This is a genomic window from Tahibacter sp. (assembly GCF_035481375.1).
Classification (GTDB): domain Bacteria; phylum Pseudomonadota; class Gammaproteobacteria; order Xanthomonadales; family Rhodanobacteraceae; genus Tahibacter.
Map to the genome: position 1 here is coordinate 1 of NZ_DATIGT010000282.1, position 45,995 is coordinate 45,995.

Genomic DNA, 45,995 nt, shown 5'->3' on the forward strand with positions numbered 1-45,995 from the left:
GGAGCCGCGACCAGAGGCAGGCGCGGTACGCGACCTCGAGCGATCCGGCGAAGTGCACGCCGGCCAGCGCTTCGCGTGCCTCCGTGGCTCCGAGCGCGGCGAGTTCGTCGCGCAGCAGGTATTCGAGCCCTTTCGGGCAGGTCGCGAACAGCTTCAGCACTGCGCTCATTCTTCGACGTCGAGGTCGCCGAGCGCGGCGAGATCCGGTTCGGCTTCGATCGCGGCGAGGAACAGACGGAACTGCTCGGCAATCACTTCGACGTGATCGGCGAGGCGGTGCGTGTCGGGCACCATCAGCAGCGTCGCGCGGCGCTGGCGCGCGAACGTAACGACTTCCGACGCCGGACAGATTTCGTCGTTCCAGCCGTGCACGACGGTCGTCGGCACGCGGCGCGCGTCGAACGGTTTGTCATAGCCGGGAATCTCCAGCGGCAGCGCGATCAGGAACAGCCCGGCGATATCCATTTCGAGCGACGCCAGCGCCGAGGTGAACGCGCCCATGCTCGAACCGACGAGCAGCGTGCGCTCGCCCGGGCGCATCTTGTGGCGCACGCGCGCGATGCGCGGTTCGATGCAGGCCAGCATGCCGCGCGCGTCGAGGTCGCGATAGTCGCCGCGGCTCGCGCGCCAGCCGCAGGACGTCGCCACCGCCGCCAGGGCCTTCACCTTCGTGCCTTCGGGACCGCTGTCGGAACCGTGCGACAGGATGACGTGACCTTTCATCGGAGTACCTCGCGTACGAGTATCGGGGATTCTCTAAAAATCGCCGTTCCGGCGCATTTTTGAAGTCGCCGAATCCGGCGCAGGTCCGGACTCGGCTCCGCTGTTCAGGCGCTACGCGCCCGATCGCGAGCGGCGCAGGGCTGCGCCGCGGGACTGTCGACGCTATTCGACGTTCCCCTCGGCGACCGGGCGCGAATGCTAGCACGCGCCGCGTTGGCAGCCGGCGCAGCGCATGCCAGACTGCGCGCCATGCCTGCCGACCTCGCCGTGCACGACCAGCCGCTGCCCTACGTCGAGCGCCTGGCGCTGCGGCGCAGCGCCGACATCGACCTCGTCGTGATCCACTGCACCGAGCTGCCCGACCTCGCGACCGCGCGACGCTATGGCGAGGCGTCGATCTACCCGTCCGGCACCGGCAACAGCGGCCACTACTACATCGACGACGACGGCAGCGTGTTCCGCTACGTCGCCGACGAGCGCGTCGCGCATCACACGCGCGGCTACAACGAACGCGCGATCGGCATCGAGCTGACGAACCGCGGCCGCTGGCCCGACTGGCTCGATTCGCGTCGCCAGGTCATGGACCAGCCGTACACCGAAGCGCAGATCGACCGCCTGCTCGCGCTGCTGCAGCAACTGCGCGCGAACCACGCGAATCTGCGCTACATCGCCGGCCACGAAGACCTCGATACGGCCGAGGTACCGGCGAGCGACGACGCCGCGTTGCGCGTGCGGCGCAAGCGCGATCCGGGCCCGCTGTTTCCGTGGCCGCGCCTGAGCGAGACCGGCCTGACGCGGCTGCGGCCCGAGGCGACACCGTGACGGCGGCGGCATTGCGCGTGCTTGCCGTGCTGTCGGTCGTCGCACTGCTCGCCGGCTGCGGTGCCCGCACGCCGACGCGCGCGACGATCGCCGCACCGCACATCGACGCGAGCCCCAACGACATCCTGTTCCGCGCGATCAGCCTCGTCGGCACACCGTATCGCTACGGCGGCAACACGCCGGAAGGCGGCTTCGACTGCAGCGGTCTGATCGGCTACATCTTCCACGACGTCGCCGGCGCGCGACTGCCGCGCAGCGCCGCCGACATCGACCGCCTCGACGCTCCCGCGATCGCACGCGGCCGCCTCGTGCCCGGCGACCTCGTGTTCTTCCGCGACGGCGGCAGCATCAGCCACATCGGCATCTACGTCGGCGAAGGCCGCTTCGTCCACGCGCCGAGCCGCGGCGGCACGGTGCGCCTGGATGCGCTCGACGGCGACTACTGGCGGCAGCATTTCGTCGGGGCGAAGCGGCTGATCCGGTGAAGCGAGGAAAGCGTCGGGAGCGAGAAAAGAGCAAGTGTGCGGATACCCCGCTCGTTTCTCACTCCTGCCCTCCATTTTCTGCGTTCAGTGTGCGTGCCCGCCCGCCCCGTGCGCGTGACCGTGCTGCAGTTCGACCGCCTCGGGTTCGCGCACGCCGGTGACTTCGACGTCGAACGTGAGCTTCTGGCCGGACAGCGGATGATTGAGATCGACGTCGATCGCGGTCATGCCGACCTTGACGACGGTGACGACGCGGTGGCCGCCTTCCTTGAGACCCAGCACCGTGACGTCGCCGGCCTTGAGCTTCTGCGCACCCTGGAAATACTTCTTCGGCACACGCTGCCTGGCGTCGGGATTGCGCGAGCCGTAGGCGTCCTCGGGTTCGATCGCGATCGTGAACATGTCGCCCTGCGCGCGGCCGTCGAGTGCCTTTTCGAGGCCCGGGATGATGTTGCCGTGGCCGAGCAGCACCGAGAGCGGTTCGCCGCGCTCGCGCGAGCTGTCGACGACCTCGCCGTCCTCTCCCGTCACCGTGTAATGGAAGCTGACGACCTTGTTCTTCTCCGCGTTCATGGCGCTACCTGCGACTGAAAAGGCGCGCATGGTAGCCGCCGCGGCTCCGCGCGTCACCTTGCGCTGCGGGGAAGCCCGCCGCGTGTCAGTGCGGCGCCGACAGGCCGCGCACCGCCTCCACGCGCGCGATCCGACGTCGCATGCGTTCGCGCAGCGCGTCGCGGCGGCGCGCGAGCAGCGCGCCCAGGCGCGTGCGGTCGAGGTCCGCGCCGGCCTGGAGTTCGCGTCGATAACTGCAGAAATCCACATAGGCGTCGATGACGTGGCGCAGGCGGCGCAGCAGCAGTTCCAGCATGATCGCGTCGTCGAGCAGGCCGATCACGGCGACCTCGTCGGGGATCAGGTCCTCGGGATCGGCGAAATAGATCAGCGTGCGCAGCACTTCGCGGCGTTCGCCGCCGGGCAGGCACCAGGCTTCGTCTTCAAGCATGAGGATCATCTGCTGCACGCAGACGAGGCGCTGGCGCACATAGCGCGGCGCGCTCGCGAGCGGCAGCGTGTTCAGCGCGTCTTTCGCCGTTTCCACGATTTCGCATTCGTCCATGCAGTCGGCCAGGCGCTCCGCCCGGGCCAGGGCCGCATGAAAACGCGCAATGTCTTCAGGTTCGAGCACGAATGAGATACGCACGGCGCGCGAGCCTACGCGCAGCTTCGGCAACCGTCAAAAGCCGGAAGTCCGGTGTCGCATCGGCCCCGCGTCCGGTGCGCGTCCCGGCCGTTCGCGGCGGCGCTTTGCTACGCTCGCGCTTCCATCGCGGAGCAACCTCATGCGCCTCATTGCCTGTGCAGTCCTGGTGTCGCTGACGAGCCTCGCGGCCCGCGCGATCGAACCGCCCGCGTGGCTCGCCGGACACTGGCGCGTGGAGGACGGGGGCCGTGTGACCGACGAAGTCTGGCTCGCGCCGGCGCAGGGGCTCATGACCGGCATGAGCCGAACGCACGGCGGCAAGAAGCCGTTCTTCGAGTTCGTCCGCATCGAGCAGCGCGGCGACGCGCTTGTCTACGTCGCGCAGCCGCGCGGCGGTCCCGCGACGGAGTTCCGTGCCGTCCAGGTGGATGCGCAGACGATCACGTTCGAGAATGCGCAGCACGATTTTCCGCAGCGCATCGTCTACGAATACCGTGCGCCGGACACGCTCGCCGCGCGCATCGAAGGGCTCATCGACGGCAGGGAGCGTGTCGAGCGCTGGAATTACCGGCGCGTGCGTCCGTGAGCCGGTCGGCGGTTATCGCTTGATGCAGGCGGCGACGGTCTCGCCGATCGCGGCCTGCTTTCCATCCAGCGGCAGCTCCAACTGCAGCGGAGCGCCGCCGTCGGGCGAGGCGACGGACAAGCGCAGGCGCTTCGCTTCGGGCATCGTCGCGGCCCGGACCAGCGCGCCGAACGCGTCGGGTTTGCGGTTGATCTGCGAGCGGCCGAACACGAAGCCGTCGCCGTCGACGCCGTACCAGCCGTGGATCGCGCCGCGCACGCGCACGCCGTCGCCGCGCGTGTCGATGCTCCACTCGGCCAGGTCGCCGGTGCCGCCGACGCCGTCGGGGCCTTCGAACCGATCGAGCGGGAAGCCGCCGGCCTCGTCGCCCTTGGTCAGCACCACGTCGATGCCGAGCGCCCCTTCGGGCGCCGGATGACACAGGAATTCGAACTGCACCGGCGACAGCTGCGCGTCGCCGACGTGCGCGGTGCCGGCGAAGCGCTGCTTGCGCACGAGCCCGCCGTCGGACGCGAGCGTCGGCACCGCGACCCACGTGCCGACCAGCAGCGACGCGATCAACAGCCAACCTCGGCAGACACGGTCCATGCGATTTCTCCGGCGGTCAAAAGGCCGCCGCATCGTCGCGCAGACGCCGTCGCGGCACAACGCCGGCGACTTCCGGCACTGGAACGCGGCGAGACAACGCACGAGTCTGCCAGGACTCATCACCGGGGCATCCCGATGCGCGACGAACCGATCCCGCCCGATGCGCAGCGCATCGACACGTTGATACGCGCCGTATACGCCTGCATCTCCGGCGCGGCCGGCGAACCGCGCGACTGGGACCGGTTCCGCGCGCTGCACCGCCCCGAGGCGCGCAGCCTGCGCACGGTCATCGATGCCGACGGCAAGCCGCGCGCGGAAAGCTTCGGCGTCGAGGATTACATCGCGAACGTCGCGCCGTTCTTCGCGCAGAACGCATTCTTCGAAGTCGAGACCGCGCAGCGCATCGAGCGCTTCGGCCAGGTCGCGCATGTCTGGAGCCGGTACGAGGCGCGCACCGAGCCCGACGGCGGCGCGCTGCTCAAGCGCGGCGCGAATTCGATCCAGCTCTTCCACGACGGTGCGCGCTGGTGGATCGTGTCCACGATCTGGGACAACGAGCGCGACGGGCTGCGTTTCGACCTGTTCTAGCGAACCTCGGCGTTTCGCGCTTTTGCGACATCATGAATCGCGCGCGAATGCGCGGCGCGGCCGCGCTTGCCACAAGATGTACAAATTCCGTATCGCTGCAGTCCTGACGTGGGATCGCAGGCGAGCCGGAGGAATCGCTATGGCGTGGCGCGGCAAGGATGAAGACGCGACGACGCCGGCGCGTCCTGCCATTTCGGCCCGTTCGAGCCTGGCGCGCCTGCGCGCCGCGGCGAAACGCTGCCGCGCCTGTCCGCTCTGGGAGCCCGCGACGCAGACCGTGTTCGGCGAAGGCCCCGAGCGGGCGCGCGATTTCCTGATCGGCGAGCAGCCCGGCGATCGCGAAGACCTCGCCGGCCGGCCGTTCGTCGGGCCCGCCGGCCAGTTGCTCGACCGCGCGCTGGCCGAGGCCGGCATCGATCGCGACACGCTCTATCTGACCAACGCGGTGAAGCATTTCAAATACCGGCTGCGCGGCAAGCGCCGTCTGCATGCGCGCGCCAGCGCGGCGGAACAGGCCGCCTGCCGCTTCTGGCTCGATGCGGAACTCGCGCGCGTGCAGCCCGCGCGCATCGTCTGTCTGGGCGCGATGGCGGCGCAGGCGCTGTTCGGGCGCGGCTTCCGGCTGCTGCGCGAGCGCGGCGTCTGGCGCGAGCTCGACAGCGGCGCGCGTGCGTTCGCGACGGTGCACCCGGCCTTCCTGCTGCGCCTGCGCGATGCCGACGAACGCGAAGCCGCGTACCGGCAGTTCGTCGCCGATCTACGCCTGCTCGTCGAGGACGCGTAGCGCGCGGCGCAGCGCAGCGGCAAACGCGCGCGGCTCGCAGCGGCCCAGCGTCACGTGCGGCGTCTCGTGCCAGTCGGCGCATTGGCGCAGTGCGAGCGCGAGGTCGCCGGCCAGCGCGTCGTCGGGCACGACGCCGTCCTCGAGATACAGTGCCTTGACCTCGAAACGCCCCTCGCGCCGATGCGCCTTCGCGTCGAGGCGGCCGACGAGTCGGCCGCGGCGCAGCAGCGGCAGCACGAAATAGCCGTAGCGGCGCCTGGGCTCGGGCGTGTAGCACTCGAGGCGATAGTCGAAGCCGAACAGCGCGGCGGCGCGCGCGCGATCCCAGACCACCGGATCGAACGGCGACAGCAGCGTCGAATGCGTCGCGCGCAGGCCGCCGGCCGCGGCGCGGCGCGCGAGCGCCAGATGGTCCGCATGCACGTAGGCGGGTTTGTCCCAGCCGGTGACGCGCACGGCGACGATCTGGCCGCTGTCGAGCAGCGGTGCGAGTTCCTCGGCGGCGACCTGCCGTCCGAGCCGGAAATAGTCGGCGATCCAGCGGGCCGGCGTGACGCCGAGCGCCTTGACCGAGCGCGCGATCCACTCGCGCTTGACCGCCTCGGGCGGCTGCGTTTCACGTTCGACGCGATGGCGCTGAGCCGCCTTCAGCACGCGTTCGCTGAGGTCGTAGACGCGCTGGAAATTCTCGCGCCGCGCGACCATGAGCTCGCCCGTGCCGAACAGCGCTTCGAGCCAGCGTTTCTCGGATTTCCAGCCCCACCAGCCGCCGCCGGGCTGAGTGTCGGTACGCTCGAAGTCGGCCGAGCGCACGGCGCCGCGCGCGGTCACGTGCGCGAGCAAGGCGTCGGTTTCGTCGCGGTTCGTGCCGCGCACGCGCGCTGCGTGGCGCAGCGCCCAGTGCCCCGCGCGCGCCGGGCGAAAATCGCGGTGCAGGTCGAAATCGGCCATCGGCGCAAAACACGCTTCGTGCGCCCAGGTCTCGAACAGCGCGCCGCGCGACAGCGATTTTTCGAGCCATTCCGCGGGATAGGCGCCGAGCCGCGAGAACAGCGTCAGGTACGGACTGCGCGCGACGACATGGATCGTGTCGATCTGCAGCAGCTGCATGCGCGCGACGGCGGCCAGCAGACGCGCGGGCGTCGCCTTCGCACGCGGCGCGAGCAGCAGGCCCTGCGCGGCCAGATGCAGCAGGCGCGCCTGCGATTCGGACAGCGTCAGCGATGCGGCATCGGAAGTCATGGACGGTACGCAGGCACCGCGGTTGCGGCGCCGCAGTGTAGCCGGAGCGTCCGCCGGCGCTGTGCCATTTCTGTCCTGATTCGATATCGTGCCGTCATGCGCGGCGCGCCGCTGCGTCGTGGCAGACTCGCCGCTCCGCCGCCGCTGCCCGCCTGCCATGCCCCATACCTTTCAGCACACCGTCTATGTCCGCTTCGCGATCGCGCTGCTCGGCCTCGCGCTGAGCCTCGGCGTCCAGGCGCGCGGCAAGGCCGAACCCTATCCGCTCGCCGACGCGCTCAATCTCGTGACCTTGCTGCCGCCGCCGCCCGCGGCCGGCTCGGACGCCGAACGCGCCGACCTCGCCGCGGTGCTCGCGACGCAGAAGGCGCGCAGCGCCGCGCAGATCGAACTGGCCAAGGGCGATGCGCAAGCCAGCGTATTTCGCTTCGCCGACGCCGTCGGCCCCGGTTTCGATGCGGCGGCCCTGCCGCAGACCGCACGCCTGTTCGAGCGGCTGACCGCATCGATCGGCGCCGTCGTCGGTCCGGTCAAGGATCATTGGAACCGCCCGCGGCCGTTCGTCGCCTCCACCGCGGTCGAACCGCTGCTGCGCCCCGACGGCGCGACCTATCCGAGCGGCCACGGCACGCTCGCGCGCCTGTATGCGATCGTGCTCGCCGATCTGCTGCCGCAGAAGCGCCGCGAAATCTTCGCACGCGGCGACCGCTTCGCGCAGGGCCGCATCGTCAATGGCGTGCACTATCCCAGCGACATCGATGCGGGCTTCCTCGCGGCGACGGCGATCGCCGCAGAACTGCGCCGGCAGCCGGCATTCCGCGACGATCTGACCCGCGCGCGCGAGGAAATCGCCGCATGGCAGGCAAACGCCGCGCCGTGATCCCCACGCGGCCGGCACACCGGCCGTGGCAAGTTCGGCCCGCCCGGTCGCGAGGACGCCATGATCACTGCCTATCTCGTCGTCAACGCCGTGGTCTACGCCCTCCTCGGCGCCGCGTCGGCCATCGTCCCGGAACGCATCGCGACGGCCGTCGGCCTCACGCTCGATGCGCAGGGCCGCGTCGAATTCCTGACCGTCTACGCCGGGCTCGAACTCGGCCTCGCCGCGTTCTACGGCTGGGCGGCGACGGCGGGCGCCGCGGCGCAACGCACGGCCGTCGTGTTCTCGCTGTTCCTCTACGCCGGACTCGTGCTGTTCCGCGCCGGCGGCATGCTGCGCTATGGCGTGCCCGGCACGACGATGCTCGTCGTCGCCGGGCTCGAAGTGCTGCTGCTGGCCGGCGCGCTCGTGCTGGCGCTGCGCGCCGGCTGAGCACGCCGTTCGCGCACGCCGCCGGCGTCAGCCGCCGTTGTTCACGGGCGGCGCGCCGAGCAGCGCAAGGTAGGTCTGTCCGCTGTGCTGCAGGCCGGCCTGCACGAACCAGTCGTCCTTCAGATCGATCGTGCCCTGCAGCGGTACGCCGTCGCCGGGCTGCGTGTAGCCCGACTTCTCGAACTTGAGCACGTCGCGGATCGCGTCGAGCGGCGGAATCAGTTCGATCGGCAGCCGCGGGCCGCCCGGAAACGACGCGCGGATCCAGTCCAGCGCCTGGAACGCATGCGGCACGATGTCGTCGACGTTGTAGTAGCGGCTGTTCGTCATCGCGAACCGGTCGAGCAGCCAGCCCGCGAAGATCGCGTTGCCCGCGGTCGGCCCGGCGAAGGTGACCGGCCAGAAATCGAGCACGTCCTGTCCCGGCGAGAATTCCTGATGCAGATATGGCGCGAGCATCGTCGCGAGCGCGCCGCCGAGGCTGTGGCCGACGACCGCGGTCAGATACGGCCGCTCCGCGTTGCGGCGGAAAAAGCTGACGAGATCGCCCTGCGTCGGATCCTTCAGCGTCAGCAGGCTGCCGAGCCCGTGCAGCGAACCCTGCGCGACGCGCGCGCCGGCCGGCGCGCCGTCGTAGGGCCAGTTGGCCATGCGGAACACGCCGAGGTCCTGGCACAGCCAGTCGATCCAGAACGCGCGCGTCTCGGGATTCGTGACCGAGCCTCGGATCGCGATCGCAAACTGGCCGCTGACCTTGTCCTGCGCGACGAAGGCCTGATTGCCCGCATCGCTCGCATACCAGACCAGCGCCCAGTTGCCCTGGGTCGGGAGCGAGGCATCGGCAAGCAGACTCTGGATCGTCGCCTGATCGGGCGCATAGGCGATCGACGCCAGGGTCATGCCGATGCGGCCGGCGGTATCGCCGGCGGTAGTGGAAAACGGTGCGGTCATCGGGATCCTCGGGAAGCGGTGGGAGGGCGGGACGCGGAGTCACCTTCTCCAGTTTCCGACCGCTACGGGAAGCGAAGAACCGGAGGATAGCGGCTGGAAACCAGGGAAAGCGGTGGGGACGGAGCGCGGATCCGCCTTCCCTGGTTTCTGACCGCTACCCTCCAGTTGCTGAAGGAGCAGAGGTCGGCAACCGGAGAGGGTGTCTCGCGCCCCGTGAACATTTATCGTTTGCTTCTTTGTTGCACGCCGAAGACCCCAAGCGCAATAGCGCGCGGGGGTCTATCAAGCAATTCACGGCCTTATCGGCGACAATAGGCCGCCCCGCCGCGAGCCCGAAGCCATGACCGAACCCACCGAAAGCGCCCTGCCGGGTCCGTCCACCTTCCGCGAGCTGAATCTGCCGGCCCCGGTGCTCAAGGCGCTCGATGAGGTCGGCTACGAATCTCCGTCACCGATCCAGGCCGCGACGATCCCGCCGCTGCTGGCCGGCCGCGACGTGCTCGGCCAGGCGCAGACCGGCACCGGCAAGACCGCGGCCTTCGCGCTGCCTATCCTGTCGCGCATCGATGCGGCCAAGGCGTATCCGCAGGCGCTGGTCCTGGCTCCCACGCGCGAGCTCGCGATCCAGGTCGCCGAGGCGTTCCAGAAATATGCGACCCACCTGCCCGGCTTCCAGATCCTGCCGATCTACGGCGGCCAAGGCTACGGTCCGCAGCTCCACGCGCTGCGCCGCGGCGTCCAGGTGGTCGTCGGCACGCCGGGCCGCGTCATCGACCACCTGAACCGCGGCACGCTCGATCTGTCGAACCTGCAGTGCCTCGTGCTCGACGAAGCCGACGAAATGCTGCGCATGGGCTTCGTCGACGACGTCGAAGCGGTGCTGCAGAAAACGCCGCCGACGCGCCAGATCGCGCTGTTCTCGGCAACCATGCCGGCGCCGATCCGGCGCATCGCGCAGACGCATCTGAAAGATCCGGTCGAGGTCACGATCAAGGCCAAGACCACGACTGCGACGAACATCCGCCAGCGCTACTGGCAGGTCAGCGGCGTGCACAAGCTCGATGCGCTGACGCGCATCCTCGAAGCCGAGCCGTTCGACGCGATGATCATCTTCGCGCGCACCAAGGCCGCGACCGAGGAGCTTGCCGAGAAGCTCGCCGCACGGGGCTTCGCCGCCGCCGCGATCAACGGCGACATCCAGCAGCAGCAGCGCGAGCGCACGATCCAGAAGCTCAAGGACGGTCAGATCGACATCCTCGTAGCGACCGACGTCGCCGCGCGCGGTCTCGACGTCGAGCGCATCAGCCACGTGCTGAACTTCGACATTCCCTACGACACCGAGGCCTACGTCCACCGCATCGGCCGCACCGGCCGTGCCGGACGCAGCGGCGACGCGATCCTGTTCGTCGCGCCGCGGGAGCGCGGCATGCTGCGCGCGATCGAGCGCGCGACGCGCCAGCCGATCGAGCCGATGAACCTGCCGACGGTCGAAGCCGTCAACGACCAGCGCATCGCGCGCTTCAAGCAGCGCATCAGCGACACGCGCGCTGCCGGCGGACTGGAAATGTTCCAGCAGCTCATCGAACAGTATGAAACCGAGCACGACGTGCCCGCGGTCGAGATCGCCGCGGCGCTCGCGCATCTGGTGCAGGGCGGCACGCCGTTCCTGCTCGAACCCGAGGCGAAGTTCGAACGCCACGAGCGCGAGAAATGGGTCGCACGCGGCGACGGCGCCGCACCGCGCGGCGACCGCGAGCGCAGTCCGCGCGGTGACCGCAACGATCGCGGCCGCCCCGAGCGGCGCGAACGCGATACTTCGAACGCCGCCTCGCCGAAACCGCGTCATCCGGCCGCCGCCGAACGCACTGATCGTGTCGATCGTCCCGAACGTCCCGACCGCTCGCCGCCTCGAGCGGCCGAACACGCCGAATCGCGCGCGCCCGCACACCGTATCGAACGGCTCGACCCAACGCCGGCCGCCGGCGCCGGCGGTGCCGAGCGCGCGCCGCGCGAACGTCCCGTGCGCGCCGAGCGGCCGGAACGCGCCGAACGCCCCGAGCGACCGCGCCGCCAGGAAGGCGGCATGGAAACGTTCCGCATCGAGGTCGGCCACAGCCACGGTGTGAAGCCGTCGAACATCGTCGGCGCGATCGCGAACGAAGCGGGGCTCGACAGCGCGAACATCGGCCGCATCGAGATCCGTGACGACCACAGCTTCATCGACCTGCCCGAAGGCATGCCGTCGGACGTGTTCAAGCATCTGAAGAAAGTCTGGGTGTCGGGCCAGCAGCTGCGCATCACACGCAGCGACGAATCGCCGGAGACGTTCCGCGGCGGCGGCGGCAAGCCGCACAAGAAGCGCCCCTGACGGGCGCGATGCCGTGCAAACCGCCCGGGCTCCGCGCCCGGGCGTGCAAGCTGCAGCGCCGCGTGCCGTCGGCCGTCGCGGCACGACGCGAGCAAACCCAGCAATGACCGGCGTCGGCGGGTCTGCGCGCCGCGCGAACGAGGCTGGCACGCCCCCTGCGTCGCAGGAACCACTCGTTCCCGCAACGGAGGCACGACCCCATGCGTATCACTGCCGCTCTGTTCCGCTCCGCGCTCTTCGCGTCGCTCGCCCTCGCCGGCGTCGCGTTCGCGCAAACCCAGACACCGCCGCCGCCGAGTTCGCTCGAACCCGCGCAGGGCATGACGTCGATGACCCAGCTCGACGTCAACAAGGACGGATTCGTCGACAAGTCGGAAGTGCCGTCGGGCAACGAACTCGCCGGCAAGTTCGCGCGGCTCGACACCAACAGCGACGGCAAGCTCGACGCCGCCGAATTCTCGCGCTACCAGGACGAAAAGCGCTGATGCGCCCCTGCGCGGACTGCGCCGCAACCGCCGCGCGCGCCGGCCGCACCCATCGTCGAGCCGTCCGCATAGCTGCGGCGGCGCGATCGCGAGCGGAGCCGCGCGGCTTCGCACCCAGTGGCCTGCAACGGAGAAAGCGGAAATCAAAATGACAAAGGGCTGGTCGAGCCGGGCGCGGCTTCGGAGTGAGCGTCTGCAGCGGCGCTGCAGACCGAATGAGAAACACGTCCGGCGCGGCCAGAACGAGTCAGTTGCTTTCGATTTCTCCGTTGCAGGCCACCATCCACGTTCCTGTGCCTGGAGGCCGTCATGAAAACGCACTGGGAATTTTTCAAGGAAGGCGATCATTCCTTCGGCATGTTCTACCCGCGCCACTACATCCTCGCCGGCTTCGACAGCTTCGCCCAGGCGCAGTCCGCCGAAAGCGAACTGCTGCGGCAGGGCTTCACGGCCGAAGAGGTCCGCTCCGCGACCGGCGAGTTCGTCGTCAACGAACTCGAATCGATGGACGACGCGAGCTTCCTCGACCGCCTGAAGATGCAGATCTCCAAGGCCGTCGGCACCGAGGCCGGCTATATCGACGACGACCTCGAACTCGCACGCTCCGGCGGCGCGTTCCTGTTCGTCTACGCGCCGACCGACGACGACTGCCGCCGCGCGATGGCGACGCTCGGTCAACTGCACCCGGTGTTCGCACGCCGCTACCTGCCGATGGCGATCGAGCGCCTGATCTATCCGGCACGCGTGCAGCCGGACGTCTGAGGGTCGGCGCGCAGCGGCTGCGCCACGCGCGGATCGTTGTCGGGCGGAGAGTGGAGAGGAGTGAGAAAAGCATGCGCGTCCCGGGACGGATGCGCACGCCTTTCTCGCTCCTCTTCCTCATTCCTACCAAAACCTCATAACGACACAGCCACGCGCGATGACGGGCGAACGCGAATTCCGCATCCATTTAGCGTCGGTTTAACCGGCGCGATGGCGTCATAGCGCCCGGCGAGGACGGCCCGCCAGCCGGTGCCGCCCATCCGATCGACGACAGCCCAGAGGGACACCATGGCAACGAAGGTCGCCATCATCGGCGGCGGCGCCGCCGCTGCGTTCGTGATCACGGAACTGCTCGAACACGGCGTCGGCATGCCGGCGGAGCTGCACTGGTATTCGGGCCGGCGCGGCGGCAGCCGCGGCGTCGCCTACGGCACGCCGGTCGACGAGCACCTGCTCAACGTGCGCGCGACGGCCATGGGCCTGAATTCGGCCGAGCCCACCGAATTTCTCGATTTCGCGCGGCGCCAGCTCCCCGACGCGCGCGGTGCCGACTTCCTGCCACGCCGGCTCTACGGCGACTATCTCGAGGCGCGCGTCGCGCGCGCGTTCGAGGGCGCGAGCTTCCGCGGCATCCGCGCGTCGCGACTGCGCACCGAGATCGACGCGATCGAAATGACCGACGACGGCCGCTATCGCCTCGTCGATTCGGCCGGCTATCCGAGCGAGGCCGATCTCGTCGTCGTCGCGACCGGCGCGCTGCCGAGCCGCGCGCTGCCCCAGGTCGACGAGGCGCTGATCGCGGGCGGCCGCTACGTGCTCGATCCGTGGCAGTGGCTGTCGGCCAACACCTTGCCTTTTGAAAAACTGCGCAAAGTGCTCATCGTCGGCTCGGGGCTCTCGGCCGTCGATCTCGCGCTCAGCGCGACCGACCGCTGGCCGCAGGTACAGGTCACGACGCTGTCGCGTCGCGGACGCCTGCCCGCGGCGCACGGTCGCGACGCGCAGCTGCCCGCCGACGGTCTGCCCGAACTCATCGCCGATCTGCACGAGCGCGCCGATCTGCGCAGCTGGACGCGGCTCGTGCGCGCGGCCTGCGACGAGGCCGACGACTGGCGCGGCGTCGTCGACGGCCTGCGTCACACGACGCCGCAACTCTGGCAGCAGCTGACGGAAGCCGACCGCCGTCGCTTCCTGCGCCACCTGCGCGGCATCTGGGACATCGGCCGCCATCGGATGCCGCCGCAGGTCGCACGCCGCGTACTCGAACTGCAGGCCGATCGCCGCCTGATCGCACTGGCCGGCCGCGTGCGCAGCGTCCGTGCCGGGCGCTACGGCCGCCCGGTATTGACCTGGACGCGCGGACCGCAGCACGACATCGCCGAAGTCGCGCGCTACGACCTCGTGCTGCAGGCCGTCGGCATGGATACCGACGCGCGCTCGACGGCGCATCCGCTCGTGCGTTCGCTCGTGCGGTCGGGGATCGCGCATGCGGATTCGAACGGCCTCGGCCTCGCCGTCGACGCGCAGGGCCGGATCGATGCCGCGCAGCGCATCTGGACGCTCGGCGCGCTGTGCCGCGGCCGCGACTGGGAATCGACGGCGATTCCGGAGATCCGCCAGCAGGCCCGCGCGATCGCGGTTGCGCTGTTCCGCGAACTCGCGAGCGACGCCGCGCGCGATCGCGGCATCGAGCGCCGCCCGGCCGACGCGGCGGAGACGCTCTGGTAGCGGCGGCGGGATCCGCATTGCCGGACAAGCGCGGACACCGATTCCCGCCCCACGGGCCGGACACGCATGCGCGCGATCGTTTCCACGCTGCCCTCGGCGCAACGAAGCTCAAAAAGAAACGCGATGCGTTCTGTCGCGTTATAAACCGCACTCGCCGTCCCTACGGAACACGTCACTCCCCGGCCAGTTCCTTCAACGCCTTCTCCCGCTCGCGCGTGAAATACGCGCGCCATGCATCGGCGGAAACCGCCGGATACTTCTTCGCGCCGAAAGCGCCCCAGGCGTCGCGGTATTTGATCCACGCGCGTTCGGCATTGCGGATGCCGTCGGGCGTGACGGTGCCGGCGATGCCTTCGGCGCTGTCGCTCTTGTAGCGCTTGATCGTCGCCGCATAGGCCGCATTGAGCGCCTTGTCGGCAGCGGCGAATGCCGCGGCGTCGCCGTCGGGAAAGCGGCCCTGCTCGAACGCGGTCAGCGATTCGACGAACGCATTCTCGAGCGACTCGCGCGCGCCGACCGCCATTGCGCCGCGTGCCGTGCCGCTCATGTCGACTTCGCCGTCGACCACAGCATCGAAGTACGCATCGGCAGCCGCGCGCAGCGGCGCGAGCGCGGCGCGATGGTCAGCGCTCCAGGACGCCGTCAGTGCCGCGACGCGCCGGTCGCGGCCGACCTCCGCGGCATCGGCTGCGTGATCCGCGCAGAAGCCCATCATGTAGCCGCTCGTGATGTCATCGCAGAGATCGAAGCGTTCGGTCTTGCCGCCGGCCTTCGCGAGTTCGTCGAGATGCTGCAGGCGGCCGTCGAGTTCCGCCGGGGCGCCCTGGACGGCGCAGGCGAATTGCTTCGCAAGCGCGATGTTGCGCGGCACGCCGTCGCCGTTCGCATAGATCATCATGAGCACGGCCGATCCGCCGAACACGAGTTCGTCGCCGTTCTCGCGTTCGAGGAACGCGCAGCGCCGGGCGTCCGCGTAGTCGGGCGTGGCGCCGTGCGCGTAGTACAGTTTTTCGGAATCGCAGCCGGCGAGCCGCGTGCGCGCGGCCGCGTCGGGCTCGTCGGCTTTCGGGATCGCGATTTTCCCGAGCGCGTCGCAGGCCGGATTGTCGCCAAAATCCTGCGCACCGGCGCCGGCACAGATGCCGTATACCGTTCCTGCAAACAAAAGCCGCATGGTTCGCTTCATGTCGCCGCCGTTCCGGCTGAAGAGGAGCGCGCAGTGTACGCAGCGGAAACGACTCCGTGCGGCCAAGTCTCGACGTGGCGGTTTGTCGGCGCGGAAGCCGCCCAGTAAGATCATCCACGCCATCTCACCGCGATAGGTGCATCGCCGCACTGCGCACGCCGGCATGGCACCGTCGCCGGCTTTCCGCCTTTTTTCATCGAACGCAAGAGTACGGTCTCCGGAATGGCTGAAACCGACAATCGCTGGTCACCGTCGGCGAAGCGCCTGAAGTTGGGCGGCATCGAGATCGATCTGCGCTATCGAACCATCACGCACGGCGACGAAATCGCCGAGATTCACCCGCGCTGCTTCGATCTGCTGCTGTTGTTCCTGCGCGAACGCGGCACGCTGCAGACGCGCGAGGCGATCTTCCGCAAAGTGTGGCCCGGCGTCATCGTCGAAGACTCGACGCTCACGAGCAGCATCTGGGTACTGCGCCGCGCGATGGGCGCGGACAACAAGCACTGGATCCGCACGGTGGCGAAGCAAGGCTACGTGTTCGATCCGCCCGCCGAATTTGCGCTCGTCGAAGAGCCGTCCGCAGACCGCTCCGACGAGGTCCGCGCGCCCGCCGTCGGGCTCGGGCCGTCCGCGGCGCCCGATGTTGCGGCACCGCCGCGACAACCTCCGGCGTCGACGCCGGCGCGCCGGCTCTGGCCGGTCGCGATTTTCGTTCTGCTGGCAATCGGCCTCGCTGCCCTTGCGATGCGCGGCGCGTTCGACGCGCGAGCGACGCGCCGCGTCGAACTCGTTGTCCAGTCCTCGCCCGATGCGCGCAGCGAGCTCGCTTGGCCGGCGCAGGCGCTGGACGCGTGGCTCGAGTGGCAATTGAACAGTTTCGACGGACTCGAGATCGTGCGCGACGCGGACGCCTGCGCCGACTGCGAGAGCCTGATCGTGCTGCTGTCGGTCGAACGGCTCGGCGCCGGTACCGACGGCGTGTGGCGCCTGGCCGTGCGCTTTCGCGGCGAGGGCGTACCCGCCGACATTCTGCGCGAGGCGACCGACGAACATCTGATCGGCACGCTCGACGATGTCGCGCGGAGCACCATCGCCGCGCTCGTATCCGAAGCGAAACACGAAGGGCTGCCGCACTTCAGGCTCGACCGACCGGCCGCCCGCCTCTGGGTGCAGGCGCTCGACGCGGAACGCGAACAGCGCTGGGGAACCGCCGCCGAACTCCATGCCCAGGTGCTCGACCGGTCGCCGGAGTTCGGCTACGCGCGCGTGCAGCTGGCGCGCAGCCTCAGTGAGGCGCGCCAGCTCAGCCAGGCCGTCGCGGCGACCGACAAGTTGGCCGCATGGATCGACGCCCTTCCTTACGCGCTGAAACGTCCGCTGGCCGCGCATCTGCTGTTCGTGAAACAGGACTATGCCGGTGCGGCCGAGGCTTACGCGACGCTCGCGCAGGCCTCGGGCGTTCCGCGCGCCGACTATCGGATCGCCGAAGCACGCAGCCTGCGGCTGGACGGCCGGACGCTGGATGCCGCCGACCGCCTCAAGGGCGACGTCCCGCGATCGCGCCGGATCGCGCTGCGCTGGCTCATGGAACGCGCCGAGACCGAAATGGCCAATCGCGACGTCGCGCGCGTGCTCGACTCGGTCGCGGACGCGTCGCGGATTGCCGAGGATTTCGACCAGCCGCAGTCGCTCGCCTACGCGACCCTGCTGCGCGCCGAAGCACAGTCCTCGCTGGCCAAACCGCTCCAAGCGCATGAAATCGAACAGGCCGCCGTCACGCTCGAAAAGGGCGGCAACCTGCTCGAAGCCGTGCGCGCCCGAGCCTACGAAGCGTTGCTGTCGGCGACGCCGGCCGGCCCCGGCAAGGCAACCGACGCGTACATCGCGAACGCACGCATGGCGGGCAACGGCAACCTTGAAATCGACGCGCTGCGCCGTATCGCGCAATTCCACCTGCGCAACGGCGACGCGGCCGCCGCGCACACCGCCTATGTGCAGGCCGGCGAAGTCGCGAAGTCGACGATCGGCAGCCGGCGCGACCGGCAGCTCGTGGATCTCGATCTACTGCAGGACGACACGCTGCGCCTCGCATTTCCGTCGATCGACCAGCGCCTGGCGTCGCTGCGCGCGCAACCGCTGCAGGGGCGCGTCGCCGTACTCGCGGGGCAGCATGCCGCACGCATGGCCTACTGGCGTGGCGATTTCGCGGCGTCGCTCGCGATCCTCGAGGAAACCGTTGCCCGCCACGGCGCGACCGCGACCGGCAATCTGGCCCAGGTCACCTCGACGCTCGGCTGCCTGCGCGCCGGCGTCCACATGGCGCGCGGCGAGACGGCGCTGGCGCGCAATGCCGGTGCGGACTGCCGTGCGTCGGGCATGCCGCTGAACCGTCGGCTCGCCGACATCACCGACGCGGAGCTCGCAATCTACAGCGGCGATCCGGGCTTGGCGCGACGGCTCGTCGAACCCATGCTCGCCGAACTAGGACAGGAACGGAACCAGATCTTCCGCTGGGCGAACATCCAGGAAGTCGCGCCGCTCGTCGCCCGCTACGGCGACGCCGCCGTCGCCGCACGCATGGTCGACGGCGCGCTGCCCGGCGTGACCGAAGCCGGCTATACGTCGTTCGAAGCCGACATGCGCATCACGCGTGCGGAAATCGCGCTCGCGCAGTCGGAAACCGAGCGCGCCGCGAAGGAACTCGAGCGCGCCGAAGCGATAGTCCCGCGGGACTACTGGTACGACATGCGCCGTATCCGCACCGCGCGCGTCGCGCTGACCTCGCGCACCGACGCGGCGGCCGCGGCCGCCGAGGCGGCGCGTCTCCATGCCGACGCCGTCGCGCTCGGCGACGTCCTCGCCGAGCTGCGCGTGCACAGCCTGCTCGCTCCCGCGCAGCTCGATGCGCTGTGCACGCGCGAGCGCCATCAGCAACTGCTGGCGACGAGCGGCATGCGCGGCGCTTCCGATCTCTGGCTGCTCGGCAGCAATCCGGTCCTGCTGAACACGACCAAGCGCCCCTGACGAGCGCACGCTCGCCAGGGGCGCGGTTTTCGCTCACCCGGGGAAATCGAACTCGAATTCGCCCGGATCGCCGCGCAACGCGGCGCATCCGCCGCCCTGGAAGCCATGGCAGAAGATCCGGTTGTTCTCGCGCTCGACCGCGCCGATATCGCATGAACTCCCTTGCGGCCGCGCCAGGCCGCGCTGGTCGACGGCGACGCCGGCCGCGCACGCGGTCGCATCGATGGCGCTGCTGCCGGCCGCTGGCAGCATGACTGCGCGATAGCCGGCGACGTTGGCCAGCGCCAGCGGGCCCAGGCTTTGCAGCGTCTGGCTGCCGGAAGCCGCGAGCGCACCGCCCGAGACGCGGGCAATGATGTTGTTGCTGCCTGTAGCGGCCGTCGTGCCGCCGTTGATGCTGCCGGCAACAATGTCGTCGACGGCCGCCGTCCCGTCCCCGCTGTTGACGGCCACGCTGCGATCGAACGTCAGCGTCGCGCCGCTGGTCGTACAGGTATTACCGCCGGCCGAGCAGCCCGCCAGGGAATCGCCGAGGCTGTAGATCGCGCCGGCGTTCCGGGCCGGCGTCCCGCTGACGCAGCTGCCGGTATTGCAGTCGCCGATCTGGACCGTGTTGCCGGTAAATGTGCAGAAGTTTACCGACAGCGTGCCGTTGTAGTTGAACACCGCGCCGCCGTAGCCGCTGCCGCGAACGCCGTCGTGCGTACCGTTGCCGCCCTTGGCCGTGTTCTGGGTGAACGTGACGTTGGTCAGCCGCAACGTGCCGGCGTCGTTGAAGATCGCGCCGCCGAGGCCGCCGCCCCCGCCGCCGTACGTGCCGGAACTCCCGGCACCGCCGGCAAAGCCGCCGGGCTGATCCGGCCCCGAGTAGGCGACGGTCGCGCCACCGCCGCCGCCGAAGCCGCCGAAACCGCCATGGCCGCCGGCGCCAAAGTCGCTGTATCCCCCCCCGAAGCCGCCGCCACCGCCGAAACCGCCGTCGCCACCACGGCCGCCGTCCAGGTCACCGCTGTTGTCGACGCTGTCGGCTCCGGCACCGCCGCCGCCGCCGAAACCGCCGGCCGCTCCGGGCCCGCCCTGACCGTTCGAAGCGACCGTGCCCGCTGCGCCGCCGTTGGGACCGCCGCCGGCGTCCGCCACGCTGTTGCCCCCGACGCCACCGCCGCCGAAGCTGAACGTCGAATACTGGCTGTGTCCGCCGGCCACGCTGTTGTTGTCGAGCACGCAGCGGTCGAGATTCACGGTGCCCTGGCTGAAGATCGCGCCGCCCGCGCCGAGCGCGCCGCCCGCGCCGCGCCCGAGTCCACCCGTCACTTTCCCGTTGCGCAGACGCAGCCCCTTGAGATTCAGCGTCGCGCCGACGCCGACGTTGAACAGCCGGAACGGCGGTGCCGACGTCAGGCGCTCGATCGTCACGCCCTGCGTCAGCCCGTTCGCGGTCGCGTCGATGGTCAGCGTCTTTACCGTCGGAATTCCCTTCGGCACGTAGAACGCCGACGGCCCGAACTGCGTGACCTGGCTCTGGCCGTTGAACGTGCTCTGCGCCCATTCCTGCGGCCGCGGCAGGCAGGTGCTCGTCGGCGTAGTCGTCGTCGCGCTCGTGCAGTTCGTGTACTGCGACAGCCGTATCGTCGCGCCGTCGAGCGCCGCTGAGAACACGATCGTGTTGTTCGCGTCGCCGTTGGACGCCGCGAGGTTCATCGCATCGCGGAAGGTGCCGCAGCCCGCGATCCCGTTGGCGACCGGACAGCTGGCCGACGCGAGATCCGGCGGTTCGCCGCTGCCGGTGACGGTCAGCGTGGCTGCCGACGCCGGCAGCGAGCCCCAGAGCAGGACGGCCGTGATCGCAGCAGCGCACGGCTTCATGTTTTTGTTCATCGTGAGTTCCTTGGATGGAATGGCCTTGCGCATCGCCGATGCGCCTGGATCCGCAGTCCGGCGTCGCACGCGCCGGGCATCCCGCCCGGCGCACGGTGCGATCCGGCGCGCGTGGTCATAGGCCATCCGCCATCCGGTTTGCCTCAGCAATTTCTGGAAGTTTTCTCGTCCGCCGCGTTTTGTTGACGTGCTGCCCGTTCCGTTCGCGGTCCTGGGCGGCGGACGATCGAGTACGGTTTGCGCGGGATCCACCGCGCGCCGGCCGGCCGCACGGCGGCACCGGCGCGAACCGCGAACGTGGATCGACCCGACCGCCCGGTCGCGCTTCGCGCTACGCTCGCGTGCCTGCCACTGCCGCTACGCTCCATGCCGAAATCGCCGCGCCCCGACCACGTCCTCGTGTTTTCGGTTTTCGTCGTCGCTTCGAGCGGCCTCGCGTACGAGCTCGTCTCGGCGGCGCTCGCGAGCTACCTGCTCGGCGATTCGGTGCTGCAGTTCTCGACCGTGATCGGCTGCTATCTGTTCGCCATGGGCGTGGGCTCGCATCTTTCGCGCTATGTCCGCGACGCCGACCTGCTGCGCGTCTTCATCGAAGTCGAACTCATGATCGCGCTCGTCGGCGGACTGTCGGCGACGCTGCTGTTCGTACTGTTCGGCGCACAGGGACTGCCGTTCCGTACCCTGCTCTATGCGCTCGTATTCGCCATCGGCGTCTTCGTCGGCAGCGAGATTCCGCTGGTCATGCGCCTGCTCGACGCGCGCAAGGCCGAAACCCGGCTCGCGCTCGGCGACATGCTGAGCCGCGTGCTCACGTTCGACTACCTCGGCGCGCTGCTCGTATCCCTGCTGTTTCCGCTCGTGCTGGCCCCGTGGCTCGGCATGGCGCGCACGGCGCTGCTGTTCGGCCTGCTCAATGCGGCGGTCGCGCTGTACACCCTGCATGCGTTCCGCGACGCGCTGCCGCGGCGCCGCGGGGTTCTGCTGCGCGCGCTGTTCGTGCTCGCCGTGCTCGTCGCCGCCGTCGCCGCATCGCCGTCGCTGACGGGCTGGTCGGAACGCCGGCTCTACGGCGACGACATCATTCACGCGCAGACCTCGCCGTACCAGCGCATCGTGCTGACGCGCTGGCGCGACGACCTGCGCCTGTACCTCAACGGCGAGCTGCAGTTCTCCACGCGCGACGAATACCGCTATCACGAGGCGCTCGTGCATCCGGCGCTGCAGGACAGCGGCGCACGCAGCGTGCTCGTGCTCGGCGGCGGCGACGGACTCGCCCTGCGCGAAGTGCTCAAGCACGCCTCGGTACGCGAGGTCACCGTCGTCGATCTCGATCCCGCCGTGACCACCCTGTTCGCGCAGCATCCCGAACTCGTCGCGCTGAACCGGGGCGCGCTCGCCGATGCGCGCGTACGCATCGTCAACGCCGATGCCGGACGCTGGCTCGAAACCGACCCGCGCCGCTTCGACGCGATCTTCATCGACCTGCCCGACCCGACGAATTTCGCGCTCGGCAAGCTCTACTCCGTGCCGTTCTACCGCCTGCTCGCGCGCCATCTGAACGACGACGGGCTCGTCGCGATCCAGGCGACGTCGCCCTATTACGCCCCGCACGCCTACTGGTGCGTCGAAGCGAGTCTGCGCGCGGCGGGTCTGACGACCTGGCCGTACCACGTCAATGTGCCTTCGTTCGGCGACTGGGGCTTCGTGCTCGCCGGCCACGCCGCGCGACGCTACACGCCGCCGCAGCGCTACGACGTGCCGGTTCGCTATCTCGATGCCGCGACGACCGCCGCGCTGTTCCGCTTCGCCCCCGACCTGCCGCGGCCCGAGGTGGAGCCGAACCACCTCGATACGCAGGCCTTGGTGCGGTACTACGAGAAGGATTGGAGGAACGTGGTGCGGTGAAGCGAGGAAAATGTGCAGAGAAGTGAGAACAGAGAACGCGTCGCGTGCAGCCGCACTCGTGTCTCACTCCTCCTCTCGTTCCTCACATCATTCCGGCGCCCACCAGAACACCTTCCCCGTCGCGCCCGTGGCAAGTCCAGCGCGATCCGATCCGCTGATCGTGTAGATGCGGCCGTTCACGGTCGCGCCGACGACGCCGTGCACGGGGTGCGGCAGCGCCGGGCCGGTGAACCAGCGCGTTCCGCCTGCCGCGTACACCTCGGTGACGCCGACCACGTTGAGATTCGTACCGTTGTTGAGCTGCTCGCCGCCGGTGATGACGATCTGGTTCTCGACGACGGCGGCGGCGAATCCGCCGCGGCCGTGCAGGAACGACGGTCCCGCGCGCCACGTCTGGCTGACCGGATCGTAGATCGCAGTCGTGCGGGTCTCGGGAGAACGGCCGCCGATCACCCAGACCTCGCCGAGGAATGCGATGACCTGCGCGTGGTCGCGCTCGATCAGATCCGGCGGACGCACGCGACGCACGGCGCGCTGGCGCGGATCGTATTCCTCGAGGCTGCCGTCGCCGGTGCCGATGTACGCGCGACCGTTGAGCAGTGCAGCCTGGCTGCCGTAGGTCCAGCTCAGTTCCGTCAGCGGCTCCCAGGCGGCGCGCGCGAAATCGAAGCGGAACGCCGGCGAGTTCGCGTCGCCGCCGCCGACCGGAGCGCCGCCGACGACATAGATCGAACCCGGCGCCGCGAACGCCGAGAGATGATGACGGCCGCCCGGCAGCGGCGGCAGCGTGTCCCAGCTGTCGGCCGCCGGGTCATAGCGCTTGAACGCGCGATTGTCGCCGTAGCCGCCGAGCGCGTAGATCTTGCCTTCGTATTCGACCGCCGCATGCTCGGACTGCGCCGGACTCGGCATGCGCGCCGCTTCGACCCAGTTGCCGCCGACACGCGCCTGCGGCGTGCCGTCGATGCAGGGGGCGCCGGCCAGCGCGGTCACACGCGCCGACGTGTATGCGCCGCTGCCGTAGGCCGCGGCGTCGGCCGCATAGCGCACGGCCGCCGCGTTGCACGACGTGAAATCGAACTCGATGCGGCCCCAGCGTTCCTGTCGTACCGCCGAGGCATCGAACGCCGCGCCGAAGCGCGTACCGCGCGTGACGTAGGCGTCGACGGCGAGACGATTGTCGGCGCTGCGCTGGCCGACGCCCGTCAGCCAGAGTTGATTGCCCGCCGGGTCGAACGTGAACCAGTACACCAGCATGCGGCCGTCGGGAAGATCCTCGATGAACCAGCCTTCGCCCGAGCGTCCCGGCACGAACCAGTTGCCGCTGCGGCTGCGCAGGCCGCTCAGTGCGCGTCCGCCGTTCTCGGCGAGTGCGCGCGCGCCGCTGCACTCGATCTGATCGATGCTCGTGATGCGGCGCAGCGAGCGTATGCCGCTGCCGTAGTCGCCGGTCGCCTCGTAGCGCAGCGTTGCCGCATTGCAGTCGTCGAAGGTGAATTCGAAGCGGCCCCAGGGGACGTTATCGATCTGCGCCGGATCGAACGCCGGTCCGAAGCGGCCGCCGCGCGGCCGGTAGACCTGCTCGAACACCAGACGATTGCCATCGAACCGGCCTCCTGCCGCGACGAGCCACATCTGTTCGCCGGGCTCGCCCGCCGCGGGAAACGTGAACCACGCGGCGACGGCATTGCCGTCGGGCAGTATTTCGAGAATGAAACCTTCGCCGCTGCGGTCGGGCTGGAACCACGAACCGCTGTGCATCGGTCCGGCCCAGTAAGGCCCTCGCACGACGCCTTCGCTTCGCGCCGGCGATGCGGCGAACAGCAGCACGAAAAACACGGGGACACTCCACGACAGCAGACGCGGCAGCAGGGACATGATCGGCTCCGGCGGGCGTGAGGGCGCCAGTTTCTACGAACACCGTCGTATGTCAATGCGCCGCACCGGGATGCGGCGACCTGCGCAGAACCGCAACGCGGTCGCCGCTACATGCCGGGCTGTGCACTCGGCTATGCTCGGGCATCCCCTCATCTGCGCGAACGCCCATGCGAAACCTGCTGCGCTGCTGCCTGCTCGCCCTCGCCGCCACGCTGCCGGCGATCGCTGCCGCCGCCGGTAACGACTGGCTGATCGTGCAGACCGGGCCGCTGCTCGACCGTCCGGGGCAGGCGCCGCGCAAGAGCGCAACCGTGCTCGTGCGCGGCGAACGCATCGTCGAGGTACGCGACGGCCATCTCGGCGCGAACGCGTTCGCCGACGTGCCGGCCGATGCGCGCGTGCTCGACCTGCGCGACCGCTACGTGCTGCCGGGCCTCATCGACAGCCACGTGCACCTGACCTCGGACAAGGCCGGCGCGGAGGCGCAGCTCGAATCGGTCACGCAAGGCACGGCGTACTACGCCTACGAAGCGGCCGTGAATGCGCGCAAGACGCTTGCGGCCGGATTCACGACCGTGCGCAATCTCGGCGACCGCGGCGGCGTCACGCTCGCGCTGCGCGATGCGATCGCCGCACGCAAGCTGCCGGGTCCGCGCATTCTCGATGCGGGTTCGGCGATCTCGACGACGGCGGGACACATGGACCCGACGCTCGGCTTCAGCGAAGCGCTGCACGATGCGATAGCCGCCGAACAAACGACCTGCGACGGCGCCGACGACTGCCGCCGCGCGGTGCGCCGGCAGATCGCGCGCGGTGCCGACGTGATCAAGATGGCCACGACCGGCGGCGTCAACAGCCGCATCGGCGCAGGGCTCGGCCAGCAGATGTTCGAGGACGAGGCGCGCGCGATCGTCGAGACCGCGCATCTGTACGGCCGCAAGGTCGCCGTGCATGCGCACGGCGCCGACGGCATCGCGCTCGCGCTGCGCGCCGGCGCCGACTCGATCGAGCACGGCACCCTGCTCGACGCCGACACGCTCGCGCTCTGGCGCAAGCACCGTGCGTGGTACGTGCCGACGCTGTCGACCGTCAACGGCTACAAGGAACGCCTGGCCGCGAACCCCGGCGCCTATCGCGGCGACGTGCGCGAGAAGATCGAATGGCGCATCGGCATCACCGGCAAGGCGCTGCGCCAGGCCGTGGCCGGCGGCGTGCGCATCGCGTTCGGCACCGACGCCGGCGTGAGCCTGCACGGCCGCAATGCCGACGAGTTCGAACTGCTCGTCGAGTTCGGCCTGACGCCGGCACAGGCGATCCGCGCGGCGACGCTGGACGCGGCGGAACTGCTCGGCGTCGACAAGGAACTCGGCAGCATCGAGCCGGGCAAGCGCGCCGATCTCGTCGCCGTCGCCGGCGATCCGCTCGCCGACGTGCGCGTGCTGAAGAACGTCGCCTGGGTGGTCAAGGACGGTCGCGTCGAGAAAGCGCCTTGAGCCGTCGCGCATGCCGCGCCGGGCGCGGACAATGTCAATTTCTATAAATTTTTACTGAATCCGGGACTGTCCTGCCGGGACAGGATTCGCCGCCCTCGACCGCACGACTGCGCATGCCCGAAACCCGCAAGCGACCGCGCAAGATACTCGAAAACGCCTTCGGTACGCAGTTGCAGTGCAGCAAGCGCGCGCAATGACGCATGTATTGAGTATCGCCGCGCAAATATTGCGTCGAAACCGCTTATTTCTTGCGGTGCTGATGCAGTAAAGTGTCGCCGCCGACACTGGCCGCCCGCCGACGACCGCGCGGGCGAAACACTCTGTCACCGAGAACCAAAGCCCATGGCCAAGAAAGCAGCAACCAGCAAGACCAAGAGCGCCGCCAAGCCGGCGGCCGCACCGAAGCCGATCAAGGATTCGTTCACGAAATCCGAACTCGCCCGTCACCTCGCCGAACAGGCCGGCGTCGAGCCGAAGGCGGCCAAGGCCGTCCTCGCCGCGCTCGAAGCGACGATGCTCGGTTCGATCCACAAGAAGGGCGCCGGCGTGTTCACGCTGCCGGGTCTGCTGAAGGTGACGGCGCAGGCCGTGGCCGCGAAGAAGAAGCGCTTCGGCAAGGACCCGTTCTCGGGCGAAGAGCGCTGGTTCCCGGCCAAGCCGGCGACCGTCCGCATCAAGGCGCGCGCGCTCAAGAAGCTCAAGGACGCCGCTCTGTAATACCCGCGCTCGCGGCAACCGCCGCGACCGCTGTGGAGCTACGCAACCGGGCGCTCGTCGCCCGGTTGTCGTTTCAGGAGCAGGAAAGAGCGCAGAGGAGTGAGAAACGAGTGAAAGCGGGCCGCTCTCGTTTCTCACTCCCGTCCACTCTTTTCTCCCCTCACCCGCCCCTGAGCAGAAAGAACGGCACCGCGCACAGCGCGATCAGCACCGCAATCACGATCAGCGCCGAAATCACGCGCACGGGTTCGCGCCGCAGCTGTTGCCAGAATCCCGGCGCCCTGCCCTCGGCGACCGCCTGCGCATAGGCGCTGCGCGCCGCATCGCGACGCTGCGCGTGGTACCGCGCGAGCAGCGCCAGCGCCTCGTCCGCGCGCGCCTCGTCGGCCAGCCAGATGCCGCCAGCGGAAATGCCGAAACGGCTCGCGGGCGTTTCATAGAATCCGATCGAATGCGCCTGCAGCAGCGCGCGGACTTCGTCCGCCTCGTCCTCGGGCGCGTGGCGCAGGTTCAATAGCAGGGTCGACATCGGCGGAGGATAGCCGGGAAACGCGTATCGAGAACGGGGAATCGGGAATCGTCGACGGCAAAGGCAAAGCCCGTTTCGCTCTTGCGACTCCCGACTCCGTGCTCCCCATACCCGATTCCCGATTCCCGATTCCCGTTAGCCACTTGAGCCTGAACGTGCGGCTGAAAGCCAATATCGATCCTGCCTACGGCGCTCCAACGCTCCTGGAACTCCGAAACTGACTCGGCGTAGCCCCACCCACCTTCCGCATCAATCGACGCAGCGCCGTAGCGTCCTGATATCCGACGGCGGCGGCGATCTGCTCGATGCTCATGCGGCTGTTCTGCAAAAGGCTGCGCGCGCGATGCAGGCGGATGCTCTGGATCATGTCGCTGGTTCCCATGCCGGTGGCGCGGCGGACGTGGCGGCTCAGCGTGCGTTCCGATACGCACAGTTCGCTCGCGAGTTCCACGATCGACGGCACGGCGGGCAGCGCGGATTCGACGCGTCGGGTCAGGCGCGACACGAGTGCGTCGCCGCTCGCGAGCATCGCCGGAACCACGAACTGGGCTTGCTCGCTGCGCTCGTGCAGCAGCAGCACGCGTGACACGCCTTCGGCGACGTTGCTGCCGAAGCGCTTTCGCAGCAGGTAGAGCATCACGTCGGACTGGGCGAATGCCGCTCCTGCGGTGATGACCGGGCCGTCGACGCAGAGGATGCGGTTCGCTTCGACCTGCGTGTCCTTCGCGATGCGCGACAGTTCCGGCGCGAGCCACCATGTCGTCGTCGCGCGGCGACCTTTGAGCACGCCCGCCGCCTGAAGCAGAAAGACGGCGGAGCAGGAGGCTGCGACTTGCCCGCCGCCGGCGACATGTGCGGCGATGCTGCGGATCGCGCGCTGGCAGTCGTCGGCCTTGATACGTTCCGTCAGCTCGCGGGTATCCACGACCCAGATGCCCGGGATCAGCAGCACCGACTTGCTGTTCCTGACGCGACCGGGCAACCGAACGGTGTCTGCACCGATGCCTCCCCGCAGGTTCACACGTCCGCCGCCGGGCGAATACAGGCCCCAGGTCGGCGCCGCTTCGCCCTGGCGCACGGCGAACAACGCCGCAGCCGCGAGGATGTCGCGCGTCATCGCAACGCCGCTCGGATTGGTGCCCTCAAGCATCAGGACCTCGAAATCCTTCATGTCGATTTCCGCTCGAAAGATGTCGCATTGGACACTACGTCCGGAACGCTGTCGAGGCTGTAATGGATGTCGTTTGCGCCATCTCGCGCCGGATCGTTCCGGATGTGCTCGCCGATGCGGCACGTCTTCTTCGAACGCCCGATTTTTCCTCTGACCGGCTCCGCACTGCGGAGAATCTCCATGAGTTCACAAATTCCATCTTCTGAAGACGACGCGCTCGACGATTTTCACGCGCGCTCGTGCACGCTGGGCGGCGTCACCAAGCGCGTATACGTCTCCGGCTCCGGGCCGGCCGTCATCGTCATGGCGGAGATGCCCGGCATCAGCCCGCACGTCGCACGCTTCGCGCGCTGGGTACGCAATGCAGGCTTTACGGTGTATCTGCCGTCGCTGTTCGGCACCGACGGTGCGTATCCGCAGGCCGAGGAAGGGCTGGCCGTCCTGCGCCGCGCCTGTATCAGCGCCGAATTCCGCGCGCTCGCCGGACAGGGCGCGAGTCCGGTGACGGCGTGGCTGCGCGCCTTGGCGCGCCGCGCGATGAGCGAGTGCGGCGGGCCGGGCGTCGGTGCCATCGGCATGTGTTTCACCGGCAACTTCGCGCTGTCGATGATGCTGGAACCATCCATGCTCGCGCCCGTGCTCGCGCAGCCGTCGTTGCCGCTGGACGATCCGGCGGCCGTGGAGAGCGATCCGGGCGAACTCGCGGCCGTCAGGGCGAGGCTCGAGCGCGACGACCTGACCGTGCTCGCCTACCGGTTCGAAGGCGACCGGCATTGCCGTGCCGAGCGTTTCGCCGCCTACAGCGCGGCATTGGGTCCGCGCTTCATCGGCCGGGTGTTGCCCGACAGCGCCGCGAATCCCGAACCGCCGCCGTTCTTCAAGCAGATCGTGGCCAGCCCGCACAGCGTGCTGACGGCGCATCTGATCGATGCGGACGGCGAGCCGACGATACGCGCGCGCGACGACGTGATCGCCTTTCTGCGAAAGCGCCTGTTCGGCGAACCGCTGTTCGAGGCGGAAACGATCTTATGAAGATCGGCTTCATCGGCATCGGCCACATGGGCGAGCCCATGGCGACCAATCTGCTGCGCGCCGGCATTCCGCTGGTCGTCTGGAACCGTTCCGCCGGGAAATGCGAAGCGCTCGTGCAGCTCGGCGCGGAACAAGCGAAGTCCAGTCGCGGCCTGTTCGAGCGCTGCACGACGGTGATGCTGATGCTGCTCGACCGCAACGCCGTCGATGCCGTGCTCGAACGCGGAACGCCGGCATTTGCGAGGCATGTCTGCGGGAAGACGATCGTCCACCTGGGAACGACATCGCCGGCGTATTCGCACGACTTGCAGCGCGACATCGTCGCAGCGGGCGGCGCGTACGTCGAGGCGCCCGTTTCGGGATCGCGCGTGCCGGCGACGCACGGGCAGCTGGTCGGCATGGTGGCGGGGCATGATGACGACATAGCCCGGGTCCTTCCGTTGCTCGATTCCCTGTGTACTCGCGTATTCCGCTGCGGGGTCGTGCCTGGCGCGCTGCGCATGAAGCTCGCGGCCAATCACTACCTGATCGGCATGGTGACCGCGCTCGCCGAGACCGCGCATGCCGCTCGCCGTGCCGGCGTCGATCTGGATGTGCTTCGCGAGGTTCTGGATGCGGGCCCAATGGCCAGCGCGGTGTCTCGCACGAAGCTGGAAAAACTCGTGCGCGCGGATTTTTCACCGCAGGCCGCGATTCGCGACGTCAGCACCATCGCCGAACTGGTGCTGGCCCAGTGCGACGACACCGGCAGCAGCGCGCCGTTGATCCGTCAGTGCGCTGCGCTCTATCGCAGCGCTCTCGCAGCAGGCCATGGCTACGACGACATGGCTGCCGTCGTGCATGCGTTTGCATCCACGCGGGCTTGACGCTGCCCGGCAGTCACGTCGTGAATTCCGCGAAGCCAGACGCCGGGCGAGCATCACGCTGAATTCGCTCGAACGCACAGGCGGCCTCGCTACAATCGCCACGCGCCGCATCGTCGCTGTTGCGGTTACTCCATCGGCCCATTTCGCAAACGGAATCGTCATGACGGACACGCAAACGCTGACGCGCTACAAAGCCTGGGCAGACGACGCATTTCTGAAGGTCGTGGCGCGCGTTCCGGCGGAAGCGCTGGCCGCGCCTCGCCCGATCATCTTCGGCAGCCTGATTCGGACACTCCATCATTCGCTGGCGATGGACTACGTCTGGCAATGCCATCTGCTGCAAAAGCCGCATGGCCTTACCACACGCAATCCGGAGCATTGCCCGGAAATCGACGAACTGACGGCGCGCCAGCGACAGATGGACGAGTGGTATGTGGACTACGCCGCCGCGACTTCGCCGGCCGCATTGGACGAATTCGTCGACTTCGAATTCATCGGCGGCGGCGCAGGTCGCATGAAACGCCGCGACATCGTTCTGCACGTCGTCAATCACACCACGTACCACCGCGGCCATGTCGCGAGCATGCTCTATGACATCGGCGTGTTTCCGCCGACGACGGATCTTCCGGTATTTCTTCGCACGCTGTCGGCCGGTCCGTAATACAGGCGCCGATCGTAGGGCGCAATAAGCGCAGCGCATTGCGCCGTCGCAACGCCAGCGCGCGGTACATCCCGCTGGACTGACGCGACGAGGTTAACGGACACGCGGCGCAATGCCCTTCGGTTATTGCGCCCTACGTCGGCGACGTGCATCTACGCGGTCATCCGATCCGCGACCGCCGCACCGCGGCGCGACAGCCCCCTCGGAACGTTTCCGTGAATCGACCGGAATCGGCTTGGAATCGGAGTGGAATGCCCGCCACGCCGGCGCGGCGCAGTCTGGCGCGGAACTGCCGCGGCGCCGCGTTCGTCCGCGTGGCCAGGGGATCGCGACAGTTCTGTCGGCGCGGGACCGCACACGATGCGACCGGAAGCCTGCGTTCGACCGCTCAGGACATCGCCCGGCGCCGCCGCCCGTAACGGCGGCGCCGGAGTTTCCCTAAGATCAAGGATTCCACTATGTCTCACGTTGGCGTTTTTTCCCGTCTCGCCGTTGCGCTCGCCTGCGCCGCCGCCCTGCCCGCTCTTGCCGCCGATGCGCGCGGTTACGCCGAAGGCATCTATGCCGACTATGCCGGCGATTCCGCCGGCGTCACGTTCGCGGTCGACACGCTGCGCGCGGGTCCGCTCAGTGACGTCAAGGGCCAGTCGATGGAGCAGCTCGTCGGGCCGGCCACCTATCTGATCGAAGCCGAGGACGGTGCGACGGCGGTAGAGGGCATTCGTCTGGCCGCGCTGGATTCGAGCAAGGTCAACGGCGAAGCGTTCGCCGCGCGCATCGACGGGTTCGAGAAGGTCGGCCTGCCGCTCGATCAGGGCACCTATCGTCTGCTGCAGATCACGGTCGACGTCGACAGGCAGCTGCAGCGGCACCAGGCGGCGGAGTTCTGCTGGAGCAGCCTCAAGCACTGCGTGGTGTTCGATCCGAACATCGAGTTCATCGATTCCATCGTGAACGGCCATCGCGAACTCAAGGCGCAGGGCTATGCGCCGCGCGCCGGCTTCGAGCCGGTAGACCGGAGCAAGGCCGTCATGGGCTGCGCGCTCGCCAGCGATACGCGCTACATCGCGAAGTGGTGGACTTGGGGTTCGTACAAGCGCACGTACAAGAACGTCTACGGCATCACCATGGTCACGAAGAACATGGGCGGCCAGCAGGCCGGCATCCGCTGCAACAGCAGCTGCTACCCGGCGCCGTTCGGCTACAGCCATTCGTCGAGCGCGTTCGCGAACATCCCGTTCTCGGTGCAGTGCGACAACGCGTTCGGCGCCGGCACGACGGGCCGCCGCGGCAAGTTCGACGCCGAGAGCAAGTGCGCGCATCGCCTCACGTTCAGCGCGAAAGCCGAAGCCTCGGTCGCCAATCGCGGCTCGGCCGCGGTCGACATCAAGTGGGATACCACGGGCAGCATCGACGGCAACGGCGGCCAGATGATCGATACCTGCGGCTATTTCTGAGCCGCTCGCGCGGCGATCGCGATCGCCGCGCGGCCCGATGGGGAAGCGTTCAACGCGTCGCCGCGCGCACCACGCGCGGCGGCGTTTCGTCGTCGAGAAAGGCCACGGCCAGCGCATCCGGCAGACGCCGTTCGCCGGCCAGCGCGGCGGCGGAACGCAGGGCGGCACGCCAGCTGTCGATGTCGCGTCGCTCGCGATGCAGCTCGGCGAACAGCAGCGCCGTGTCGAAATCGCGCGGCACGGCGGCCGCGAGCGGCGCGGCGAGCGTCAGCAGATCGTCGCCGGGTGCATCGGCGCGCGCGACGCGCTTGAGTGCACGCAGCAGGTCGCGCTGTTCGCGCAGATCGCGCGTGCGCGTGACGCCGTCCAGCGCGGCGCGCAGATCGGCCTGCGCCGCGGCCGGTTCGCGCGAAGCGCGCGCGAGGCCGCGCAGCAACAGCAGATCCATGTCGTCATCGGGAACGGCGGTCGAACCGATGTCGAGCGGCGGCAACGGCACGCCGTTCGCGAACAGCAGGCGCGCGGCGCGCGAGCGGTATTCGCGATTCCCGGCGGAATCCGGCAGCACGGCCTGCGCGAAGCGCAGCGACGCATCGCGATCGCCGCGCGCGAGCGCGAGTTCGGCCGACAACACGTCGCGATACGCGCGATCGGCGCCGGCGCCCGCATCGATCGTGTCCAGAACCTCGGCCGCTTCGTCGAGCCGCCCGAGGCCGAGCAGCGCGTCGGTCCGCGCGAGGGCGACGCGGCGGCGCAGCTGCGGATCGGGCAGTTGCGACAGCAGGCGCTGCGCGCTGTCGCTGGTGGCCAGCGCATCGTTCCAGCGCAGCAGGCCGCATTGCAGGTCGACGATGCTGACGAGCGTCGCGCTGAGCTCGTTGACCGCGGCATAGTTGCCGAAGCGCGCAGCGGCGGACTGCAGCCGTTCCAGTGCTTCGAGCGGATGGCCCCGGCGCCGGTCGAGCAGCGCGAGATTCACCTCGGCGCGCGCGACGCCGAGATCGTCGCCGGCCGCATCGAGCAGCGAACGCGCGCGCGAGAGATCGGCCTGCGCGACGTCGAAGCGCAACTGCCGCAAGGCGACGCCGCCGCGGCCCATGTAGGCGCGACCGAGATCGCGTCCCTCGTGATGGCCGAGCGTCGCGATGGCGGCGGCGAAATCGCGTTCGGCGGCAACGTCGTCGCGCTGGCGCATCGCGATCGAGCCGCGCGCGGCGAGCACGCGGCCGCGGAACACGGCGTCGGGCGCGAACGCGTCGTCGGCGAGCAGCGCATCGAGCGCCGCGCGCGATTCCGCGAGGCGTCCCGCGCGATAGTCGACTTCCGCCGCGAGGTAGCGCATTTCGCGATCCTGCCGCTGCGCGCGCGGCAATGTGGACAGCCAGTCGCGGATCGTGCCGAGTTCGTTGCCGAGCAGCGCGGCACGCAGACGCACGACGACTTCGTCGCCGTCGTCGGCCACCGTGCGCGGCGCGCGGCCAAGCTGCCGCAGCAATGCATCGCCGGCTGCGGCGACCGCCGGCAAGACCTGCGGATGCTGTTCGCGCAGCACGAGGTCGACGCCGCTCGCGCGCCGTCCTTCGAGGCTGAATTCCCAACCCGAGGCGAGTCGCGACAGGCGCGGCTGCAGCAGCAGATCGGCCTGCAGCGCCTGCGGACGAAGATCGCTGCCGCTGCGCGGCGCGAGTGCCGCGAGTGCGGCGAGCACGCTTTCGCTCGGCGGCACGACGGCGCCTTCGGCGCGCAGCCGCGTGGCCAGCAGGTCCATGAGGCCCAGACGCGCCCAGGCCGCCTCGTCGGCCGCGGCAGCATCCATCTCGACTGGCAGCACGACGATGCGCCGCGACGCGTCGACGGCGGCGGCGGCGCGCGTCGGCAGATAGGCCGCGCCGAACTCGACGCCGGCGATCGCGACGACGAGAGCGACCGCGCCGATCGCGAGCCATGGCCAGCGGCGTGCGCGAGGCCTGCGGTTGGCGGCGCGCGCAAACGCGGCCGGCGGCACGCTGCGAAGCGGCGTTTCCGCGATGACGACTCGTGCGGCTTCCTCGATGTGTCCGGTGATCGGCTCGGCAGCCGCGACTTCGTGCACGGCGTCCGTCGCGTCGGCCGGTCTCGCGCCGTCGTCGGCTGCAGCAGCCACGGCGATCTCGCCCTGGATTTCCGTGACGGGCCCAACCCAGTGATAGCCGAACCCCGGCACGGTGCGGATGAGCCGCTGCCCGTTGCCGTCGTCCTGCAGCAGCCGCCTCGCCCGCAGCACCGTTTGCGCAAGTTGCGTATCCGATACATTGCTGCGATTCCACACGTATAGAATGAGCTCATCGCGCGCGACCGCGCGATCGCGATGTTCGATCAGGCAGATCAGGCAATCGAATACGCGGCGCGGCGCCGCGAGCGGGCCCTGCGGCCCCGCGACCAGGCGCGACGCGCTGTCCAGGACGAAATCGTCGACTCGGTATTGCACCTTCGGCCACTCCCCATGGCGGGCGCGCCGCGGGCAGACTGCGCCGACGACGCGCGGTCACTGGCCCGGACGGGCAGCGACAGCAACGAATACTGCGAGTACGCGGCCCCCCGGCCACGTGCCGATCGATTCTAGTGAACTGCGGCCGGGCTGGCGAGGGCGCGGCAATGTGGACTGCCGCACAGTTTGGCGCGGGATCCGTCGCGTGCGGCGATTGTGTATCGCGTCGCGCTCGCTTCGTCTGCCGGACCCGGCGCAACCGTTGCGTGTTCGCGTCGGTGCGGGCCACTGCGATTTCGTGCGCACGGCCACAGGGCGCCGAGCGCATCCGCGATACGTTTGCGCGCCGGACGCGCTGCGGCGATGTCGCGATGTTCCAAATACGGAAACCGGTTTCTCCGTCGCCGGCGACCGTGCCGCGCCGCGGATGCGCGTACGCGCGGCTTGGCAGGCCTTTGGAATCGATTTGGAATGACGCCGCCGCGGCACTGATGCAAGTTCGCGCGCTGCGGTCGCGCCGCGGCATCGCCCGTTCCGCCATCGCTGCACGGCCGGTCCTGCACCATTGCGCGTCGTCCCCTGCGGCGCGCGATGCCTTTCACCCTCGTCGTCACTGGAGAAGCTCGCATGCGTCGTTCCTGCCTGACCCTCGCTGTTTCCCTGCTGTTTGCCGCCGCGCCGGCCTGGTCGGAGTCGCGCGATCCCGCGCCGGCCGTCGACCTGACACCGGTTGATGCCGCCGCAGGCGAACAGGCCGCGCTGGCGCAGGCGCGTCGCGACTTCCCTGCTCTTTTCGCCGCGGCCTATGCGCGCCATCCGCAGCTGCCGGCCGGATCGCTCGAGGCGATCGCCTACGTGCAGAGCCGCTGGGTCATGCTCGACGGCGCCGTCGATGCGGTGCCCGAGTCGCCCGCAGCCGTCGGCCTCATGGGCCTGTACGCGGGCCACGGATTCCGCGATCAGGTCGGCGGCGCGGCGACGCTGCTCGGCGTGTCGCGCAAGCAGGTCGAAAGCGATCCTTACTGGAATGTGCTCGGCGCGGCGGCGCTGCTCGCCGATGCGCAGTCGCGCCTTGCGCGCGGCGCGACGCAGGCGGAGCTGCTCGCCGCCTACGCCGGTCATGGCGACGGCAAGACCGACGCGATCGCCGCGTTCGCGCGCGAGGCGTTCGCCTATGACGTGCTGCTGACGCTCGACCGCGGCGTCGACGACAACGGCATTCGCGTGGATGCGCGGCCGGTCGCCTGGGAACGCGAATTCGCGCCCGACGCGCTGCTGCGCCAGCGCGCGCCGTTCGTGCGGCTGGACCTGCAGCGCGGCGCCGTCGAGGTCGACGGCCTGCGCATCGATCCGGTCACCGAAGCGCTGTCGTCCGACGCGCCGCTCGCAGGCCCCGTGCCGTCGAGCACCGACTACGGGCCGGCGCTCTGGGTCACCTCGCCTTACTACCATTCGCGCAGCCAGTCGATCTCGGCCGTCGCGATCCATACGATGCAGGGCTCCTACGCCGGCAGCATCTCGTGGTTCCAGAGCAACCCGTACTCGGTCAGCGCGCACTACCTGATCCGCAGCTCCGACGGCCAGGTCACGCAGATGGTGCGCGAAGCGCAGGCGGCGCATCACATCGGCGCCGAGAACGGCTATACGCTCGGCATCGAGCACGAAGGCTATGTGAACAATGCGAGTTGGTATACGACGGCGATGTACAACGCCTCGTCGGCGCTGACGCGGCATTTCTGCTCGCGCCACGGGATCAACTGCGCGACGGCCTATAACGGTGCGGCGCACAGCGGCGTCGTCGTGCTGTCGAGTTCGATCAAGATCAAGGGCCACCAGCACTTCCCGAACAACACGCATACCGACCCGGGCATCAACTGGGACTGGCGCCGCTACTACACGCTGTTGAATCCGGGCTCGGGCGGCGGCACGCCGCGCATTCTCGACACCTTCGAAACCAATGAAGGCCACTTCACGTCGACGCCGAGCTATTCGGGCAGCACGACCGGCATCGATGCGACATCGACGGCGGAACGCGACTGCGGCGTCTCGCACGTCGGCAGTTGTTCGGAGCATCTGACGCTCGTCGACAATCCGTCGGATTCCCAGGCCTGGGCCGTGCGCTTCCTGTCGGGCGGCGGCTCGGCCGGCAGCAACACCGGCGTCGCGCGCAACGGACGCGTGGGCTTCTGGGTCTATGTCGCCGGAGCGGGCTTCAGCGTCGGCGTCGGCATCGACGACGGCGCGGCGACCGAGCGTTCGACGCTGCGCAGCGTCGCCGCGAACACTTGGACCTATGTCGAGTGGAATCTGGCGGATGCGAACCAGTGGAACGCCTGGGTCGGCGGCAACGGCGCGATCGACGCCGCGAACGTCACGATCGATGCGATCTGGCTCGAACGCGCGCACACGACGTATACGGTGAATGCGTATATCGACGAGGTGCAGTGGCGGAGCAATTGATCGTGCGGGGATGGGGAGTTGAAAACGCGGCGAAGCGCTTTGCGCCGCGGTTCTCGGCTGAAACCGCAAACCCATCCCTACCCATACCCTCCCCTTCAAGGGGAGGGTTTCCATCACCTCTCGAAAAGCGCCAGGCGTCGCGTAGGTCGGACTGAGCCGCAGGCGAAGCCCAACATCGAGGTCTCCCACCGCTCGCCGTGCATCACGAGGATGAAAAATCCGGCGCGCCGTCAGCCGACGGCAGCCCCCTGCTGCTGCGCGTGCAGGGATTCCGCGAACCGCAAATTCGTCTCGACGCGTTCGAGTTCGCTGTCCGGCAGTTGCCCGTCCACGAGCAGTTCCTCGCAGAGCTGCGCGCTGAGTGCGCTGTCGCCGCAATACCAGCTCGACACGGCGAGTTCGTCTTTCGCGCGCCAGGCATGCACGGTGCCGTCGACGAACAGCATGTCGTCCGATGCGGGCAGCTCGAGCGCGATGCGTGCAAATACCGTGGCCATGCGGTAGCGCCGATTCAGGCGCAGATAGCGCGCGAATTCGCAGGGCGCTTCGGCGCGCGACGGGCGGACGTCGCAGGCGTCGAGGTAAGCGGCGGCGATGTCCGCATGGCCCGCGCCGGAGCGCTCGAGCAGCAGCGCGATCTGCAGTTTCGCGTAGTAGATTTCTTCGTCCCAGCCGCCGAGTTCGCTGCGGCGGCGGTAGGCGCGGATCGATTCGTCGATGCGGCCGGCGTCGCGCAGACTCTGTGCGTAGTAGAACGTGTAGCGCGCATGATTCGGCTCGCGTTCCAGCGCCTGACGCAGGATCTCGGCGTCGCGTCCGTATTTCACGCTGGCCGGCTGCTGGCTGCGCGCGCCGTCGGCGAACGTCGCGGCCCGCCAGCCTGGCAGCCGCACGACGTGATCGGCCCGGCTCGACAGCAGCACTTCGTGCAGTACGCCTTCCCAGTGCCAGTCGAGGTCGAGCCGCACGATGCAGACGCGCCAGTAGTGCGCGGTGCCTTGCACGTGTTCGAGCAGATATCCCGGTGCCGACGGATCCGGGCGCGGCGCGTCCGCGGCGACCTGAAGGACTTCATCGGCATCGATGATCAATGCGAGTTCGCCGTGCCGTCGCGCGAGATCCAGCGCTTCGTTGCGATTGTGTGCGAAGTCGATCCAGGGCCGCTCGATCAGTTCGCCGGGTTTGCCGGCGAGCACGCGACGGACGATGTCCTGCGTGCCGTCGGTCGAGCCGGTATCGCTGATGGCCCAGCTGTCGATGTGCGGCAGCACCGAGCGCAGGCAGCGCTCGATCACGGCTGCTTCGTTCTTGACGATCATGGACAGACAGACGCGCATCGGCGGATTCTGCCTGAGCGCCGCGGGTGCGGGAATCGGTGTTGCGGCGCCAATGCATCCAGCCGCAGGTTGGGTTGAGCCACAGGCGAAGCCCGACAGCGCGGCGCCCCGCTATTGCGGCGCCGAACCGCCGTGCCCATCACCGCGCCACAACGAAAAACGCCGCGGGATATCCCTGCCCCGCGGCGTCGTCTGCGTCACTCGGTACGAAGGCTTACCCGCAGCGGCTTACCAATAGAACTGGGCGCGCGCTTCGAGGATGTTCGGGTTGTCGTCGAGTTCGGCGCGCAGCGCGCTGACGTACTTGCTGCTGTCGACCTTGACGTAGTTGACCATGAACTTGAAGTTCGAGCGCCAGTACCAGTTCACGCCGAGCGTCAGGTTGCGCTCTTCGCCGCCGCGGACGTTGCCGTCGTTGAGGTTGGTCGAGTCGTAGCGCAGGCCGATCTGCCACATGCCGGCCATCGGGTCGTCCGGCAGCGTCGTGGTCGGCAGGCCGGCCTTGTAGCCCCAGGTTTCGCCGGTCAGGTTCCACACGCCGTAGACGTACCAGCTGTCGCCGGTCCAGTCGGGCAGCGTCGTCGCTTCGGTGCGCGACACGGTCGAGCGCATGTATTCGGCCTGGACCTTGATCGGACCGCCGACCCAGAGGCCTTCCACGCCGTAGGTGCGCTGGCGGTCGGCATTGAGGATGTTGCCGGTGTCGATGAGACGGACCGTCGCCTGGTCGGCGTCCGGACGCACGCGCGGGCGCGCGGTGTCGGCGTCGGTGTCGTAGTCGAGCGCGGAGACGCCGAAGTGCAGGATATTGCCGGTTTCGGCCATCGGCGCGAAGTAGACGCGGCCGCCGAAGCCCTGGCCCTGGTTGAGGTTGCGCGTGAGCTCACGGCCGAAATAGCTGACCTGGTAGCCGAAGTTCGGCTGGTCGTCGCCGTAGGCCACGCCGACGCGGCGCGCGACGCCGAACAGGTTCGTGACCATGGCCTTGGAGATGAAATCGTTGTGGCGCGTGCTCGTCAGTTCTTCGAGGCTGTTCGGCTGCTTGTACTGGCCGGCCATCAGATAGTTCGTGCCGAGCTTCCACTTGATGTTGGCGTCGAGGTACTTGTTGGCCTTGCCGTCGTAGCCCAGGGTCCAGTCGAAGCGGCCGCCCTTGCCCTTGAGGATGACTTCGGCGCGGCGCATGTCGAATTCGCTGTCCTTGCCGTCGTTGCCCGCGGGCGAGGCGGCATTGAGGTCGGCGACGTCGTTGTGGAACCAGCTGCCGTCGGCCTGCATCAGGCCTTCGAGACTGACTTCACTGCCGTTGATGACGTCGATCGCGATCTCGGCGTGTGCGTTGCCGGCGAGCGCCGCGGTGACGGCGAGAGCAAGAAGGCCCTGGGTACGCAGTTTCATGGTTAAAAGCCCGTGAGCGTTGGGGAGGCGCGCAGGGTATGTCGGGCTCGTTACGGAAATATTGCAGTCGTTCGCTCGCGTGCGTGACGCCGAAAACTGTCATCAGACCGCCATGACGCCGACGGAGACTGGCCGATCCGGTATCGGAACGCCGGCGACGCGCGACAACGGTTGCGATGAAACCGCCGACCGCGCCATCGCGGAACTTAATGCAGATCGTGTTGCAGAACGTGGGTTGCCGGGAGCGCCGCGAACCGCAACGTCGCGTGCATCACGAACTGCACGACAGCATCGAACATCCCGCCCGCTGGCGCGCCCAGTCCGGTCTGCGCTGTGCGAATGCCTCGCGTCCGGCCTGTTCGTCGTAGGGACGCCTCAATACGTCCAGCAGGTCGTGCACGCCGCCGAGATCGCCGCCCTCGGCACGATCGATCGCCTGCTGGGCCAGGTAATTGCGCAGCACGTAGCACGGGTTCGCCGCGTTCATGCGCGCGCGGCGCGCTTCGTCGGGCATCGCGTCCTGCGCGAGTCTCGCCGCGTAGTCCTGCAGCCAGGCGTCGAACGCGGGCAGCGAGGCGGCGAACTTCGCCTCGTCGTAGAACGCTCCGCGCAGCGCGGCGGTGCCCGCGCCTGCGTCGATCCGTGCGAGGCCGCGGAAGAAGATCGTCATGTCGACCTCGGCGTCCTGCAGCAGCGCGTGCAGCGCCTGCATGCGCGCGACGTCGTCGTCGCCGCAGTCGCGCAGGCCGAGCTTCGCCGCGATGTTCGCGCGATCGGCCTCGACGAACGTTTCGACGAAACGCTGCAGGCCCGCGTGCAGCGCGTCGTGCGCGGCGAACAGCGGTGCGATCGCGCTGGCGAGGCAGCCGAGGTTCCAGTACGCAATCTGTACTTGTTGCCCGAAGCGGTAGCGCCGGCGCTCGCGATCGGTCGTGTTCGGCGTCCAGTCCGGATCGAAGTTGTCGATCCAGCCGTAAGGTCCGTAGTCGATCGTGAGCCCGAGTATCGACAGGTTGTCGGTGTTCATGACGCCGTGTACGAAGCCCACGCGCATCCAGTGCGCGATCAGCACGGCCGTGCGCACGCAGACCTCGGCGAACCATGCTGCATACGCAGCCTCGCTGCCCGGCGCGTGCGCGGCAGCGATCGCGGGAAAATCGCGCGCGATCGTGAAGTCGGCAAGCCGGCGCAGCAGCGCGGCGTCGCCGCGCGAGGCCGGCAGTTCGAAATTGCCGAAGCGGATGAACGACGGCGCGACGCGGCAGACGATCGCGCCGGGTTCGTCGCGCGGATGGCCGTCGTAGAACATGTCGCGCTCGACCGCTTCGCCGGTGCCGACGAGGCACAGGGCGCGCGTCGTCGGCACGCCGAGGTGATGCATCGCTTCGCTGCAGAGGAATTCGCGGATCGAGGATCGCAGCACGGCGCGGCCGTCGGCGCGGCGCGAGTACGGTGTCGGGCCCGCGCCCTTGAGCTGCAGTTCCCAGCGCTGCCCGGCGCGATTGATCGTCTCGCCGAGCGAAATCGCGCGGCCGTCGCCGAGCTGGCCGGCCCAGTTGCCGAACTGATGGCCGCCGTAGTTCGCGGCGTAGGGCTGCATGCCGGGCAGCACGCGGTTGCCGCCGAAGACCTCGGCAAACGCCGGCGATTCGACCTCGGCGCGATCGAGATCGAGCAGCGCGGCGACCTCGGCCGAATACGCGAGCAGCCGCGGTGCCGCGACCGGCGTCGGCTGCACGCGCGAATAGGCCGCACCAACGACCTGGCGCGACTGCAGGCTGGTGTCGGGATCGCCCGGCAGTTCGCGCACGAAGGCATTGTCGAAGCGGAAATCGAGCACGGCGCTGTCCGGAGCGAAGAGGGATCGTTCGCAGATGCGGCCGCGGCCCCTAGTTTTCGAGGGCTGCGCTTTCGAGAGCTGCCGCGCGTATGCGCGCCGCGACCGAATCGAGGAAGCGCTCGGGCAGTTGCGCCTGCACGGCGACCTGCCACCAGTCCGGTTGCGCGAACGCGCGGCATTTGACCGCGTCCTTGCCGGTCATGAGCACGGGCAGGCCGTCGCCGAACGCGAGATCCGCCGGGCCGAACAGATGATGATCGGCGAAGGCGTGCTCGATCGCGTCGATGCGCGCGGCGCGCAGGCTGTCGAAGAAGCGGCGCGGATGGCCGATGCCGGCGACCGCATGCACGCGGCGATGGGCGAACGCGTCGAGCGCGACATGACGGCCGTCGACGAGGTTCAGCGCGCCGTCGTCGCGCAGATGCAGTTGGACTTCGTCGGCATGGGCGAGGCCGCCGTTGCAGACCCGGAAGTCGACGTGTTCGAGCCGCGACAGCGGCTCGCGCAGCGGACCGGCCGGCAGCAGCCGGCGGTTGCCGAAGCGGCGCGCGCCGTCGATCACGCAGATCTCGACGTCGCGATGCAGCCGATAGTGCTGCAGACCGTCGTCGGCGAGCACGACGTCGATGTCGGCGCTCGCGATCAACAGTCGCGCCGCGGCGACGCGATCGCGGCCGACGACGACGGGCGCACCGCCGAGATCGCGGATCAGCAGCGGTTCGTCGCCGACCTGCGCGGGCGTTGCATCCGCATCGAGCAGCAGCGGTCCTTTGGCGCTGCCGCCGTAGCCGCGGCTGACGACGCCGGCGCGCAGGCCGCGCGCGGCGAGCGCGCGGACCAGCGCGATCGTCAGCGGCGTCTTGCCGGTGCCGCCGACGCTGATGTTGCCGACGACGACGACGGGCTTGCCGACCGGATGCCGGCGCAGCCAGCCGCGCGCATAGGCGCGCCGGCGCAGCGCGGTCACGCCGCCGTAGAGGCGCGCGAGCACGCCCCAGCTGATCGGCACCTCGGCGCCGTGATACCAGACGCGTTCGCGCCGCGCCGCGGCGTTCATGCGCCCGCGGTGTCGTGGAACTGCATGCGGTGCAGCGCCGCGTAGTGGCCGCCGCGCGCGAGCAGTTCGTCGTGGCGGCCGGTTTCGACGATGCGTCCCTGGTCGAGCACGACGATCTGGTCGGCGTGCTCGATCGTGCTGAGCCGATGCGCGATGACGAGCGTCGTGCGTTCGCGCATGAGGCGCGCGAGCGCGTCCTGGATCAGTCGTTCGGATTCGGTGTCGAGCGCGCTGGTCGCTTCGTCGAGGATCAGGATCGGCGCGTTCTTGAGGATCGCGCGCGCGATCGCGATGCGCTGGCGCTGGCCGCCCGAGAGCAGCGCGCCGCCCTCGCCGACGCGGCTGTCGAGTCCGTCGGGCAGGCGTTCGATGAATTCGAGTGCATTGGCCGCCGCGGCGGCTTCGCGGATCCGTTCGCGCGTCGCGCCGCCGAGCGCGCCGTAGGCGATGTTGCGCGCGATCGAATCGTTGAACAGCACGACGTGCTGGCTCACGAGCGCGATCTGGTCGCGCAGGCTCGCCAGCGTCCACTCCGTGAGCGGGCGGCCGTCGAGCAGCACGCGGCCGGTACCGGGTTCGTAGAAGCGCGGGATCAGGCTCGCGAGCGTGGTCTTGCCGCTGCCGGAACGTCCGACGAGTGCGGTGACCTTGCCGGCCGGACAGAACAGATCGACTTCGTGCAGCGCGTCGCTGCTCGCGCCCGGATAGCGCAGCGAGACGCGTTCGAGCGCGATCTCGCCGCGGCTGCGCGCGATCTGCGCGGTGCCGCCGTCGGGCTCGCCCGGCGTGTCGAGGATCGCGAACAGATCCTGCGCCGCGGCGACGCCGCGCTGCATCATGGCCTGCACCGTGGTCAGGCGCTTGAGCGAGGGCAGCATCGCGATCATCGCAGTGATCGTCGCCATGAAACTGCCGGCGCTCATCTGCGCGAGCATGGCCGGCCGCGTTGCGAAGAACACCACGCCGGCGAGCGCGCACGCCGCGATGATCTGCACGAGCGCGGTCGACAATGCGTTGGTCGAGGCGACCTTGAGATTGAGCCGGCGATTGTGTTCGTTGATCTCGGCGAAGCGCTGCTGTTCGTAGGTGCCGCCGCCATAGACCTTGACCTCGCGCTGGCCGCCGACGACTTCCTCGACGACGCCGGTGACGGAACCGACCGAGTGCTGGATGCGATGGCTGATGCGGCGATAGCGCCGGCCGACGAACCAGACCAGGGCCGCGATCAGCGGCGCCATGACGAACAGCGCGAGCGTCAGCCGCGCGCCGTACCAGAGCATCACGAACAGCATGCCGAGCACGGTCAGGCTGTCGACGATCATGACCTTGACCGCCTCGGTGCTGGCCTGCGCGACCTGCTCGACCGTGTAGGTGACGCGGGAGATCAGCTGGCCCGAGGCTTCGCGATCGAAATAGCCCGCCGGCATCACGAGATAGCGCGCGAACACCTGCTCGCGCAGGCTGTGCACGACGCCGCGGCCGACGCGCGCGACGCCGTAGTCGGTCAGCCAGGTCGCGATGCCGCGCAGCACGAACACGATGACGATCAAGATCGGCATCCAGAAGATCGTGTTCTGGTCCTGGCGCACGAACAGGTCGTCCAGCATCGGCTTGATGAGCCAGGTGAAGCCGGCCGTCGCGCCGGCGTCGACGGCCATGCCGAGCACCGCGAGCACGGCGATCGGCCAGTGCCGCGCGGAATACGCAAGGAGCCGCCGATACGTCGCCGCGGCGCTGGCCGGCGCGGCGACGCTCACTTTTTCGGTGCTTCCTTCGGCGGTGTCGTCGCGATGGACAGCCGCGTGAATCCGACCTGCCCCAGCGCGTCCATGACCGTCACGACGGCCTGGTGCGCGGTCTGCGCGTCGGCGCGGATCATGACCGGACGCGTGCGGTCGTCGCCCGCGATCTGCACGAGCGCGTCCTTCAGCGTGTCGACGCTCGGGTTCAGCACTTCGTTGTTGTCGATGAAATAGCGGCCGTCGCTGTCGACCTGGATCGTCAGGCCGAGCTCGGGCTCGGCCTCGGCCGATTCGCTGGCCTGCGGCAGCGAGACGCGCAGGCGCGCGGTCTGGTCGAAGGTCGCGGTCAGTACGAAGAACATCAACAGCGTCAGCATGACGTCGATCAACGGGATCACGTTGATCTCGAAATCGTCATCGCGACGCGCACCGCCGAGCTTCATGCGGTCGCACCCGGACGCACGGCGCGCACGGCGGTATTCGGTGCCGCGGGGTTCGCGTCGGGCTGCTGCTGCGCGGCGAGTTCGTCGAGCAGCGCGATGGCTTCTTTTTCCATGACCACGACGAGGCCCGAGACGCGCGAGCGGAAGTAGCGATGGAAGATGTAGGCCGGCACCGCGACGACGAGGCCGGTCGCCGTGCAGACCAGCGCTTCGCCGATGCCGCCGGCCATCTGCTGCGCGTTGCCGATGCCGTGGACCATGACCGCGAGGAACATGCGGATGAGGCCGATGACGGTGCCGAGCAGTCCGAGCAGCGGCGAGATCAGCGCGATCGTGCCGAGCGTGTTGAGATAGCGTTCGAGCCGGTGCACGACGTGACGGCCGGCGTCTTCGATGCGTTCCTTGATGATCTCGCGCGAGCGGTTGCGCACCGACAGCGCGGCGGCGAGCAGTTCGCCGAGCGGCGAGTTCCTGCTGAGCGTGTCGATGTGCGAGGGATCGAGCTTGCGCGTGCGCGCCCAGGTGCGGACCTGTTCGCCGAGTTCCGGCGGCGCCACGGTCTTCTGGCGCAGGGACCAGAACCTTTCGAGGATGATGGCCAGCGCCACCGCAGAACAGATCAGGATGGGCACCATCGCCCATCCACCGGCCATCAGGATCTCAAGCACGTGCGATCACTCCGAGCTCTAGGGAACGCGGCGCGCGCGGGCGGGCGCCGAACGCGCCGATCATAGCAGCGAATCCGGCAGGTCTAGTGCGGCGCGGATCGCGGCATGGAACGGCCGCGGCCCGGCACGACCGCGGCACCGGACGGCCGCCGCGCCCGGGC

At 69.0% G+C, this 45,995-nt stretch carries 41 protein-coding genes; 20 read left to right on the forward strand and 21 right to left on the reverse strand.

Annotation, left to right across the window (positions count from 1 at the left end):
• Both VLF18_RS23190 and VLF18_RS18445 read right to left on the reverse strand, forming a co-directional pair.
• The coding region (locus tag VLF18_RS23190) for a hypothetical protein (RefSeq protein WP_414717244.1) at nucleotides 1–169 on the reverse strand (169 nt) is incomplete at its 3' end.
• On the reverse strand, nucleotides 166–723 hold the full coding sequence (locus tag VLF18_RS18445; protein WP_325281091.1) for an alpha/beta hydrolase: 558 nt from the start codon (nucleotides 721–723) through the stop codon (nucleotides 166–168). The genes VLF18_RS18445 and VLF18_RS23190, both read right to left, overlap by 4 nt.
• A 249-nt stretch (nucleotides 724–972) precedes the next feature.
• Here VLF18_RS18445 and VLF18_RS18450 point away from each other — a divergent pair, with 249 nt between their 5' ends.
• Nucleotides 973–1,545, forward strand: a complete 573-nt coding sequence (locus VLF18_RS18450) for an N-acetylmuramoyl-L-alanine amidase (protein WP_325281092.1) — start codon at nucleotides 973–975, stop codon at nucleotides 1,543–1,545.
• Nucleotides 1,542–2,030 (forward strand): C40 family peptidase, encoded by a 489-nt coding sequence (locus VLF18_RS18455; RefSeq protein ID WP_325281093.1) that lies wholly within the window; start codon nucleotides 1,542–1,544, stop codon nucleotides 2,028–2,030. Before VLF18_RS18450 ends, VLF18_RS18455 begins: the two co-directional genes overlap by 4 nt.
• Before the next feature lie 84 nt (nucleotides 2,031–2,114).
• Here VLF18_RS18455 and VLF18_RS18460 read toward each other — a convergent pair whose 3' ends face one another.
• Complete coding sequence (locus VLF18_RS18460) at nucleotides 2,115–2,603, reverse strand: peptidylprolyl isomerase (protein ID WP_325281094.1); 489 nt, start codon at nucleotides 2,601–2,603, stop codon at nucleotides 2,115–2,117.
• A gap of 85 nt (nucleotides 2,604–2,688) precedes the next feature.
• Nucleotides 2,689–3,231 (reverse strand): YkvA family protein, encoded by a 543-nt coding sequence (locus VLF18_RS18465; protein WP_325281095.1) that lies wholly within the window; start codon nucleotides 3,229–3,231, stop codon nucleotides 2,689–2,691.
• 139 nt (nucleotides 3,232–3,370) lie between these two features.
• On the opposite strand from VLF18_RS18465, the gene VLF18_RS18470 reads away from it, so the two are divergent.
• Nucleotides 3,371–3,817 carry a DUF6265 family protein gene (locus VLF18_RS18470; protein WP_325281096.1) on the forward strand — a complete coding sequence of 149 codons (447 nt, stop codon included), beginning with the start codon at nucleotides 3,371–3,373 and terminating at the stop codon, nucleotides 3,815–3,817.
• A 12-nt stretch (nucleotides 3,818–3,829) separates the two neighbouring features.
• On the opposite strand, the gene VLF18_RS18475 is transcribed toward VLF18_RS18470, so the two are convergent.
• On the reverse strand, nucleotides 3,830–4,405 hold the full coding sequence (locus VLF18_RS18475; RefSeq protein ID WP_325281097.1) for a hypothetical protein: 576 nt from the start codon (nucleotides 4,403–4,405) through the stop codon (nucleotides 3,830–3,832).
• A 135-nt stretch (nucleotides 4,406–4,540) separates the two neighbouring features.
• Here VLF18_RS18475 and VLF18_RS18480 point away from each other — a divergent pair, with 135 nt between their 5' ends.
• The gene (locus VLF18_RS18480) at nucleotides 4,541–4,993 is read left to right on the forward strand and encodes a hypothetical protein (RefSeq protein WP_325281098.1); all 453 of its coding nucleotides are present in this window, start codon (nucleotides 4,541–4,543) and stop codon (nucleotides 4,991–4,993) included.
• A 139-nt stretch (nucleotides 4,994–5,132) separates the two neighbouring features.
• Nucleotides 5,133–5,777 (forward strand): UdgX family uracil-DNA binding protein, encoded by a 645-nt coding sequence (locus VLF18_RS18485; RefSeq protein WP_325281099.1) that lies wholly within the window; start codon nucleotides 5,133–5,135, stop codon nucleotides 5,775–5,777.
• On the opposite strand, the gene VLF18_RS18490 is transcribed toward VLF18_RS18485, so the two are convergent.
• Nucleotides 5,751–7,019, reverse strand: a complete 1,269-nt coding sequence (locus VLF18_RS18490; protein WP_325281100.1) for a winged helix-turn-helix domain-containing protein — start codon at nucleotides 7,017–7,019, stop codon at nucleotides 5,751–5,753. The genes VLF18_RS18485 and VLF18_RS18490 overlap by 27 nt on opposite strands.
• A 157-nt stretch (nucleotides 7,020–7,176) precedes the next feature.
• On the opposite strand from VLF18_RS18490, the gene VLF18_RS18495 reads away from it, so the two are divergent.
• Nucleotides 7,177–7,899: a phosphatase PAP2 family protein gene (locus VLF18_RS18495; protein WP_325281101.1), complete on the forward strand. Its 723-nt coding sequence runs from the start codon at nucleotides 7,177–7,179 to the stop codon at nucleotides 7,897–7,899.
• 60 nt (nucleotides 7,900–7,959) lie between these two features.
• Entirely contained in the window at nucleotides 7,960–8,331 is a 372-nt protein-coding gene (locus VLF18_RS18500) for a DUF4345 domain-containing protein (RefSeq protein WP_325281102.1), read from the forward strand.
• Between the two features lie 27 nt (nucleotides 8,332–8,358).
• Here VLF18_RS18500 and VLF18_RS18505 read toward each other — a convergent pair whose 3' ends face one another.
• Nucleotides 8,359–9,282: a lipase family protein gene (locus VLF18_RS18505; RefSeq protein WP_325281103.1), complete on the reverse strand. Its 924-nt coding sequence runs from the start codon at nucleotides 9,280–9,282 to the stop codon at nucleotides 8,359–8,361.
• Between the two features lie 340 nt (nucleotides 9,283–9,622).
• On the opposite strand from VLF18_RS18505, the gene VLF18_RS18510 reads away from it, so the two are divergent.
• The 4 genes from VLF18_RS18510 (at nucleotide 9,623) to VLF18_RS18525 (ending at nucleotide 14,625) form a co-directional block, all read left to right on the forward strand.
• Entirely contained in the window at nucleotides 9,623–11,650 is a 2,028-nt protein-coding gene (locus tag VLF18_RS18510; protein WP_325281104.1) for a DEAD/DEAH box helicase, read from the forward strand.
• Between the two features lie 200 nt (nucleotides 11,651–11,850).
• Nucleotides 11,851–12,135 (forward strand): hypothetical protein, encoded by a 285-nt coding sequence (locus tag VLF18_RS18515; protein WP_325281105.1) that lies wholly within the window; start codon nucleotides 11,851–11,853, stop codon nucleotides 12,133–12,135.
• A gap of 309 nt (nucleotides 12,136–12,444) precedes the next feature.
• Nucleotides 12,445–12,897, forward strand: a complete 453-nt coding sequence (locus VLF18_RS18520; protein ID WP_325281106.1) for a hypothetical protein — start codon at nucleotides 12,445–12,447, stop codon at nucleotides 12,895–12,897.
• Nucleotides 12,898–13,185: 288 nt separating this feature from the next.
• Nucleotides 13,186–14,625 (forward strand): FAD/NAD(P)-binding protein, encoded by a 1,440-nt coding sequence (locus VLF18_RS18525; protein ID WP_325281107.1) that lies wholly within the window; start codon nucleotides 13,186–13,188, stop codon nucleotides 14,623–14,625.
• A gap of 172 nt (nucleotides 14,626–14,797) precedes the next feature.
• Here the strand turns inward: VLF18_RS18525 and VLF18_RS18530 are convergent, their stop codons facing one another.
• Entirely contained in the window at nucleotides 14,798–15,811 is a 1,014-nt protein-coding gene (locus tag VLF18_RS18530) for a lysozyme inhibitor LprI family protein (protein WP_325281108.1), read from the reverse strand.
• Nucleotides 15,812–16,033: 222 nt separating this feature from the next.
• Here VLF18_RS18530 and VLF18_RS18535 point away from each other — a divergent pair, with 222 nt between their 5' ends.
• Nucleotides 16,034–18,835 (forward strand): winged helix-turn-helix domain-containing protein, encoded by a 2,802-nt coding sequence (locus VLF18_RS18535; RefSeq protein WP_325281109.1) that lies wholly within the window; start codon nucleotides 16,034–16,036, stop codon nucleotides 18,833–18,835.
• Nucleotides 18,836–18,868: 33 nt separating this feature from the next.
• Here VLF18_RS18535 and VLF18_RS18540 read toward each other — a convergent pair whose 3' ends face one another.
• Nucleotides 18,869–20,713 carry a choice-of-anchor Q domain-containing protein gene (locus VLF18_RS18540; protein ID WP_325281110.1) on the reverse strand — a complete coding sequence of 615 codons (1,845 nt, stop codon included), beginning with the start codon at nucleotides 20,711–20,713 and terminating at the stop codon, nucleotides 18,869–18,871.
• Nucleotides 20,714–21,079: 366 nt separating this feature from the next.
• Between VLF18_RS18540 and VLF18_RS18545 the strand changes: the two genes are divergently transcribed.
• Nucleotides 21,080–22,618, forward strand: coding sequence for a polyamine aminopropyltransferase (locus VLF18_RS18545; RefSeq protein ID WP_325281111.1), 1,539 nt, complete (start codon nucleotides 21,080–21,082; stop codon nucleotides 22,616–22,618).
• 87 nt (nucleotides 22,619–22,705) lie between these two features.
• Here the strand turns inward: VLF18_RS18545 and VLF18_RS18550 are convergent, their stop codons facing one another.
• On the reverse strand, nucleotides 22,706–24,496 hold the full coding sequence (locus tag VLF18_RS18550) for a hypothetical protein (RefSeq protein ID WP_325281112.1): 1,791 nt from the start codon (nucleotides 24,494–24,496) through the stop codon (nucleotides 22,706–22,708).
• Between the two features lie 167 nt (nucleotides 24,497–24,663).
• Here VLF18_RS18550 and VLF18_RS18555 point away from each other — a divergent pair, with 167 nt between their 5' ends.
• Nucleotides 24,664–25,989 carry an amidohydrolase family protein gene (locus VLF18_RS18555; protein ID WP_325281113.1) on the forward strand — a complete coding sequence of 442 codons (1,326 nt, stop codon included), beginning with the start codon at nucleotides 24,664–24,666 and terminating at the stop codon, nucleotides 25,987–25,989.
• Nucleotides 25,990–26,331: 342 nt separating this feature from the next.
• Complete coding sequence (locus VLF18_RS18560) at nucleotides 26,332–26,706, forward strand: HU family DNA-binding protein (RefSeq protein ID WP_325281114.1); 375 nt, start codon at nucleotides 26,332–26,334, stop codon at nucleotides 26,704–26,706.
• 160 nt (nucleotides 26,707–26,866) lie between these two features.
• Here VLF18_RS18560 and VLF18_RS18565 read toward each other — a convergent pair whose 3' ends face one another.
• The 3 genes from VLF18_RS18565 to VLF18_RS18575 all read right to left on the reverse strand — a co-directional run bounded on the left by VLF18_RS18565 (nucleotide 26,867) and on the right by VLF18_RS18575 (nucleotide 28,588).
• Nucleotides 26,867–27,235 carry a DUF6164 family protein gene (locus VLF18_RS18565; RefSeq protein ID WP_325281115.1) on the reverse strand — a complete coding sequence of 123 codons (369 nt, stop codon included), beginning with the start codon at nucleotides 27,233–27,235 and terminating at the stop codon, nucleotides 26,867–26,869.
• 184 nt (nucleotides 27,236–27,419) lie between these two features.
• Nucleotides 27,420–28,406 carry a GlxA family transcriptional regulator gene (locus VLF18_RS18570; RefSeq protein WP_325281116.1) on the reverse strand — a complete coding sequence of 329 codons (987 nt, stop codon included), beginning with the start codon at nucleotides 28,404–28,406 and terminating at the stop codon, nucleotides 27,420–27,422.
• Entirely contained in the window at nucleotides 28,403–28,588 is a 186-nt protein-coding gene (locus tag VLF18_RS18575; RefSeq protein ID WP_325281117.1) for a hypothetical protein, read from the reverse strand. The genes VLF18_RS18570 and VLF18_RS18575 overlap by 4 nt, the downstream gene beginning before the upstream one ends.
• Here VLF18_RS18575 and VLF18_RS18580 point away from each other — a divergent pair.
• The 4 genes from VLF18_RS18580 (at nucleotide 28,587) to VLF18_RS18595 (ending at nucleotide 32,422) form a co-directional block, all read left to right on the forward strand.
• Nucleotides 28,587–29,438 (forward strand): dienelactone hydrolase family protein, encoded by an 852-nt coding sequence (locus tag VLF18_RS18580; protein ID WP_325281118.1) that lies wholly within the window; start codon nucleotides 28,587–28,589, stop codon nucleotides 29,436–29,438. The genes VLF18_RS18575 and VLF18_RS18580 overlap by 2 nt on opposite strands.
• Nucleotides 29,435–30,304 carry an NAD(P)-dependent oxidoreductase gene (locus VLF18_RS18585; RefSeq protein WP_325281119.1) on the forward strand — a complete coding sequence of 290 codons (870 nt, stop codon included), beginning with the start codon at nucleotides 29,435–29,437 and terminating at the stop codon, nucleotides 30,302–30,304. The genes VLF18_RS18580 and VLF18_RS18585 overlap by 4 nt, the downstream gene beginning before the upstream one ends.
• A complete protein-coding gene (locus VLF18_RS18590) occupies nucleotides 30,249–30,965 on the forward strand; it encodes a DinB family protein (RefSeq protein ID WP_325281120.1) in 717 nt (238 codons plus the stop codon). The genes VLF18_RS18585 and VLF18_RS18590 overlap by 56 nt, the downstream gene beginning before the upstream one ends.
• A gap of 458 nt (nucleotides 30,966–31,423) precedes the next feature.
• Complete coding sequence (locus VLF18_RS18595) at nucleotides 31,424–32,422, forward strand: hypothetical protein (protein ID WP_325281121.1); 999 nt, start codon at nucleotides 31,424–31,426, stop codon at nucleotides 32,420–32,422.
• Nucleotides 32,423–32,471: 49 nt separating this feature from the next.
• On the opposite strand, the gene VLF18_RS18600 is transcribed toward VLF18_RS18595, so the two are convergent.
• Complete coding sequence (locus tag VLF18_RS18600) at nucleotides 32,472–34,889, reverse strand: winged helix-turn-helix domain-containing protein (protein ID WP_325281122.1); 2,418 nt, start codon at nucleotides 34,887–34,889, stop codon at nucleotides 32,472–32,474.
• A gap of 627 nt (nucleotides 34,890–35,516) precedes the next feature.
• Here VLF18_RS18600 and VLF18_RS18605 point away from each other — a divergent pair.
• On the forward strand, nucleotides 35,517–37,349 hold the full coding sequence (locus VLF18_RS18605; RefSeq protein ID WP_325281123.1) for a peptidoglycan recognition family protein: 1,833 nt from the start codon (nucleotides 35,517–35,519) through the stop codon (nucleotides 37,347–37,349).
• Nucleotides 37,350–37,579: 230 nt separating this feature from the next.
• On the opposite strand, the gene VLF18_RS18610 is transcribed toward VLF18_RS18605, so the two are convergent.
• From VLF18_RS18610 to VLF18_RS18640, 7 genes are all read right to left on the reverse strand, one after another.
• Entirely contained in the window at nucleotides 37,580–38,686 is a 1,107-nt protein-coding gene (locus tag VLF18_RS18610; protein WP_325281124.1) for a glycosyltransferase, read from the reverse strand.
• 228 nt (nucleotides 38,687–38,914) lie between these two features.
• Nucleotides 38,915–40,084, reverse strand: coding sequence for an OprO/OprP family phosphate-selective porin (locus VLF18_RS18615; RefSeq protein WP_325281125.1), 1,170 nt, complete (start codon nucleotides 40,082–40,084; stop codon nucleotides 38,915–38,917).
• A 271-nt stretch (nucleotides 40,085–40,355) separates the two neighbouring features.
• On the reverse strand, nucleotides 40,356–41,924 hold the full coding sequence (locus VLF18_RS18620; RefSeq protein ID WP_325281126.1) for a protein adenylyltransferase SelO: 1,569 nt from the start codon (nucleotides 41,922–41,924) through the stop codon (nucleotides 40,356–40,358).
• A 49-nt stretch (nucleotides 41,925–41,973) separates the two neighbouring features.
• Nucleotides 41,974–42,981 (reverse strand): tetraacyldisaccharide 4'-kinase, encoded by a 1,008-nt coding sequence (gene lpxK / locus VLF18_RS18625; protein WP_325281127.1) that lies wholly within the window; start codon nucleotides 42,979–42,981, stop codon nucleotides 41,974–41,976.
• The gene (gene msbA, locus VLF18_RS18630; RefSeq protein ID WP_325281128.1) at nucleotides 42,978–44,738 is read right to left on the reverse strand and encodes a lipid A export permease/ATP-binding protein MsbA; all 1,761 of its coding nucleotides are present in this window, start codon (nucleotides 44,736–44,738) and stop codon (nucleotides 42,978–42,980) included. Before msbA ends, lpxK begins: the two co-directional genes overlap by 4 nt.
• Nucleotides 44,735–45,166 (reverse strand): biopolymer transporter ExbD, encoded by a 432-nt coding sequence (locus tag VLF18_RS18635; RefSeq protein WP_325281129.1) that lies wholly within the window; start codon nucleotides 45,164–45,166, stop codon nucleotides 44,735–44,737. The genes msbA and VLF18_RS18635 overlap by 4 nt, the downstream gene beginning before the upstream one ends.
• Complete coding sequence (locus VLF18_RS18640) at nucleotides 45,163–45,819, reverse strand: MotA/TolQ/ExbB proton channel family protein (RefSeq protein ID WP_325281130.1); 657 nt, start codon at nucleotides 45,817–45,819, stop codon at nucleotides 45,163–45,165. Before VLF18_RS18640 ends, VLF18_RS18635 begins: the two co-directional genes overlap by 4 nt.
• Nucleotides 45,820–45,995 lie beyond the last annotated feature (176 nt).

Coding starts and splice junctions, on each gene's coding strand:
- VLF18_RS18585 (WP_325281119.1), top strand. CDS start 29,435: ATGAAGATCGGCTTCATCGGCATCGGCCACATGGGCGAGCCCATGGCG.
- VLF18_RS18500 (WP_325281102.1), top strand. CDS start 7,960: ATGATCACTGCCTATCTCGTCGTCAACGCCGTGGTCTACGCCCTCCTC.
- VLF18_RS18540 (WP_325281110.1), bottom strand. CDS start 20,713: ATGAACAAAAACATGAAGCCGTGCGCTGCTGCGATCACGGCCGTCCTG.
- VLF18_RS18535 (WP_325281109.1), top strand. CDS start 16,034: ATGGCTGAAACCGACAATCGCTGGTCACCGTCGGCGAAGCGCCTGAAG.
- VLF18_RS18605 (WP_325281123.1), top strand. CDS start 35,517: ATGCGTCGTTCCTGCCTGACCCTCGCTGTTTCCCTGCTGTTTGCCGCC.
- VLF18_RS18580 (WP_325281118.1), top strand. CDS start 28,587: ATGAGTTCACAAATTCCATCTTCTGAAGACGACGCGCTCGACGATTTT.
- VLF18_RS18590 (WP_325281120.1), top strand. CDS start 30,249: ATGGCTACGACGACATGGCTGCCGTCGTGCATGCGTTTGCATCCACGC.
- VLF18_RS18565 (WP_325281115.1), bottom strand. CDS start 27,235: ATGTCGACCCTGCTATTGAACCTGCGCCACGCGCCCGAGGACGAGGCG.
- VLF18_RS18595 (WP_325281121.1), top strand. CDS start 31,424: ATGTCTCACGTTGGCGTTTTTTCCCGTCTCGCCGTTGCGCTCGCCTGC.
- VLF18_RS18490 (WP_325281100.1), bottom strand. CDS start 7,019: ATGACTTCCGATGCCGCATCGCTGACGCTGTCCGAATCGCAGGCGCGC.
- VLF18_RS18505 (WP_325281103.1), bottom strand. CDS start 9,282: ATGACCGCACCGTTTTCCACTACCGCCGGCGATACCGCCGGCCGCATC.
- VLF18_RS18525 (WP_325281107.1), top strand. CDS start 13,186: ATGGCAACGAAGGTCGCCATCATCGGCGGCGGCGCCGCCGCTGCGTTC.
- lpxK (WP_325281127.1), bottom strand. CDS start 42,981: ATGAACGCCGCGGCGCGGCGCGAACGCGTCTGGTATCACGGCGCCGAG.
- VLF18_RS18515 (WP_325281105.1), top strand. CDS start 11,851: ATGCGTATCACTGCCGCTCTGTTCCGCTCCGCGCTCTTCGCGTCGCTC.
- VLF18_RS18510 (WP_325281104.1), top strand. CDS start 9,623: ATGACCGAACCCACCGAAAGCGCCCTGCCGGGTCCGTCCACCTTCCGC.
- VLF18_RS18520 (WP_325281106.1), top strand. CDS start 12,445: ATGAAAACGCACTGGGAATTTTTCAAGGAAGGCGATCATTCCTTCGGC.
- VLF18_RS18530 (WP_325281108.1), bottom strand. CDS start 15,811: ATGAAGCGAACCATGCGGCTTTTGTTTGCAGGAACGGTATACGGCATC.
- VLF18_RS18450 (WP_325281092.1), top strand. CDS start 973: ATGCCTGCCGACCTCGCCGTGCACGACCAGCCGCTGCCCTACGTCGAG.
- VLF18_RS18485 (WP_325281099.1), top strand. CDS start 5,133: ATGGCGTGGCGCGGCAAGGATGAAGACGCGACGACGCCGGCGCGTCCT.
- VLF18_RS18610 (WP_325281124.1), bottom strand. CDS start 38,686: ATGCGCGTCTGTCTGTCCATGATCGTCAAGAACGAAGCAGCCGTGATC.
- VLF18_RS18480 (WP_325281098.1), top strand. CDS start 4,541: ATGCGCGACGAACCGATCCCGCCCGATGCGCAGCGCATCGACACGTTG.
- VLF18_RS18560 (WP_325281114.1), top strand. CDS start 26,332: ATGGCCAAGAAAGCAGCAACCAGCAAGACCAAGAGCGCCGCCAAGCCG.
- VLF18_RS18495 (WP_325281101.1), top strand. CDS start 7,177: ATGCCCCATACCTTTCAGCACACCGTCTATGTCCGCTTCGCGATCGCG.
- VLF18_RS18575 (WP_325281117.1), bottom strand. CDS start 28,588: ATGGAGATTCTCCGCAGTGCGGAGCCGGTCAGAGGAAAAATCGGGCGT.
- VLF18_RS18545 (WP_325281111.1), top strand. CDS start 21,080: ATGCCGAAATCGCCGCGCCCCGACCACGTCCTCGTGTTTTCGGTTTTC.
- VLF18_RS18550 (WP_325281112.1), bottom strand. CDS start 24,496: ATGTCCCTGCTGCCGCGTCTGCTGTCGTGGAGTGTCCCCGTGTTTTTC.
- VLF18_RS18640 (WP_325281130.1), bottom strand. CDS start 45,819: ATGGCCGGTGGATGGGCGATGGTGCCCATCCTGATCTGTTCTGCGGTG.
- VLF18_RS18475 (WP_325281097.1), bottom strand. CDS start 4,405: ATGGACCGTGTCTGCCGAGGTTGGCTGTTGATCGCGTCGCTGCTGGTC.
- VLF18_RS18570 (WP_325281116.1), bottom strand. CDS start 28,406: ATGAAGGATTTCGAGGTCCTGATGCTTGAGGGCACCAATCCGAGCGGC.
- VLF18_RS18460 (WP_325281094.1), bottom strand. CDS start 2,603: ATGAACGCGGAGAAGAACAAGGTCGTCAGCTTCCATTACACGGTGACG.
- VLF18_RS18470 (WP_325281096.1), top strand. CDS start 3,371: ATGCGCCTCATTGCCTGTGCAGTCCTGGTGTCGCTGACGAGCCTCGCG.
- VLF18_RS18445 (WP_325281091.1), bottom strand. CDS start 723: ATGAAAGGTCACGTCATCCTGTCGCACGGTTCCGACAGCGGTCCCGAA.
- VLF18_RS18635 (WP_325281129.1), bottom strand. CDS start 45,166: ATGAAGCTCGGCGGTGCGCGTCGCGATGACGATTTCGAGATCAACGTG.
- VLF18_RS18555 (WP_325281113.1), top strand. CDS start 24,664: ATGCGAAACCTGCTGCGCTGCTGCCTGCTCGCCCTCGCCGCCACGCTG.
- VLF18_RS18615 (WP_325281125.1), bottom strand. CDS start 40,084: ATGAAACTGCGTACCCAGGGCCTTCTTGCTCTCGCCGTCACCGCGGCG.